The following is a 52835-nucleotide window of genomic DNA, read 5'->3' on the forward strand; positions in this document are numbered from 1 at the left end:
CATTTTACTCCACCCCCATATCTGGGTGTACTCCATCAATTCCCAAAGAGCCAAAAAGAGCAGATGCGTATTATCTGCTCTTTTTTTGTTCTTTACGGTGTTGGCGTCACAGAAGGTACCACCGAAGGCGTTGCCGATGGCACTGCCGTGGCGGGCAATGTCGCCGTGGGGGTGTAAGTGGCCGTCGCCGGGAGGGTATTGGTCGGTGTGGCGGTGGCTGTGAAAGTCGCCGTGGGAGTGAAGGTCTGTGTGGACGTTGGGGTGAAGGTAGGCAAATCGGTGGGCGTCGGCGTGGGGGTGGGTACCTGCAGATCGATGGAGATCATCGTTTCGGCAGATGTACCGCGAGTGGAGAACAGGCTCAGGCGCAGTGTCACCACCCCCGGGCCAAGTTCGCTGACATCCCACTCGTACAGATCATCCGGCTGATCGACCGGCGAATCCCCTTGCCGCAATGTATCCCAATCTACCGGATCATGTCCGTGGCCCCATTCCAAACGATAGGAGGCAAAATCGCTGGTGGCATCGGCCATGCCATAGATCACAATTGGGTTTTCTTTGATAACATCACCATCGCGGGGGGAGGTCAGTTGCAATTCAGGGCGCGAGTCGCTGGCCGAGCAGGCGGTTTGCGGGGTGAAGAAGAAAGGCTCTTCAAAGCCCATACTTCTGGCCCAGTCGCGGCCTTGATCGGTTTCATTGATCCACTTGACACCCCAGGGATCGCTCACATTCAGGCCGAGTTCACTCTCAGTAAATTCGGAACAAGCCGGGGAGGCCAGTAATCCAGTCCAGGTATCGATATTGGCTTTTTGCCATAAATCGTAGCCTTTGGAGAGCGGAGGCTGCGCGGCGAGGAAGTATTCACTACGCTGGCTGGGGCACCACTGCGAAGGCTCGGTGCCAGAAACTGCGCAGATCACCTCAGTAACCAGCCCTGATGGCGGATTGAAAGGCGTCGGGTTACCGCCGGTAAGTTGCTGCACGGCGGTCTGCATAAAGGAATTCCAGATCGGGGCCGCGCCAGAAAGACCAGTTGTGCCCTGCATGGGGGTGTAGTCGGCGTTGCCTACCCAGGCGCCAACGACAACATCGGGGGTATAACCCAGAGTCCAGTTATCGCGGAAGTCGTTGGTGGTGCCGGTTTTGGCAGCCACCTGAAACGGCAGATTGAGCAGCGAGTTGGTGCCAAACATCGGGGCGCGGGCTTGATTGTCGGAGATGATCGAAGAGATCAGGAAGGCGTGCTCAGCGCGGATCACCTGATCGCCCTGTGGGAGTTCATATTCGTAGACGAGATTTCCCAGATGGTCTTCGATGCGGGTGATTGCCACCGGAGGAATTCGTCGCCCACCATTGGCGAAGACGGCATAGGCTCCGGTCAATTCCAATAAAGAGACATCGCCCCCGCCGAGGGTCAGCGCGAGGCCGTAATCGTCACGCGTAAAAGTGGTAATTCCCAAGCGCTCGGCCATGGCGATCATGCCGTCTTTTTCGGGTGTATTGGGATTATCGTAAATACCCACATAATCGAGGGTTTTGACCGCCGGGATATTGAATGAATTTGCCAATGCGGTGCGAACCGTCACCGGACCGTGGTAGCGCTCATCGTAGTTCACCGGAACATAGGGTGGGCGCGTGTCGTTGGGGTCGCCGGAGGGCGGAAATTCCGAGCGTACGTCCCAGATCAGCGTGGCGGGCGTCCAGCCCTTCTCGAAAGCCGCCACATAGTTGATCGGTTTAATCGAAGACCCCGGCTGGCGCGGGCTGACCGACATATTGACCTGACCGTCAATCTCTTCTTTATAAAAATCTGCGGAGCCAACCATTGCCAGAATTTCGCCGGTACTGGGCCGGATGGTGATGAGCGCGCCATTGGTGACATGCTTATCGGCCAGGCCATTTACCTGATCGGTAACTACCTGTTGGGCAATATCTTGCAGGCCGGGGTCGAGCGTGGTGTAAACCGTAAAGCCAGAGCGGTAGATTGTCTGCGGGTCAAATTGTTCTTCCAGAATCGAGCGCACATAATTGACCCAATGGGGGTAGCGCATCTGCACTTCTGCCGGGCGGAATTCGTAGCTTTCCATCTGGGTGGCCGCGTTGGCAGCTTCGGCGGCTTCAATGCATACCGGTTGGGGGCTGTTGCTCACCAGAATACAGCCTTGCTCCTGGCTGGTTTGGAACATCAGCAACAAGACCGTTTGCTGCCGTTCCAGGGTAACTTCGCGGTTGGTATACACATCGTATACGGATGGCAATTGCGGCAGACCGGCAACGAAGGCCGCCTGGCCTAAATCCAGATCGCGCGCCGAAACACCAAAATAGGTTTGAGAGGCCGCCTCTACCCCATAGGCCATGTTGCCGTAATAATTTTCGTTAAGATAAATTTCGAGAATTTCATCTTTGGTATAACGGCGCGTGACTTCAGCGGCGAGAATGGCCTCGCGCAATTTACGCATATAGGTGCGCTGGGTGCGTTCTTCTGCCGTCAGGAACAAAGTTCGCGTGAGTTGCTGGGTAATGGTAGAAGCACCTGAAACGGTTTCACCGCTGGAAATATTCTGCCAGAAGGCGCGCACAATCGCCATGGCATCGAAACCGGGGTGGTTGTAGAATTCTTTATCCTCAGTTGCCAGCGTGCCCGCAATCAGATATGGCGACATCTCATCGATGGGGATGTAGGTGCGCCGCCCGGCATTAGGGTCAATAATTTCGTAGAGCAAGTTGCCGTTACGGTCGAGAATGCGCGTGGTTTCAAACTGCGAGACGCGAGCGCGCAAATCGCTGGGGTCGGGCAGGTCGTTGGCAATCCGCAGATAGGTGATCAGCCCGGCGGAACCGGCGATCAACAGCATAACGATCACGATAAATGTCCCCAGCAATGACATGCGCAAAAAACACCCCAAACCGCGATCAATCTGCTCGCGGCTAAAGCGGGGAGGGGCAGGCTTTTTAGGCGGTGGTGATGATCGAACCGGCGGGCGGGCGGGGGAAGAGTTGGCGCGTTGCCCCGAGGGGGGGAGTTCTGATTCCAACGCGGATGGCATCACCTGCGTTGCAGACATATCCAGTTCATCTACGCGGCGGGGCAGCGGCATCCCCTGGGTATCCAACGCCGGGCGGGCTTGCTGAGGCGTGGTGCCCAGGCTGGGCGGCGGTGGGGTGGTGATCTCTTCCTGCGGGAGGGTGGAAAAATCATCGCTGCCTGAATCCACCTCGAGGGGGATCGGATCGTCCAATTCGGGGGGCTGAACAGCTTCGGGCTTGGTGTCCCCCGAGTCCGCGCGATCCATCGGTGACTGCCCACTCACCAAATCCAAATATGTAGAGGGAAAATGCTGTTGAGGCGGTTCCTTACGCACGTCTTTATCGGCTTGCTCTGCGACAAGATTGGGCTGAGTATTGGCTTCGCGCTCGGTTTGTTCGGCCTCTTCGAGTAAGCGACGGAAGCGTTCGCGCGGGTCTTCGGCTTGAGAATTTTTCTCTTCTGTCATCGGGTCACTGCCTTAAAACCCCTGAGGGTTATTCTATTCAGGTCGGCTGGCAATCAGCACTTTCCACAGACCCTTCATCACAACTTCATCGGCCTGGTTTTTGACACTGAGTTCCAATTCCACCGCACCACCACCGAGGCGGCGCAGGGCTTTCACGGCAATAATCGCAGTTTCTACATGAACCGTATCACCGATAAATACAGGTTTGGTGAATTTCCAACTGACGATTTCGCGAAAAGCCAAAACTGTACCTTCGATCATGCCGCTGAGTGTCACCAAACCAGATGCAATTGAAGTAACCAGCAAACCATGTGCCACACGCTGCCCAAAGGGAGTTGTTTGACTATATTCCGCGTCGGTGTGAATCTGGTTATAATCTCCCGAAAGACCTGCAAAAGCAACAATATCGCTCTCGGTAATCGTCCGCCCGGCACTGATATAATATTGACCGGGTTCAAATTCTTCAAAATACATACCACGGGGCTGATACGTTGTCATACAATAGCTCCTGTTTCCACTGACAATAAACGACTGACGCTTGATTCTAGCACAAAACCTTTGACCTTTCGTGTGTATCCTCTTACAATATTTTGGATTTGACTTACTTTGACAAGGTCACATTCGCGGAAAGTTCCGAAAAATTGGGGTGCGGGCAGGGTTACACCCTGCCCGCACCCCAATTTTTCGACCACCTTCTTCAGTAATGTGACATTATCAAGTTACGCAGTTCAATAAATATATATGCCTCCCCTGTTGGCAGGCCTTTCTAGGTTATTATCTTCTTATGAAAATGTGGCAGCTCGGACATAACGATCCTGGGGAATATATTCTCGCCGCGGATGCGCGCTGCGGGCCAACCGATTACGGCAACGATCATATCTGGGAACTGATGCTCAGTGGGGGCGAACCTTCGGCGTTTGCGCTGCACACTACCTTTGGCCTGCGCGCCCTCAACCTGCGCATGTTCCCGCGCTTCACCGAGGGAGATACCAGCATATCCAATCCGGATTCATTTGCTGAAGCGCCGCGCATTCACCGAGTATATCCCAACTATATTTTATCCACATTTGCGCCCTTCACCGGAATCAACGTCCAATTGGAGATTTGGGTTCCGGATTCGCACAGCATTACCGGACGAATTTATATTAGCAACCAACGTCTTTCAGCGCGCGAATTACGTTTTGAATGGGGGGCGCAGCTATCGTCTAATCAGCAGGGCGAACGCATGAACCCGGCCGAGATGGAAGCAGCTACCATCTTGTTCGGCAAAACCGGTGACCTAACCCCGGTGCTGTTTATAACCGGCGGAGCGCACGTCAGTTCGGGACCGTATCCGGCGCTGGCGCTAGACCTGGATTTGCCCGCAGGGGGTTCGCGCACATTCCGCTGGTGCCTGAGCGCCACTGGTGGCCAACAAGAATCCTTTGAAAGCGCCCGCCGCCAGGTAGCACGCCCCTGGGAGAAGGAGATTGCCCGTCTGGACGCGTTAAATGCCGGTTTGATCGAGATTGAAACCGGCGACCCCGATTGGGACGCGGCCTTTATGCTGGCGCAAAAATCAGCGCTGAGATTACTTTGCGGACCAACGGAACATCTGCCGCATCCATCCTTTGTGCTTAGCCGCCAACCCGATCAGGGATATTCGGCGCGCGACGATGGGCGTGATTATTCCCACTCGTGGAACGGTCAACCCCCGATGGAAACCGATTTCCTGAGCGGGTTCTTACTGCCCGCCTATCCAAAACTGGCCCGCGGTCTGTTGCTAAATTTTCTCAGCATACAACAATCGGATGGCTTCATAGACTGGAAGCCCGGCCTGGGCGGTCAGCGTAGCAATATGATGGCTACGCCCATGCTCACGCAGCTTGCCTGGAAGATTTATCAGGCTACAGAAGATAAAGAATTTCTAACCGAGGTTTACCCCAAACTGCTCAAAGCTGTTAAAGCCTGGTTTTCCTCCCAACAAGACCGCGATGGCGATGGTATTCCGGAATGGGCAAATTTGATGCAAATCAATCTGGAGGGACATCCCACGTTTTCACCGTGGCAACCCAATGCCCAGGGTGCCGATATTTCTACCAGCGAAAGCCCGGCATTGTGCGCGTTACTCTACGCCGAAATTCAAACCCTGCTTAAAATGGCTCAATTACTGGAACGAACCGAGGCGATCCCCGCGCTGCAATCTTTGGCGGACAACCTCCAAAGCGCAATTACAAGTGCATGGGATGAATCCGCGGCCATGTATCGTATTTGGGACCGTGAAAGCCATCACAGCCCCGGGCGAAAAATTCTGGCCGATCAGTATGGCCCTGGCGAAATTGCTTTCCACAGCGATTTTGATGAACCCGTGCGTTTGGTAATTCTGATTGAAGGTCATTCCGAAACGCCACGCCGGGCAAATATATATATCCATGGCACCGGTTCTTCAGGCAAGCCGCGTGTTGAACACATCGCCGCTGAACAATTGCAATGGCGGCTAGCGCAAACTTCGGTCACCAGCCAACGCGTATATACATCGCTGGAATTCATCGATGTGCGCGATATTGGACCTGATGACCATGTCCACATTGAGGTGATGAATCTAAGCGTGCAAGATATATCCCTATTCTTGCCCTTGATGGCCGAAACCGAAACGCTCCAGCAAGCCGAACAGATCATTCGAAAATCGCTGCTAAACCCGGAGCGCTTCTGGCAGCCCTATGGCATTCCCCTATGCCCGCCGAAAGCACAAAAAAGCACCGGCGGAGATTGCGAGAATACATCGGTGATGTGGAGCAGTCTGATCGGCAGAGGGTTATTGGCGTATGGGTATCAGAGCGAGGCCGCCGAGCTTGTTGCCCGGCTAATGAGCGCGGTGCTATTTAACCTGAAGAAACATAAGGCTTTCTCTCACCATTATCACACCGAATCAGCTCAAGGGGTTGGCGAGCGTCATGCCTTGCCAGGTTTAGCACCCTTGCCTCTTTTTCTGGAAACCCTCGGTATTCGTCTGATTTCGCCCACTAAAGTGATGCTAGTAGGATACAATCCATTCCCCTGGCCGGTGACAATAAAATATCGCGGCCTCACTATTTATAAAGATCGCCAGAAAACCAGAGTAACTTTTCCCGGTGGGCAAACCGCCGTTGTGAAAAATTCTGACCCGCATTTGGTTTCTGTGGAGTAGTTTTCAATGAAAAAGACTCAAATCAAAAAACGCCAACACTTATTTAGTATAGTAATGTTATTTTCCATTTTGCTGGCCGGATGCGCAAGTGGCAATATATTTGCCCCAGTGCCAGATGCATTAGCACAAACAGAAGCTGAAGTGAATGCCAGTGAGGAAAGCGCGGACAACGAAGCCGAACGCATTACTGTTATGGTTACGATCGTAATTAGTTTGTTGCTGCTCGCTTCGCTGGTGGGGCTGGTTACATCGCGGTTGCGCTTGCCTTATACGGTTGGGTTAGTGCTGATGGGATTGGCGCTCTCGTTGATACGCGGGGCAAACGTAATCTATATTCCACCCGAAATTTTTTTAGGGCTGTTGGTACCACCCCTGATTTTCGAAGCTGCCTTTCACGTCAAAGCCGAAAATCTGTGGCAAGAGTTTCCACAAATTTTAACCTTTGCAATTCCAGGTGTATTAATCACCACTTTCCTTGTGGGCAGCGTAGTTGCCTTTGGCACAGGTTTTAGCTTTCCCCTGGCGCTGGTTTTTGGCTCGCTGATTGCCGCAACCGATCCGGTTGCCGTGGTGGCTTTATTCCGCTCGCTAGGTGTTCCCAAACGCCTGGAAGTATTACTTGAAGGCGAAAGCCTTTTTAATGATGGCACTGCTATCGTAGTTTTCAATCTGATGGTTGCTATCGCTGTAGCCGATACCGTAGTTTTTGATCCGTTGAACAGTGTGCTTGAATTTTTTTGGGTTGCTGGCGGGGGGTTGATGATCGGGTTTGTTCTCGGAGCGCTGATTTCACGCATGATTGGATTTATCGATGATGCGCTGATTGAAACTACATTGACTACCGTGCTGGCTTTTGGTTCATATATTGTTGCCGAGCATTTCCACGTCAGCGGTGTTTTGGCGGTGGTGGCTGCCGGTTTGGTCAGCGGGAATATCGGCCCGCGCGGCATGTCGCCATCGACTCGCATTTTGGTGTTTAATTTTTGGGAATACGCGGCTTTCATTGCCAACTCTGTGGTTTTCTTGCTGATTGGGCTACAGATCAATCTAAACCTGTTGCTCGCCGACTGGCAGGTTATTCTCTGGGCAATACTGGCTGTCCTGGTCGCCAGGGCCGTGAGCATTTACGGTCTTTCCTGGGTTAGTAAAAAAATCCCCCGTTCGTATAAACATATTCTCTACTGGGGTGGTCTACGCGGCGCGATTTCTTTGGCGTTGGCGCTAAGTCTGCCCCTCGATCTAGGCCCTGAGCGCAGCGAAATTCAGGCGATGGCCTTCGGCGTGGTGCTATTCACGCTGTTAGTTCAGGGATTATCGATGAAACCACTGATTAATAAAGTGGATCTCATTCAAAAAAATGAAGCCCAAGAAGAATACCAGCGCCGCCATGCCCGCGCGGTGATGGCGCGGGCATCCTACGACCGCCTTGAAGAAAAATATCAAAGCGGGTTGCTCTCCGCGTATGTATGGGAGTTGATGGCCAAGCCGCTCAAACAGTACGCCGAAGCGCTCTCAGAAAGCGTCACGGAAGCCCTGCACGTTGATCCAAAAGTCGAGGGCGATGTAATTGAAAATGCCATGCGCGATCTGCTGCATTCACAACGCAGTTCACTCAACGCGCTGCTACGGGATGGGATCGTTACCGAAGAAATCTATGTGCAGCTCGTTGGCGAAGTTGATACAGCACTCACTCAGCCACGTTCGAATCTGGTTGAATTGATGATGCAGCGCAACAACCAGAATATCTGCGGCATTATGACAGTTATCGTGCAGGAAACAGATGTGGAAAATGTGATCGCCTCGTTAAACCGCCTGAGCATCCCCGTTACACGTCTCTCCAGCTTTGGCGGATTTCTGGGGCAAAAAAATGTCACACTAATAGCCGGGGTTCCTGAAGGGCAAGACCGCAATATCACCAGCGCAATCACCAGAGCCAGTCAGCAACGTGTAGAATTTCTGGCCGCTAAAAACCTGGATGACACCAACGAAACCGCCGTAACGATTGGCGGCGCGACAATCTTCACTTTTGAGGTAGAACGCTACGAAGAATTATAGGTGTTTGGTAACTGCTCAACCTCGAACAAAAAAAGAGAATTTTTTCTGCGAAGGCTGTGACCGGAGCAGTTACTTTGTTTGTGCGAAGCAAAAACCTGTAAAAGAGGAAATACACTATGAAAATGATCATAGCTATCATCAATAACGCGAAAAGCGAAGCCGTGTCTGAAGCCCTGCTTGATGCTAATTTCCGGGTCACACGCCTGGCAACCACAGGGAGTTTACTCCGCGATGGCGCAACCACGCTGATGATCGGCGCTGAAAGCTCGTTGGTTGAAGATGCCCTCAAGATTATCCGCGCCCAAATTTCCTCTGAGCCTGAGAAAAAACAAGCCACGCTATACGTGCTCAATGTAAAAAACTTCAATCGTGTCTAATCCATGTCATCCGAACAATTATTCTTCATCGAAGAACGCATTATCCTGCTGCTTTTTCTAGCCAGTCTGGTTGGGATTGCCGCCCGCCGCCTGCGCATGCCCTACACTGTAGGTTTGGTGTTGGTCGGTTTTGGGTTGACATTCTTTGAACAAGTTGAACTCAGCATAGCATCAGATGTAATTTTGGGAATTTTAATTCCGCCGCTGGTTTTCGAAGCCGCATACCACCTAAATCTTGATGATTTGCGCCGCAATCTCAAACCGATTTTGATCCTAACCATCCCCGGAGTGTTGATCACAACCTTGCTCGTAGGTGGGGTGATCTCCCTCGGTGCCGGATTCAGCATCCAAACCGCGTTGCTCTTCGGCGCGCTCGTCGCCGCCACCGATCCCGATGCCGTTGTTGCCCTCATTCGCTCACTGGGCGTCCCGAAACGTTTGCAAGTACTGCTCGAAGGCGAAAGCCTGCTCAACGATGGCACTGTCATCGTGCTCTATAATTTGCTCCTGAGCGCCATTCTGACAGGCAATTTCAGCGTAGCCAACAGCCTGACACAATTCGTCAGCGTGGCGGGCGGCGGGCTATTTGTCGGTTTCATTATCGGCTGGCTGCTTTCACAAATCATCAGCCGCATTGATGACCATTTACTCGAAACCACACTGACCAGCGTACTGGCCTATGCTGCCTATCTGGTCGGCGAGAGTATCGGTGTGAGCGGCGTGATGGCTGTCGTTGCAGCCGGGCTGGTCAATGGCAACCTGGGAACCAAAGGTATGTCACCGACCACGCGCATTGTGGTCTACAATTTTTGGGAATACGCTGCCTTTTTGGCAACTAATCTGGTTTTCTTGCTCATCGGCTTACAAATCAATCTCGCTATGCTACTCGCCAACTGGCAAGCTATTTTATGGGCGATTGGCGCAGTACTGGTTGCGCGCGCCGTGGTTGTTTATAGTTTACGATTCTTTAGCGCCAATATTCCCTTGCGTTGGCGGCATGTACTTTTTTGGGGTGGCTTGCGCGGCGCTCTGGCACCCGCGCTGGCGCTAGGTCTCCCGCTTGAATTCGGAGAATTGCGCGGCCAACTCCAGGCGATGGTCTTCGGGGTTGTACTCTTCAATTTACTGGTACAGGGCATCACGCTGGGGCCACTGGTGCGCAAACTAAAACTCGTTCAGCGCAGCCAAACCCAAGATGAATATGAGCGGCGGCACGCCCGAGCGGTGGCATCCCGCGCCGCCCATAACCACTTGGAACAACGCTATCAGGAAGGGCTGATTTCCCAGCAAAGCTGGCAAATGCTCACGGTGTTGTTTCAACGCCGCATCGCCGCCTTGAGCAACGCCGTTGGCGAAGTGATTCAACTCGACCCCCAGGTAGAAGCCGAAGAACTGGATACCGCCTGGCGAGAATCCCTGCTCGCACAACGCAGCGCTTTCAAAGCTCTTCTACGCGATGGCGTGATTACTGAAAATACCTTCAATCACCTCATTGGCGAAGTAGACCTCGCGTTGTCAGACCCCGAATCGCACTGGGCAATCATTAAATATAATTCTCAACCGCAAGAAATTGAATCCCTGCTGACGGTATTCATTCAGGAACACGACGCCGAAAATGCTACCAATACGCTCAACCGAATGGGCTATTCGCTCACTCGACTTTCAAGTACTAGCGGTTTTCGAAAAGAAAGTATAAGCACATTTATTATGGGTATCCCAAAAGAGCAAGAAGAGGCTGCCATCCAGGCGTTAAAGAGCAACTGCCAACCGCGCGCAAATAGCACCGCTCAAAAAACAACTGGGGGCGCTTCAATTTTTAGTTTTGAAATTGAACGATATGAGGAAATTTATTAATGGCTATGAAAATGATAATCTCAATTCTTAAAGACGATGATACAGATGCCGTCTCCGATGCGCTGATGGAGCAAGATTACCATGTCACAAGGATCGCCTCCAGCGGCGGATTTCTTCGGCAAGGACGCAGCACTCTAATGATCGGCGTCCCTGCCGAAGAAGTCGATCAGGCCATTCAGATTGTTAATGAAAACTGCGTCCCCACGATTGAACCGATGATGCGCAAAGCGACAGTTTTCGTACTCAATGTGGAATATTTCGAGCATATTTAGTGATCCGTGGCCCACAAGGGGTGTCCGGACTCATCTCGAAGGTGAACCATCTGCCCGGAGTTGAGATTTATCAACGAGATGACTTCAAAACTATCCTGCTCGTAGAAACCTGTCACACTCACCGGGTCACCAATTTGCGGCGTAAAGCCTTGATCTGTGGCATAACGCCAGGAACGCCGCGCAATCCCCAAATTTGACCCATCTCCAAGCGACAATACCAACTCCCGGTTGGACATGCTTACAACCACCCCTTGAACCTGCACTACATTCTGCACGGGCATTTCGTCTGTGTATTCATCGGATTCATGCACCTGGTTTTCGCTCTGATTCAACCCGTCGGGCTGCGATAGATCGCCCAACTTCGCCTGGGTGCGATTCACCGCCCCGACAAACAGAACCAACACCAACCCCGCGTAGAGCGTCCACAAAATAATTTTTTTCATCAGTATTATTCCTTATGTCAACTGCGAACTGGAATCTGAGCCAAACGTGATCTGGTTTTGAACAGCTTGGTGGTAACTTTCGTGACCCATTTCCAGTGAATGGCAAAGTGCAGCACAGCCGCGGCGATCATCGCGGTTCCAGCCCAGGTGTGAATCAAATCCCAAACCGCGGGGCTGAAAAGCAGCGTAACGCCGGTCGTGCCACCCTCGACGGAGAAGAAAAAGAAATACAGACCGCTGAGCGCGGTGAAAAGAAAACTCAGGCCAATTGTGCTGTTAATCAACAGATTGAATTTGCTGCCCGAGCTAAGGCTCTGGGCGCGCCCCAGCGCCTTATTAACCACGCGACGGGTCATATTCACGATCCAGGCCCAATGCAGCGGAATGTGGATCGCTGCAATCGCGATCATCGCGAGGCCAACCCAGGAGTGCCAGGATTCCCAGGTATGGCGTTCGAATAAAATGATGATGCCATACTTGGCATTGCGCCCGCCCTGATAGCCGCCGATGGGTAAGAACAAAAAGTAAATTCCCGAAATAAAGCTAATCAGGCCGCTAAAAAACAGCCCGAAGTCAATCAACCAATTATTACGCGTACGGGGCGAAACCGATTTCAATGTTGCCATGCAGATACTCCTGAGATAACAAAACCATTGGGGATTCAATTGCCTATAGTGTATCGACTAGATGTGAAGATGTTGTGAAGAATTTTTGCATATTTTGTGAAACCTTGCACAGGCAATGCACCAACAGGCGATTTGTCGCAAAGTGAATAACGGCACTCCCGCACAAATTGCTGGTATAAAAAAGAGTGCACAAACATCATGCGCACTCTTTTTTGTAGAAATCTCCGCGTGGAAGGATAGAGCGAAACAAAGATCGATTAAAGAAGAGTTGCCTACACCACACGTGTTCTTCGGCTAAACACGCCCATACGTATCATGCCCAGCAAGCCAACAACCAGCAAGAACGCAGGAACGATCACCGCGGTAGCGGCTATCAGCCAGGCGCGCGCATCCATGCGCTCAGACCAACTCAGCGGTTGTTCATCAGGGAGCAAGAAAAGCGGAATCTCGCCATCGACGTGACCCTGCTCGTTACCTGCTGCGCCACTCTCCTGACCAGCCCACTCCGGCGGACCGCCTTGTCCGTCTTCATGCGCTTGATCGAGCATTGCCGCGGCCTGCTGGGTCGCATCGGGGGCAACTTGCGGTTCTGTAACCGGGGTTTCGGATTGAGACATAGCATCCGCCTGGGCGACGGTGTCTTGTTGCTGTTGCTGACCCGGTGGCTGGGTTTCATCTTGTTGCCACCATGCGCCACCTCTGCCATTACCATTATTCCCATTTTCGTTGTTGCTGTTGCCATTCCCGGTAGCGGCATTTTCGGCGTCCGTGGCGGCTGCGGCTGTATTTTCATTCGCAGTGTTACTCCCACCACGTCCCTGGCCGCCTCGGCCACCCTGTCCACTTTGTCCAGGGTTTGTGTCACCCTCGGTTTGCCACCACGGGCCACCACCAGTGCGCGCCGGTTCGGCAACTTCGGGAGCATTAGGTTCCCAGGCTCGAATAAAGCCCACAATAGCCTGAATTTCAGCTTCGGTCAGACGGTCACCCCAGGCGGGCATGGAAGTATCGGATACACCCAGTGTGATAATCTGCTGCAAGGCCTGATCGTTGGTATCTTCCAGAAAACCTTTGACATTCAACGATGGGGCGCGTTGGGTTCCCTGTCCTTCGGGGCCATGACAGAAGGAACAACTTGTAGCGAATAGCGATTCGCCCAAAGCCAGGCTCTCCGCTGTGACCGGGATCGGCCCAACCTCGGGCGCTGGAATTGCGCCTGCGGGGACTTGATCCCACTCGGTGAGCAGAGTCAGCACCGCAGAAATTTCTTCATCTTCGAGGGCATTTTCCCAACTTGCCATCAGCGTACCGGAGACACCGCTACGCACAATGCGTTCGAGTTCTTCCCAAGTTTTCTCGCTTACCAGGGGGTCGTTAAGCGCCGGGGCCAGAGCTGTGCCAACGCCATCAGCGCCGTGGCAGGCCACACACTCCTGGGCATAGACAGTGATCCCCAGGGCCAAAGTTTCACCCCCGGGCATTTCAGCTAACAACGCCAACACTTCAGGATCCGGTTCAGCTGCAAAAGGAATGCGGGGCACCAATCCCAGGTTGACCACGCGGTCCTGCACAGCCTGCCAATCCACCGCTTGAACCAGGGAGACTAACTGACCCACTTGATAATCACTCAATGGGCCACCATCTTCCTGATTCCAGGCTGGCATGGAGGTACCAAACAAGCCGCGCGAGATAATCTTAAACAGGGTTTCGGCATCGGTTGCGCGTAAACCTTCGTTATCCAGGGGTGGATTCGAGCCAATGCCCTCCCCTGCCATGCCATGACAAATCGTGCAGTTCTCAGCATAAATGGTTATAGCTTCATCAATATCGGCCTGCTCTTGAGCTGCCTGCGCCACAACCAGGCGCTGAGGCTCTTGTAGGGCATACAGCAACAACCCCGTGCCAATCAGCAATGTGGCGATCATACCGATCAAGATTTCAATTCGGTTGGTTTTCATTCGTCATTCTCCTAGGCTGCGTAAACCACATGCGCGGGGTCAAAACCGTCGCGGACAATCAAATTGCCAGTATCCACCTGGATGATGCCCTCCTCGATACTGACTGCAAAAAGATCCAGCGGGCGCGGGGCTGGTGGGTTAAGCACATCCCCATCGGAAGTAAATTGCGAGTTATGGCAGGGACAAATAAACATATTTTCAGTTTGCTCCCAGGGAACGCTGCAGCCAAGGTGCGTACAGCGCTGATAGATTGCCAAAAAGCCGCCATCTTCAAAACGTGCAAGATAAAAACGCCCGTCAGTGATGTGGGTAACCGATCCGGGAGGAAAATCTCCCACCGCGCCGACGGTGAGTACCCCGCCGAATTCGCCTTCAGCTAAACGGGGCTGCATATACGCAATGGCCAGGGCGCCAGCCTCCAGGGCAGTGATCCCGCCAATCACACTCCAGGCGGTTTTTAAAAAATCTCGACGGGTAACGGTAGTGTCGTTTATTTCAGTCATAATGCAATCACTCCGGTTAATGAGCGGGAACAATCTCCCAGGGCCAGAACAATTGCATGCCTTCGCCGCGGAAGAAAATACCGATAATTGTCAGAACAATCAGGGCTACAAATAAATAGGTGAACCCAATCAGGATACGCTCTTCCCGATCGGTTTTAAAGATCATTCGTAGCGCTGCTTGAAGCAGGTAAAAACCTAGCAGCAATAGCGAAAGTGGTAGCAGACCATTTGATATCCAGGTCGGCCAGCCGGGCAACCAGTCGGTCCAGTTCAGGGCAAACTCATCGACCAAAACCCAGATGGGGGTGATGAATAGTGACAGGCTGGTTGCGATCAAGGTGAGATAGCGGCCGCGCCACGAGCGGAAATACACACCCACGCTCTCCAGAGAAATATCATAAAATGGCAACAAGGCCAGCGCACCGAGGGCCAGCACAGGGATCAGCACCGCCGCGATCACCGGGTGGAAGTGCAATAGCAATTCTTGCAAGCCCATAAAATACCACGGCGCTTTGGCCGGATTGGGGCTAACATCTGGATTGGCGATTCCTTCCAGCGGGGCCGCGACCAGCATGCCAATCGTAAGCATGACCGCAATCCATGTCACTGCCCAGATCAGTTCAACGCGCACCAGATGCGGGATGGTGGTGACGCGCTCGGAGCGTGTGGTTTCCTCTTCGGGGGCTGCCAACTCAGCGGTGGTCTTGGGTATCGAGAGTCCACCATCCTTACGCACGCGCCAGAAGTGATACGACATCAACATGACAATGCTGACCGGGATCACACTGATATGCAGAGCATAAAAATTAAGCAGCGTGTTTGCACTGACTTCAGGGCCGCCGAGTAGCAGATTACTAAGCCATGATCCAACCAGAGGCACATATTCAACGATGCTGGTCCCTACGGTAATTGCCCAAAAGGCTAACTGATCCCAGGGAAGCAGATAACCCGTGAAATTAGCGCCCAGTACCAACAGCAGCATGACAACCCCGATAATCCAGTTGGTTTCACGCGGCGGACGGTAGGTCCCGGTGAAAAAGACGCGCAGCAAATGAAGGATAGATACCACTACCAGTAAATTCGCGCTCCAGTGATGGATATTGCGGATTAACTCCCCGAACCATACGTTGGTACGCAAATTGAGAATATCAAGATAAGCCTGGGGCGGGCTGGGGGTATAGTTCATTTCAAGCAATACGCCGGTAGACATGAGCAGCACCACCAGGAGTGCAGATAGGCCACCCAGACCCCAGGTATAACTAAAACGCAGGGTACGCACATCAACTTTTGCGGGATGGATGTGCAAGATCATGCTATCGAGAACCATGCGCATTCGACCGCGGTCATCGGTGGGCATGCCCTTTGGCCCTAGCGTATTTCGTAAACGCTGAAAGAAACCAGCCGATGGATCGTGGGAAGTATTTTTTCTACTCATAAAATTTCCTTATTGGATGAAAAATCGTGATTTTGTCTTATCGATTTTTGTCACAGAGTTCACAGAGAAGACTATGTTTTTAAGGGTTTTCTCTGCGAACTCCGTGACTAATCGTTTTACTCGGCTCGAATAACTAGTTGTTGCGTCCGCCGCGGCGTCCGTTTCCCATACCGCCGCTGACGGGTTGATCGGTGGTTTGAGCGCCGCCGTTGCCAGTGCTCCCATCTACCTGCCCCTGGCCTTGCCCGGCATCCAGGTTCTGGCCCTGGCTTGCGCCGTAGCCGTTGCCCATAGGCGAACTCAAGATCAGATCATAGGCTTCTTGATCCATGTACTGGGGGATGTAGGTTTCACCAGTTTGCTGCGTGAGAATATTTGAAAACGCACGCAAGTGGTTACCCGAACCCTGCAACAGGTTTTCGTAGATGGCGATGATATCGCCGTTAAGGGTTTGCGCCAGATTGGCTTCCAGATCGAGGATGTCGATCTCTTCGATAGCGCCGCCCACTTTGAGGGCATCAGCCAGCGAAAGGCTGCCTTGTGCCACCAATTGGTCGTAGAGCGCCTGCAAATCGGGGTTGGTGAACTCGCCCACATCCATACCTGCGGCCGGATCGTCAATGCCATAGATGGCGAGCAGGGAATACACCGCTTCCATGTGAGCGGATTCGCTACTGGCGATATTATTGAAAATTGGCATGCCCCACAGGTCGTAGAGGGTCAGGTATACGTCTCGCGCCAATTTTTCTTCTTCGCGCATAAAAACCAGCGCGTCAATTTCTGCATCGCTCAACGCAGTTTGCGCGGCGGCATCGAATACCGCCACGAAACCGGCGGCAAATATCAAAATAAACAGTGAGAGTAAAAGCTGTGTTTTCTTCATCATAAATCTCCTTTTGAGGGAAACGTTGTTCCCAAATTACAGAGATAAGTTTAGTTTCCCCATGTGAAGAAGATATAGATGAGTTATGAAGGAGTTATGAAGAAATACCCCTATCCCGAATTTCTCCTTTATCTGGGAGAGGGCGAAAACCGTCTATTCGTGAAATTCTTCGACCTGGTAGATTTCGATAATCAGATTTCGTTCGCGCCAGGCATCAGGGAGATTGCCCATCTTAAGACAGAGTTGATTCAGGAATTCGACCGGGGAGGGGATTTTTCCCCAAACCTGAGGCAAAAACGTGGCACGGCGCGAACCATCGCGCAGCAGCACACCATCCACGCCGGGACGCAGGCGAGCCAGGAGATCGTCGGGCGAGGCGTATTCAAGGGAGACAGGCGATGTGAGGCGCGAGATTTCGATGGCGATAGCAGGCAGTTCGTCGGCCTGTACGGGCGGGAAGCGGTAATCTTGCGTGGCAGCAGCGATGGCATGCTGACGGGTATCTTCCACCAGAGGGCGAAAGGCTTCGAGCGTGCCAATGCAGCCGCGCAGTTGGCCGGATTTTGTCAGGGTGACAAAGGTCGCTCCTGGCAAGCGTAATTTTTCGGGATAATCTTCGAGAATGAGTTCCGGTAGGGGGGTGCCGGCCAGTACAATTTCCAGAGTCTGACGCGCCAGCTTCAAGAGCTGGTCACACTCTGCGGGGCTAAGTTGATCTTCCTTCACGCGTTTCTCCCAATCTGGCTCTTTTCTTGCAATCGAATCCAAACCTATTTTACCTGAAAGACTTGCCATTCAACCGCCTTTTCGGTACTATGAATACTATGAAACGCAAATCAACTGCCCCCAAGAATTCGCCCGGCTTGCTCGCTACAACGCTGATCTCGCTTTTTACGATTTCGGGCGTGGCATTTTTAATTGCATCCCTCTTTACGGCTGCGAAACCGATCAACCCCTTTTCTGGCGATTTCAGTGCCCGCATCGCCGAGGCGCTCAAAGAACAGGAGCCAACCCCGGATGATTTGCAGTGGCCCACCGCCACGCCACGCCCCAGACCGCACATCGGGATTGTAGTGGGACACTGGGGTGATGATGCCGACCCCGGCGCAGTTTGCCCGGATGGTCTGACCGAGTTAAGTATTAATCAGGTTATTGCTGGAGAGTTAGAGAAAAAACTGCTCGAAGCCGGTTTTGATGTTGACATGATGTACGAATTCGATGACCGGCTGAATGACTACACCGGCATTGCGTTGATTTCGATCCACGCTGATTCGTGTACGTATATCAACGATGTCGCCACCGGATTCAAAGTGGCTGCTTCCCAGGGAAATCCGCGCCTGGAACGCACCGCCCGTCTTGTGGCCTGTCTGCGTACGCGCTATGCCGCGGCGACTGGCCTGACCGAACACCTGAGCATCACCGGCGATATGTCAGAATATCATGCCTTTGAAGAGATCAATAATGAAACTCCGGCTGTGATTATCGAAACCGGCTTTATGAATCTCGACCGGCAAATTCTGACACAGGACGAAGACCTGATCGCTCAAGGCATCGCCGACGGGTTGGTGTGCTACGTGCAAAACGAAAGTATCACCATTCCTGCCGATGAGTAATAACTGGTCACAGGCCCAACACGCGCTGCACGAAGCCCAGCAAGCGCTCAGGCGCAACGACCACCGTGCAGCGCGGCGCTGGGCCGAGCAGGCCGCCGTGCTGGCCCCCGAACGCGAGGAACCGTGGCTATTTCTGGCAGTCGTTGCTTCGCCCCGCGCCAGTCTGGCCTATTTGGAACGCGCCCTCGAAATTAACCCCCAAAGCCAAAAAGCGCGCAACGGTATGCATTGGGCCATCCAAAGATGGCGTCAGGTTCCGCAACCGTCTCCCAAACCGCAGCATCCGCGCCTGCTTGGCGAAGTATCACCACAGGCACTCATTCGCCCGCGGCAAATTTTAACCCCCTGGGTTACGATTATTATCATCATCCTGGCTGGATTCATCTTTTGGTACCGTCCACCCAATCTACCAGCCGTTTTTGCCCAGGAAAACGCGCTACCAATGGCACAAGTTGATGTCGGAAAGGCTACCCGCACGCCAACCCCTACCCCAACATTCACACCAACGCCCACGTTTACGCCAACCCCAACGCCGACCAATACACTGACACCAACCGCGACGTTCACACCTTCGATCACCCCAACGCCACTCCCCACAAACACCCCCCAACCGACGCAACCGCCGCCCACCCCAACAACGATCAAAACCCAACCGCCTGCGTCTATAAGCACCGGCGAACGCTGGATTGATATTGATCTCTCCGACCAACGTCTATACGCATACGTTGACGATGATCTGGTAAAATCTTTTGTAGTTTCCACCGGAACCTGGCAGTTTCCCACTGTCACCGGGCAGTTTCATATTTACGTCAAATATCTGCATGCCGATATGGCTGGGCCGGGCTATTACCTGCCCGATGTGCCCTACACGATGTACTTCTATAAAGGTTATGGCATCCACGGCACGTATTGGCATAATAACTTCGGAACACCAATGAGCCACGGCTGCGTGAATATGATCACCGATGACGCTGGATGGATTTACAACTGGGCATCAGTAGGCACAATGGTGAGCGTGCATCCATAAATATGGCCGATTCGATCTCGCGCAGAGATTTTCTAAAATTAAGCGGGGTGAGCGTTCTAGGCCTGGGGCTGGCTCCGTTTAAGCAGTTTTTCCCAGTCTCCGAGTCCGTCCAGCAAGGACGCGCCATCTACGAGGAGATCACGGTATACGAAGAGCCATCGCTGAGCGGCGCGATGGTACGGCAAATTTGGGAAGATACCGTTTTCCCCATTGCCGAAGTCGTGTTCGGGGACGAAGAGCCCGCTCACAACCGCGTCTGGTTTCGCCTTGCCGAGAGAGAATATGTCCACTCCGGGGGTGTGCAACCCGTCGAAACTCGGCTCAATGCCCCGGTTTATAATTTTCCGCCCGAAGGCAAACTTGCCGAAATCACTGTACCCTATACCGATGCCTTTCGCAAAGCCGATACCCGCAGCAATACTGCCTACCGTTTTTACTACGAAACCACCCATTGGGTCATGGATATGCTACTCGATGCCTACGCCGTGCCGTGGTATCGCGTGACCGATGATCGCTGGGAATTTGAATACTATGTCCAGGCGCGCTATTTACGCATCATTCCAGATGAAGAATTAGGTCCGCTCTCGCCGAATATCCCGGAGGAAGCCAAACGTATCGAAGTGGATACCACTGAACAATTGGTGACTGCCTACGAATATGATGAACCCATTATTATGATTAAGGCCTCCACCGGTGCGGAATATAGCACTGGTAAGTTTTTTACACCCCTGGGACGACACTATACTTACCACAAGATGCCCTCACGCCACATGGCCGCCGGGAATTTAGCCCGCAATGGTTTCGACTTGCCGGGCATTCCCTGGGTAAGCTATATTACCGATACTGGTGTTGCTTTCCACGGCACATACTGGCATAATGATTATGGCAAACCGCGCAGTCATGGCTGTATTAACCTGCCATCGCAAGCCGCTAAATGGCTTTACCGCTGGACTTTGCCGGTGGTACCTGCCAGCGAGCGACGCGTCCAGGAGGAAACGGGGACGCGGGTCGATGTCATATAAGTACGACTAAAAACTTAGGAGAATAACCATGCACTCAGCATTTCAATACAACCAGTATTTACTCAAACGACAGGTTTTCGCTCTGACCGGCAAGTTTCGTGTCTATGCACCCAATGGGGCATTACTGCTTTACAGCCAGCAAAAAATGTTCAAACTTCGGGAGGATATTCGCGTCTTCTCGGATGAGAATATGACTCAGGAATTACTCAATATTCAGGCGCGCCAGATCATTGATTTTTCAGCCGCGTATGATGTTGTAGATAGCTTCTCCAATACCAAAGTGGGGGTCTTGCGTCGCAAGGGATTGCGCTCAATGCTACGCGATGAATGGGAAGTGCTGGATGCCTACGATCAACCCATCGGCATCTTACAAGAAGATAGCGTGGGCTACGCATTACTGCGCCGCCTGCTGCTCGGCACGCTGCTGCCGCAAAACTATGACATACTCTTCCCAGATGGACGTGTGGCTGATTTACGCCAGCGCTTCAATTTTGTTTAGCTATCAACTGGATATTGATTTCAGCGACGATAAAGCTCACCGCTTTGATCGTCGCCTGGGGATTGCCGCCGCTATTTTGCTGGGGACCATCGAGGGTAAACAGTCTTCATAAAGAGAAAAATCTCTGGGATTTCTCTATTGCAGTGAACCATCCCGCGGCGCAAACTCTTAAGTTAACAAAACGCTTATAGATTCAGGCATTTGCTCTAGGGTACAATAAACTCGATGCGGATCATTTAATCAACCACGTTTCCTTTAAAAAACTGCGATGACTAAAAAAATTCTATTTGATGGTTTGATTTACGATGAGAACGGCAATCCCGTTGAGACGGCCTTTGTAGGCAATGAGCCATGCTACGTTGTGGATGATGCCGGATTCCGGCGGCATATCCCCTCCGAACAGGTTGATCGTCAGGTATTAGCAATGATGCAAGAGATGATCACTGGTCACGAAGACTTACTCAGCGAACAGGCCGCAAAAATGCTGGGGCAGGATGATATTTTCACGCGCGCCATGATCGAGACGCAACTCAAGAATATGGACCAACAATTTGAGCGCATCTTTGAAATCGGCATCCCCGAAGAGAGTCTCACCTATATGGGTATGACTGGATTTCGCATCACAATCAATATTCACGGCGAAGTCACAGACCTGCACCAACCCGGTATGACAGACCCCAATGATGAGTGAGCCGGTTGACCCGGCTCTTTTTATACCCAAAAGTACTGCCGGTTTTTTCGCCGTTTCCAACCTATTCTGGTAGAATTAGCGCAGCCGTTCTACTGTTGAGACCACATCGTATATAAAGAATAAACCAACATGAATGCGTCAAATATTATCAACGTCAGCGAAGCTAATTTCGAATACGAAGTTATTGAATATTCGCAAGAAACACCTGTCTTGGTTGATTTTTGGGCAGAGTGGTGCATTCCTTGTAAAACTCTAGAACCTGTTCTGCGCTCGTTGGCACTTCAGGGTGATGGCAGTTTTCGCTTGGCGCGTCTGAACGTGGATGAAAATCAAAAACTGGCTATGCGCCTGAATGTGCGCGCCATCCCCGCTGTAAAAGCCTTCCGTGAGAGTCACATCATTGCCGAATTTAACGGCATCAAATCAGAGAATGAGATCAAAAAATTTATCCAACATATCATTCCCAGCTATGCTGATCTAATTCTTGATAAGGGCAATAGCCTGCTGGTTTTGGAGCAATGGGAAAATGCAGCCAGCGCCTTTCGTGAAGTTCTATCCGAACGCTCCAAACACCCGGGCGCATTACTCGGATTAGCAAAAAGTCTTCTCGCCATGAATCAGCTTGACGACGCTCTGGATATTCTTGGAAATTTTCCAACCAGTCGTGAATATACAGCCTCTGAAAAACTGATACCGCTGGCTAAAGCCTTGCAGCGCCCTGAATATAGTGGCAGTGATGAACTTGCACCACTTGAGGCCACATACCAGCACGCACTCCGCCTGATCCGGCGAGGAAATTTCCCCGCTGCGATGGATGGCATCCTGGCAGTTCTGAAACAGGAAAGAAACTACAGGGATCATGAAGCCCGCCAGGTCTTGTTAGGTTTATTTGAAATACTCGGCGACGAAAATAATATTACGCGCCAATATCGTAATGAACTCGCTTCGGTACTCTTCTGATTTTCCTGGCTTCAGCATAGAAATATCGCATTTCACTTTTCTCAAAATCCATACGCGCGGCAACAAAAGCCCAATATAGCTCACAATAATATGAATTTTCATCAGGAGTCCACATGATAAACAGAGCAACACAGCAGGTGGTGTTTGTGCTCAGCATCGCAATATTGACCAGCCTGTCATGCAGTTTTGTATCACAAATCGCTGCATCGAATTCTCCTGAAACTACTCCCGCAGAAAATCTACCCGAAATTGCCAATGATCCGCCCTCACAAAGCAGCGAGATAAATCCCGAAGAGTTCGCCGGGGATGGCCTGGTTCCACCACCCCCGGCTGACGGTGGCGCATGTGCCAACACCTTTTACCCACTGATCCCCGGCTATCAATGGATCTATGAAATCACCTCCCAGGGCGAAACCAGCCAGATCAGCCTGACGGTTAGTGAGGTCAACAGCAACCAGGCCACATTACACATGCTCTCACTGGGAACCGGAGTTACATCGGAAACCATCATCGAATGCAATAATGGCGCTATTCTTTCATTTCCCATAGTTATGCTTGGCTTCTTATTCGGCGAAGTCGATGGAAATTTGGTCATCGAGCATCAAAGCGGCGTTTTTGCTCCCAATTATGCAACTCTCAGTGAGCAAAACTGGGATGCCAAATGGAGCGGCGAATACCTCGCCTCGGGAATAATCGAAGCCCAAATTGAGGGTAACCAAGCCTCGGGCAAGCTCGAAGAGAGCCCTCTCAGTGTGCAGTGGAATACCCCGGGCGCAGGCGAAGCCATCTTCGAATCCGTCAGCGTGCGGGCGGGCGAATATCCACAAGCTATCAAACTCGAACGCCAGATTGAATTCGACTTTGTCGCCGAAGTTACCGAAGATGGTGCTTCCATGTCATTAGATTCAACCATCACACTGCAAAACAACCTGTGGTTTGAGCCCAATGTGGGACTGCTCAAACAAGAGATTGAGCAAGCCAGCGCCAAACTCTATGGGGTTAATTTCCCCATCGAAATAACGGGCACAATGGAGTTGGTTGAATTCCGGATCACAGAATAAAAGGTTTCTCACGGCAATTCCCAAAGAGCAAAATAAAAGCAGAAAACATCCGCATAATTATGTTAAAATGTAAACAGATTGCATATCAGACAAATTGTGATGAATTTCTTACAAGTCCATAATCATCACTTTTCACAAGTTCGAGTTATGAAGCGAGGGTAGTCTTATGGCGAAAATCCCCCTGCGAGCATATTTGCGCGAAATTGAAGCGGCCATCGGGGAAGGTCAAATCGATGAGGCAGTAGCACATTGCCGCCACATTCTTGCAACCTATCCCAAACATACTGAAACTTACCGTCTGCTGGGGAAAGCTTACCTGGAAGCCCAGCGTTACGGCAGTGCAGCCGACATTTTTCAGCGCGTCCTCTCCGCCATTCCCGATGATTTCGTCTCACATTTGGGCATGAGCATCATCCGCGAAGATGAGAGCAATCTCGATTCAGCATTATGGCACATGGAACGCGCCTTCGAGATACAACCCTACAACCCTGCCATTCAAGCAGAACTGCGCCGCCTGCATACCAAACGCGACGGCACTGATCCGATGAAAGCGCGGCTGACACATGGCGCTCTGGCGCGCATGTATTCACGCGGCGGCCATTACCAACAAGCGATTTCCGAATTACGCGCCACCCTGGCAAAAGAGCCAAAGCGACCTGACTTGCTGGTTATTTTAGCCGAAATGTATGCGCAAAATGATGAACCCGTCAAAGCTATTGAGATCAGCAGCCGTTTACTACGCGACCTGCCCTTTTGTTATCAAGCCAATAAAATTCTGGTCAACCTGCTCGAAGGCACCGAACGACAAAACGATCGCGAAACCTGCCTTCAACGCCTGAAAGCACTTGACCCTTATGAAGCGCACGTATCACCGCGCACACCCACCGTCAACGACATCCCCGATCAAGCGGTTACAGTAGAACAGTTGATATGGGATGATGCTGCCTCTATCGCCCCGGACGGAAAGCCATCCTGGGCAGCCTCGCTAGGCGTGGAATTGGACGAACCGGAATCCTCCCAGGGTGATCTCCCCGACTGGCTGTCTGCTGCCTCCGATGATGAGCCAGTTCCCGCGGCAAGCGATGATCTCACCCCCAACGATAGTGCCGATGCCATCCCCGACTGGATGCGAGATTCGGGCTGGGCACCTTCGTCAGGCGAAACCAGTGAAGAATCAGCTTTCTTTGACCTGGATGACGAAAGCGCAGAATCCACTGACAGCGAAGCTATTGCAGGCAATCTACCAGATTGGGTGCGCGATATGGCTCCCGGTGCAATAGCTGGGGCCGCAGGCCTGACCGAAATTCGCGATGAAAATGACGCCAAAGAAGACCTCAGCGATCTAGAGTCACTCTTCGGCGACGAGCCACAATCGGGCAGCGATGAACTCCCAGATTGGCTGCAAGATGAAAACTCCCCAACACTTGCAACACCCCCTACAACGACCCCGGAAGAAGCAGACCTCCCCGATTGGCCGGCGGAAGACGATACTGCTGAAGATACGCCTACGCAAGCGCCTGTTCAGGATGATGAATTTGATATTCCCGATTGGCTGCAAGCCATGGACAAAAAATCGACTGCCAGCGAAGAAGAAATGATGCCCGAACATTCTGTCGCAAATGACGAAACCCCAGACTGGCTTGAAGACATCGAGGCAGAATCATCCTCTCATTCAGATGCAGACACAGACAATGATATTCCCGACTGGCTGCAAGAGTTGGATGCCAGCCCCAACGCCATCGCAAAAGATATGGTTAGGGATACCCCCACAGACTCAGAGGGAGTCACCGATTTCCTAAAAAGGCTGGAAAACGAAAAGGAAACTGACACTACTCCCGCCGAAGAAGACGACGACGGGCTCCCCGACTGGCTGGATGAACTCGCCGACGCCGAACCTCAGACGGCAAAGCCCGTTGCCGCAGCCGTTCCCGCAGAAGCTGATGACGATGACGATGGTTTGCCTGATTGGTTAGATGAACTTGCCGACACCGAGCCTCAGGCGGCAGAACCCGTTGCCGCAGCCGTTCCCGCCGAAGATGAAGACGATGATGGTCTCCCCGACTGGCTGGATGAACTCGCTGACACTGAGCCTCAGGCGGCAGAACCCGTTACAGCAGCCGTTCCCGCCGAAGACGATGACGACGACGGCCTCCCCGACTGGCTGGATGAACTCGCCGACGCCGAGCCTCAGGCGGCAGAACCCGTTGCCGCGGCCGCTCCCGTAGAAGCTGAAGACGATGACGGTCTCCCCGACTGGCTGGATGAACTTGCTGACACCGAACCTCAGACGGCAGAGCCCGTTGCTGCGGCCGTTCCCGCAGAAGATGACGACGACGGTCTCCCCGACTGGCTGGATGAACTTGCTGACACCGAGCCTCAGGCAGCAGAACCCGTTACCGCAGCCGTTCCCGCCGAAGATGCAGACGATGATGGTCTCCCCGACTGGCTAGATGAATTCGCTTCCGAAACATCAATCGATGATCTGTTGGCACAAACGCAGGAACCGGATGATATAACGCTACCAAGCCCAACCCAGCGGCGTGAAGAGGCCGCGCACGCCCTCGAAGAGGGCGACGATATTTCTCCGCCAAGCTTCGATATACCAGACAGCGACTCAGAATTCCCGGAATGGCTTGTACAACCCGGTCAAGAAGAATTGCCTGCTGAAACCCGCGCCAAAGATTCGGACACCGATTTTCCCGAATGGCTGCCTCAACCGGCAGCGGGACCAACTTCGGAGTTTGATGTCGCACCAGCAGAAACAGATGATTTACCTGTAGATGAGGAAAGCGCCGAACCCGATTTCGCCGATGCAGATGCCGCAATGGCCTGGCTAGAAAGTTTGGCCGCCAAACAAGGCGTTCCGGAAGAGGAGCTTCTTTCCACACCAGAAGAACGTAGTGAAACACCCCCGGATTGGGTACAAAGCACCGTGCAACAGAGCCAACCCCCGGTTGCAGAAGACGAAACGCCCCCTGCGGAAGTCCAACCCGCGCCAGATGACTTCCCGGATTGGCTGAAAGATAGCGCATTCGCGGCGGAAATCCCCATGGATGAAGCTGAGCCAGTTACCGTAGCAACCCCAGTTGAGGAAGTATCCCAACCCGATAGCAGCGAAAAAATCGAAGCGGAAGATACTGAATTACCCAACTGGCTGAAAAGCATGGAAACTGCGCCAAGCGTAGAAACTCCCGAAGAAGTAGACCTCGCCGACCTTCCCGATTGGCTTGCCGCAGTCGGCACCGAATCTTCCCCGGAAGCAGCTACGGAGCCTGAACCCGAAACGGGGTGGCTGGATTTTGACGATGAAACTGAAGAAGAAAAGAGTGCGGAACCTATTCTCCAAACGGATGATGAATTACCTGATTGGTTGCAAGGCTTTGACGCCCCGCCCCCAGATGATGCCACCTGGATTCAAGAAGTCGGGCGCACACCCGCGGATATAGAGCCTGAAGAAAGCGCTGCAGAAACGCCTGCCGTTGAAGAAATCGCTGATTATGCCTGGAAGCCCACGAGAGAAGAAACCCCAGAGATGGAGGTAATCGAAAAACTTGATCTCAACAGTGCTTCGTTAATCGATCTGGAACGTTTGCCAGGGATGGGTTTCAGACGCGCGCAATTGATCTTTTCGCATCGTGAAAAATACGGTGATTTTTCAAGCCTTGAAGACTTGCTCACCATCGAAGGATTTGATACAGAAACCATCAACACATTGCGCTCATATCTCGATATCGAAGTTCCACTTGTGGCACCCGAGCCTGAGCCTGCGGTGAGTGAACCGGCAAGCGCTATGCCTATTGATGTCAAACCCGAAGACGAGCATCATGCCAGCCAGATTCAGGCTCAACGATCTCTGACAGAAGGGCAAGTTTCAGACGCCGTTGAAGTGTATGCGAAGCTGCTCAAAAAAGGCAAACGCGTCAACCACATCATCGCCGATTTGGAGCAGGCCAGCCAGATTAATCCCACAAACCCGGAGATTGCCCAGGCCCTCGGTGATGCGTATATGCGAGCCGACAAATTGGACGCCGCGCTGGAACAATATTCCAAAGCTGAAAAACTTTTACATATGAAATAAGCGCTAATCTCTGGTAAAATCCGGCGATAGAAAACCCTAAGGTGACAGTCACTTCACATTTGACTGTCACCTTTTTTCGGCAATTTTTAACGCAAAGGCGAAGGGCCTCCCCACACCCCTATTTTCGGGCCAACTCTTGCGAACGTGCATAAGCCCTATCCTTATTTTGTTGCGGATAAACGCCGCATTTTTTCAAAACAATTCAAAATCAATGGAGAGAAAATCATGGAAAAAACATTCGTTATCGTCAAACCCGATGGCGTGCAGCGCGGCTTGATTGGTGAAATCATCGCTCGTCTAGAACGCCGCGGTCTAAAAATGAGCGCCGCTAAATTCATGCAAGTCAGCCAGGATTTAGCCGAAACCCATTACGGCATTCACAAGGGCAAGCCCTTTTACGAAGGTCTAATTAAGTACATCACCTCGGCCCCGGTGATGGCAATGGTCTGGGAAGGTCCCAATGCCGTGGCTGCTGTGCGCCAGACGATGGGCGCTACGCGCCCCACCGAAGCCGCTCCCGGTTCTGTGCGCCACGATTTTGGTCTCGAGGTTGGCCGCAATATCACCCACGCCTCCGATTCCCCCGAAAATGGCGAGTTGGAAATAGCTTTATGGTTCAAACCCGAAGAACTCGTCGCCTGGGGACGCGCCAACGACGAATGGATTTTTGAGTAAATCGAAAATTGGGTTGAAAGTTGGAAGTTGAATGTTAAAAGTTCAACATTCAACTTTCAACATTTCACCTTCAACCCACAATGCTCACACCCCAACAAATTCAAATTAAGCTCGAACGCATTCTCCCCACCGTGCAAAAGCCGGGGCGTTATACCGGCGGCGAACTCAATCAGGTGGTCAAAGATTGGGATACGGTTCAAACCAAAGTTGCTCTGGTTTTTCCGGATATTTATGACCTGGGTATGTCAAATCTGGGGATGGCAATCCTTTACGATTTGCTCAACCAGCGCAGTGACGTGTTGGCTGAGCGCGCCTATACCCCCTGGGCAGATATGGAAGCTGCCATGCGGGAGCATCAGGTTCCGCTTTATTCATTGGAGACAAAACACCCTCTGGCGGATTTTGACATCATCGGGATTACGCTGCCCTATGAGACTCTCTACACCAGCACGCTGAATGTACTTGACCTGGCGGGGATTCCATTATTCAGCGCGGCGCGCGGCCCGGAGCATCCTCTGGTCATCGCGGGAGGACACACAACCTACAACCCGGAGCCGATGCACGCCTTTGTGGATGCTTTTGTGATTGGCGAGGGAGAGGAGGTCATTCAGGAGATTGTGGAAGCGGTGCAGATGTTAAAACGTCAAGATGTCGGACGTCAGACGCTATTACATGAACTTTCCCAAATATCCGGCGTTTACGTACCTTCGCTCTACGAAGCCCACTACAACGATGATGGCACTTTCGCATCCATAAAAAAGCTTACTCAAGACGCGCCGCTGCCCATCACCAAGCGCGTGGTTGCCAAGCTGCCCCCGCCAACCACGCGCTTCATCGTACCGTATGTAGATACTGTCCACAACCGCGCCCCCATCGAGATTATGCGCGGTTGCACGCGCGGCTGCCGCTTCTGCCACGCGGGGATGGTCAACCGCCCGGTGCGCGAGCGCCCCGTAGAAGAAGTACTCTCGGCAATTGAACAAGCGCTGGCTCACACCGGCTTTGAAGAAATCAGTTTGCTTTCTCTATCATCCAGCGATTATACAAACGTTGTCGAATTGGTGGAAAAAGTGCATCAACGTTTCGATAGCGAACACCTTTCGGTATCGCTACCCTCGCTGCGCATTGAAAGTGTCTCGGTGGATTTGATGGATGCGCTCAAAGGTGGACGTAAAGGCGGCTTCACGCTGGCCCCCGAAGCCGCAACCGAAAAAATGCGCCAGATTATTAACAAGCCGGTCAGCACTGAGCAGCTTTTAGATACGGCGCGCGAAATCTTTGCCCGCGGCTGGCCGACGATTAAGCTCTACTTTATGATCGGCCACCCCTCCGAAACGCTGGAAGATGTGCAGGCTATCGCCGATTTGTGTAAAGCAGTGCGCAACGTGGGACGCGACACCATGGGCAAGCGCGCCCAGGTCAACGCCGGGGTGAGCACTTTCGTACCCAAACCACACACGCCCTTTCAATGGGTTTCCTGTGATTCGATTGAGCAAATCCGCGCCAAACAAGAATTGCTCCGGTCAGAACTACGCGGTAAGGGACTCAAACTCAGTTGGAATAACCCCCTCGAAACGCAGCTTGAAGCCTGGCTTTCCCGCGGCGATCGACGCATGTCCGAAGTTATTTATCAGGCCTGGAAAAATGGGGCCAAATTTGACGCTTGGCGCGAGTTCTTCAATTACGAAGCCTGGCAAGCTGCCTTTGCCGCCACAGTGTTAGAACCAGAATTCTATACGCACCGCCAACGCCCACTCGACGAAGTTTTCCCCTGGGAGCATCTCAGCACAACCGTGCGCAAAACCTTCCTGACCCAAGATTATCTCTGGAGCCTGGATGGGCGCACGCGCATCGACTGCCGTGAACAGTGCTTTGCATGCGGCATTTTGCCGACATTTGCCAATTTGCGCCGCGAACACCCCGGCGAGGAATGGAAATGCCCGGAAGTGAAAAATAAGCGCGTAGCCGTCAGACGAGAACAGGAAGCCGTAAGTGGATAATAAATTGATAAGGCTAAAGATAACCTTCGCCAAAACCGATGCTATGCGCTATACCAGCCACCTGGATTTACAGCGCACCTGGGAACGCACACTGCGCCGGGCGCGGTTGCCGCTGGCTTATAGTCAGGGATTTAACCCGCGACCGAAAATTAATCTTGGTGCGGCACTGCCGTTGGGCTTCACCGGCGCAGCCGAATTGATCGAAGTCTGGCTGGAGGATGAGATTCTGCTCGAGGAAATAGAATCAACACTGACCCGCGCGCTGCCTCCCGGCATTGTTGTGCAAGAAATCGTCGAGACTATAAATCCCGGCCCTAAGTTGCAAAATCTGATTTACGCGGCCAGTTATCACATCATTTTGAGCGAGACCCCTCAGGATATAGCTTCCACGGTGGATGCACTTCTCGCTCAAGATGAAATCTTGCAGGATCGACGCGGCAAGAGATATGACCTGCGTCCCCTGATCGAGGAATTGCGCCTGAACGAAGATGGTACGCTGCATTTACAGGTTAGCACGCTACCAGGCAAAACCGGCCGCCCCGACGAAGTGCTGCTGGCATTAGGGATTGACCCGCTGACGGCGCGCATCCAGCGCACGAAATTATTACTGAAAGCAAACTAACGCGAAGCCCATTCCCCCCTCTCCCAGTTTGGGAGAGGGGCCGGGGGTGAGGGCAACGGGCTAAATGGGGGATTGCGCACTGGGGGACAAAAACGTTATACTAATTGATGTGCAAAACCAGCCAAAAACATTTCAGGTTATAGCCAGAATGATTTACCACAAAAACACAGAGGCACAAAGAAAAACAATTGGCTGTTCTTCGCGTCTTTGTGGTAAATTTCTTACTTCCTCCACGGAGGTACCTATGAAAACCCGACCCATCATCCTTTTGATCTTCATCACCACACTGACTTTGATCGCTGGCTGCGGCACACCTGACGCATCACCAACCGTTGAGGTTACGCCGACATCCTCTTTTCAAGCCTCCGATGAGGGCGACCCCCTGATTCCGCGCGTCAGCAGCACGATACCCTTCGGCGGGCAGGAAATGCCCTTGGATGGCAGTATCGACATTATTTTTGATCAGGCAATGAATCAGTCCGCCACCACGGCAGCCTGGGAAATCACCGACTCGGATGGTAAATCGCTCGAAGGTGTGATCACATGGCCTCAAGTCGATACGCTGCGCTTCACCCCATCGCAGGAGCTTGAACCCGGCACAGCCTACACAGCCGCTCTCAACACGAGTGCTGAGAGCGAAAACGGTGTTGCCCTCGCCGAAGCTGAAACATTCATCTTCAGCACGCTTGGGGAATTACAAATCAGCCAGGTTTTCCCCGCCGATAAGGCCACCGAGGTTGAGAATAATGCCATTATCACCATCGCGTTCAATCGCCCGGTAGTTGCGCTGCAAATTGCTGAAGAACAGGCTAATCTCCCCACTCCGATCGAAATCTCACCTGCGCTCAGTGGGCAAGGCGAATGGGTCAACACTTCGGTATATGTCTTTCAACCGGATGAGAGTTTGCGAAGTTCCACCACCTACACGGTCAGCATTCCCGCCGGGCTGGGCGATACAAACGGCTCGGCGCTGGAAAACAGCTATAAGTGGTCGTTCACAACTGCCGCGCCGCGCCTTGAAGCCCTTGAACTCACCGATTGGGTTTGGAGCCCCCAAGACTGGCTCACGGATGTTCCCCTGGAACAAACTTTTTCACTTTTATTCTTCCAACCGATGGACACTGCCAGCGTGGAAGCCAATTTCGCGCTAAAAGACGAAAATGGGGAAACTATCCCTGTAGCATTTGAATGGGATGCTGAAAACACTGTTCTCGCCATCACGCCTGAAAATCTGTTTGATTTAGGTATCGCCTACAATATGCTCTTGAGCGATCAGGCCACAGACCAGTGGGGCGGAACACTTGCCGAAGGCCTCGACTGGCATTTTACATCCATGCTGCCCCCCGGCGTGCGCGCCACAGAACCCACCGATAACAGCTCACAAGAATATTTTTCGCGGCGCGTGACGATCATGTTCAACTCACCGATGGATCTCGACTCACTGAAAGATAAGGTGATCCTCTCACCACAACCCGCCGGAGAAGTAGAATGGGTCTACAACGAATGGGATTGGAGTATTTCATTTTATGGTCTGAAGCCTTCCACAAGTTATCTTGTGCGCCTTCTGCCCGGCGCAAGCGATCTATATGGAAATCTGACCACCCGTGATTACGTTTTCAACTTCCGCACTGCGGCCTATAACGCCACTGCCTACCTCGAGATGCCTTACGGCCCGGTGATCTATCGCCAGGGCGGACCCAGTGATTTGTATATTCGCTATGTAAATGTGGATAGTGTTCAGGCCAGCCTGTACCAACTTAATGCTGCCCAGTTCCACGCCCTCGCCAGCGGCAACGCATCGGTGTGGGATTACGCGCCCGCCGAAGATTCTCTGTTGCGCGAGTGGTCGCAGCCCAACTACAATACGCTCAACGACATCGGCCTGCAGCGCTACACGCTCACGAATCAAGTTGGCGAAACCCTGCCCCCCGGATTTTATTTTCTGAATATGGAGGGCTGGGACAATGTAGGCCCAATCACCAACGATCAACGGCTGATTATGATTGCAGGTGCACACGCTACCGTCAAGAGTACGCGCAGCGAAGCCCTGGTGTGGCTAACTGACCTCAACGCGGGTACCCCCCTCGAGGGAGTCCCGCTAAGCCTGTACGATGAATATTTCAACGTCGTCGGGCATGGCACCACCGACGCAAATGGATTGGCGCTCATCGAGATTCCCCAGGCCTTCGGCGCGGCAACCAACACCAAAGTCCGCGCCCGCTATACAGCCGAGATCGCCGATGAAAGCCCCCTCGCTGGTTCCGGCCTGCCCACCTATTACGTGCTCACCGACACTGTCGAGCATCTCGCCTTTGCCAGCACCGATTGGGGCAGCGGCGTTTCGCCCTACGATTTCGGCATCTGGAGCAACTACTACACCCTGCCCAACCAGACCGCCGTCTACGTCTACACCGACCGGCCGCTCTACCGCCCCGGACACCCTGTTTCGTTCAAAGGCGTCGTGCGCCTGAACGACGATCTGGCCTACAGCTTGCCCGCGGCGAAAGAAGTGTTGGTGACGATTGCCAGTTATAGCGGCTCTGTCTACGAGGCCACGCTGCCCATCTCGGAATTTGGCACTTTCGACGGCGAACTGCTGCTCGATGCCAGCGCCGCCCTGGGCTATTATGATATTTATGTGTCGGACCCCGTGACCGGGGAAGATATTGGCTCTGGATATTTTTCGGTGGCCGAATATCGCAAACCGGAATTTCAGGTAGGGGTGGCTGCTGCCCCCGAAGATGTGCTTGCCAATAAAAATTTCACCCTGACTCTGGAAGCCGAATTCTTCTCCGGCGGCTGGGTTAGCGATGCCGATGTAGAATGGGGTCTGTTTGCCAGCACCTACACCTTCGCCCCCGGCGGCGATTTGAGCCGTTACAGTTTCTCTGATGTGGACTACGATGATTATTTCGCCTACGAAGAGAGTTTCGTCTTCAACGAAGAAATTGCTACCGGGCAGGCCGTCACCGACGAAAACGGCCAGCTTGAACTCAGCTTCCCCGCCGATTTGAGCCTAACCGACACCAGCCTGAGCTTCACCTTTGAAGCCACCACCACCGACTTTGCCAGCAACGCCGTCAGCGCCAGCGCCAGCGTGATCGGGCATCAGAGCGCCGTATACGCGGGTGTGCGCCCGCAACGCTACGTGGGCAGCGTAGGTGAGGAGCAAACCTTTGAGCTGGTGGCCGCAAATTGGGACGAAGAAACCCTCCCCGGGCAGCTTCTCGACGTGGAAATCGTTGAACGGCGCTGGAACAGTGTCCAAGTGCAGGGGAGCGACGGGACGATTCGCTGGGAATCCACCGTGGAAGAGATTCCGGTGGCAGCCTTTGAAGGCATCGCAACCGACGTGCAAGGCAAGACCAGCGTAAGTTTCACGCCGCCCAATGGCGGCATCTTCAAGGCCACTGTGACCACCCTCGATGAACACGGCAACGAAGCCCGCGCCGCAGCCCGTATGTGGGTCTCCGGCAGTGACTATATCGCCTGGCGGCAAAGCGACGACCGCTCGCTGGAACTGGTACTCGACAAAGACACCTACACCCCCGGCGAAGAAGCTGAAATTCTCATCGCTTCTCCCTTCCCCGGTGAAAACTATGCCCTAATCACTGTAGAGCGCGGCCATATCCGTGCCAGCGAAGTCGTTCAACTGACGAGCAACAGCACGGTCTACAAACTACCCATCAACAGCGACATGGCCCCTAACGTCTACATCTCCGTGACGGTTATCCGCGGCGTGGGCGAAGACAGCCCGCCCGATTTCCGAATGGGTATGGCCGAAATTCAGGTGGAGGCCGAGCAGCAAGCCCTTAATGTAGAAATCACCCCCGATAAAACCGAAGCCGGGCCGGGAGACGAAGTTACCTACACCATCCGCACCACCGACTATAATGGCGAGCCGGTCAGCGCCGAAATTTCGCTGGCCCTCACCGATCTGGCAACCCTCACGCTCAAGCCCGCCAACGCCGAACCCATTCTCGACTACTTTTACTCGCCGCGCTCGCTGAGCGTGCGCACCGCCATGCCGCTGCTTTTCAGCATCGAAGATTACAACATCAAACTTGAAGAGCAACTCGCCCTCGGCGAGGGCATGGGCGCGGGTGGTGGCGGCGCTAAAGGCTACGACGAATTTGGCGTGGCCGATGTGCGCCGCGACTTCCCCGACACCGCCTACTGGAACGGGGCTATCGTCACCGATGAGAACGGCGAAGCCACCGTCACCGTGACCCTGCCCGACAATCTGACCACCTGGCGCATGGACAGCCGCGCCGTCACCGTGGATACCCGCGTCGGCGAGAACACCGAAGACATCCGCAGCACCAAGCCGCTGCTCGTGCGCCCGCAAACGCCGCGCTTTTTCGTCGTCGGCGATCAGGCGCAACTCGGCGCGGCCATCCACAACAACAGCGATGAAACCCTGACCATCACCGCCACCCTGCACACCGAGGGCTTCACCCTCAGCGGCGAAGCGGCGCAAGAAGTCGAAATTCCCGCTCATCAGCAGGCTGTTATTTATTGGGATGGGAACGTGAACACCGATGCCGAGCGCGTCGATTTAGTCTTCAGCGCACAGGGTGGGGAATTTAGCGACGCCAGCACTCCTACATTGGCGACCCTCTCCGAGGGGGGGATTCCGGTTTATCGCTATGAAGTCCCCGAAACGGTGGGGACCTCCGGGATTCTACCCGAGGTGGGCAACCGCACCGAGGGGTTATCACTTCCCCAGGGGATGGGAACCCTCACCACAGGTGATCTGACCCTCGAGATTGAACCCTCTTTGGTGGCAGGCATGGCCGCCGGTTTGGACTATCTCGAACACTACCCCTACGAATGTGTCGAACAAACCATCTCGCGCTTCCTGCCCAATGTACTCACCGCGCAAGCCCTGCCAGCCGCCGGACGCAACGACCCCACGCTGGAAGCCAATCTGGATACGCAAGTTAATACTGCCCTACAACGCCTGTACAACTGGCAAAACGCCGATGGCGGTTGGGGCTGGTGGTACAGCCTTGAAAGCGACTCTCTGACCACGGCCTACGTGGTGCTGGGCATGGCCGAAGCACAACGTGCCGGATACGGGGTCAGCCCATTGATCTTTAATCAGGGTGTTGGCTATCTCAAAGACCATCTACTCGATATTCAGAGCATGGAAAAAGGCTACCGCCTCAACCGACAGGCATTTCTGCTGTACGCGCTGGCGCGCGCCGAACAGGTCGCAAATGATGAAAACGCCCATACCGGCTCATCACATGTCCTCCTGCGTCCTATCCCCGGCGGCGGGGGCGGCGGAATCACCGCACAAGCGACACTGCTCTACGAACAGCGCCAATCCCTGAGCATCTATGCCCGAGCTTATCTGGCGCAAACCCTGTTCCTACTCAACCCGGAAGACGCGCGCATCGAGACATTAATCTCCGATTTCAACAATGCTGCCATCCGTTCGGCGACCGGCATCCACTGGGAAGAAGAATGGCGTGACTATTGGAACTGGAACACTGACACGCGCAGCACGGCAATTGTGTTGGGCGCTTTGATCGAGATAGACCCCGAGAACACGCTCAATGTGGACGCGGTGCGCTGGCTGATGACTCACCGCTCCGAGGGGCGCTGGAATTCCACCCAGGAAACTGCTTGGTCACTAATGGCGCTGACTGGATGGATGCAATTCACCGGCGAGTTGCAAGCCGATTATCAATATGCGATTGCCCTCAACGGCGCGCACATCGAAAACGGCTTCGCTAACGCCGATAATCTCAACGAAACACACCAAATCCGGCTGGATATTGCCGAGATGTTGAGCGATGAAATTAACCGCGTCACCATCGCCCGCGATGATGGCCCCGGCATGTTGTATTACACGGCGCATCTGAATATCTCGCTGCCCGTGGAGCAAGTTAACGCCCTTGCCCGCGGCATTGTCATCTCACGTAGCTACTTCAACCCCGAAGACCGCCAAATCCCGGTAACCGAGGCTGCCCGCGGCGATATCTTGCTGGCGCGGCTGACGGTAGTCGTCCCCAATGACTTGCACTACGCCATCATTGACGACCATCTCCCCGCCGGACTGGAAGCCATAGACCAAACCCTGGAGACAAGTCCGCAGCAATTGGCCCCTGACCGCTACGACTACGACGATATGTGGCAGCGCGGTTGGGGCTGGTGGTATTTCGACCATGCCGAATTGCGCGATGAGCGCATCGTACTCTCGGCGGATTATCTCCCCGCCGGGACGTATGTTTATACCTATTTGGTCAGAGCCAGCACCCCGGGCGAGTTCCGCGTCATCCCCCCCACTGCGCAGGAGTTTTACTTCCCCGAAGTCTACGGGCGCGGCGAGGGGAGTTTGTTCGTTGTAACCCCCTAATCCCAATAAAACAAACTAAAAAACTATTCACCACAAAGGCACAAAGACACGAAGTTTTTTATCCGTCTTTGTGCCTTTGTGTCTTCGTGGAAAATTTTTTGCACTTACTCTTCCACCTGAAACCAGACCACATCACTACGTACTCGCTCACCCTCCGCGGTAAGGCCCTCAACCCAGGCCTGATGCTCACCGGGCTGCAACATCCACCACGTTTCGTAGGGCGGCGCGGCCAATGTGACGAGCTTTTCCCCATCCAGCCATAAAGTAACTTCCTGCAACCCGCTCTCGCCCACAGCTTCGATGTGCAGCCGCTGCGAATCGGCGGGTACGCTGCCAGAGATGCGGTAGGTGGCATTCGGTGCGGGTGAAAGCAAGCGCAAGGCCGCGGCCTGGGATTTGGCAGGCTGAACATCCGACAGGAGCAAGATACCCTCCGCCCGCGCCCAGGGCTGCGCTTCGGGGGGTAAGTCCAGCACCATCTGAGGGATGCGGCGCTCTATTGGGGTAGACTCATCGGCCAGCAGGCCGGTATCCACATCCAGCCAGACGCGGCGGTAGAAGTGATCCTGTTCATTTGGCGCTGTCCCGGCAATGAACCATTCCATCCGCCGGTAGGGACAATCCTCCGAGGGCAGCAACCCCGAAAGCGCGCAAACTTCCACCTGTTCCAACCCCGCGGGGCGTGCAAACTCGCTCTCCGGGGAACCGGACAACACCGAGCGCATAAAGTTATGCCAGATTGGAGCCGCCCCGCTCAGGCCAGTGACATCGAACATCGGCTCGTGGCTGGTATTGCCCACCCAAACGCCGGTCACAACCTCGGGAGTGTAGCCCACCGTCCAGTTATCGTGAAAATTGGAAGTCGTGCCGGTTTTGACCGCTGCGGGACGGTCGAGTTTCAGAGCGCTGCTGGGGCCAAAGCCGGGCGTGCGGGCTTCATTATCGCTGAGAATATCGGAAATCAGCCAAGCGACGCGCTCATCCAGGACGCGGGTACGGGCAATGGTGTCAGCGGTGTAGAGCATTTCTCCGTCCAATGTGTATATTTCCTGAATACCATAGGGTTCCACTCGCCAACCGCTATTCGCAAAAGTGCCATACGCTCCCGTGAGTTCCAGCAAGCGTACCGCACCGCCGCCCAGGGCAATCGATAAATCATAATCATCCGGATCGTCAAAGGTGGTGATGCTCAAATCGGCAGCCAGCGCAAAAAGCGCCTCCAGGCCAATATAGTCGAGCGTCGCCACAGCGGGGATATTGAGCGAGGAAGCCAGGGCTTCGCGCACCAACACCGGACCGCGTTCTTTGAGATCATAATTGCTGGGGGTGTAGGCTTCGCCCTCGCGGGTAGTGAAAGTTGTGCGCACATCCATCAGCATGGTGGCCGGGGTGAAGGGCTGCGCGCTAGCGTTGGGGTCAAAGGCAGCCGCATAAATCAGCGGTTTGAGCGCCGAGCCTGGCTGACGCGGCGAGAGGGCCATATTGACCGCACCCGCGTTGGCGGCATCGAAATAGTCCGGGCTGCCCAGCATGGCAAGGATTTCGCCGGTGTGCGGGTCGAGGGAAACCAGAGCAGCGTTATTGACGTTATGACCCAAGACCGTGTCGCCCCCGGCGTGCAACTTGGCGAGTTGCTGCGTCACGGCGCGCTCGGCGTGCTGCTGCCAGTCTAAATCGAGGGTGGTGCGCACAACGATGGAGCGGGTAAAATCCTCGGGGGTAAGCAGTGCATCGAGCTGGCCTCTCACCCACAGGACAAAGTGCGGCGCTTCCATTGGGTAAGATGCCGCCGCGTAGACCAGAGCCTCCTCCGAAGCCAGTTTACCCTCCTCGGGGCTGATATATCCAGCCTGCACCACCAAATTAAGCACTATTTCCTGGCGGGCTTTGGCGGCATCGGGGTCCAGCAGCGGATTATACAGTCCCGGCGACTGCGGAATTCCGGCCAGCAACGCGGCTTCGGCCAGATCAAGCTGCGTTGCAGATTTGCCAAAATAGGTTTGGGCGGCAGCCTCGACACCATAGAGCATGCCACCATAGTTCATCTGGTTAAGATAGAGAGCTAAGATTTCATCTTTTGTGTAGCGACGAGAAAGCTGCCAGGCCAGCCAGGCTTCGCGAAGTTTGCGGCGCAGGGTACGCTCATAACGTTCTTCGGGGGTGAGCAACAGATTGCGGGCCACTTGCTGAGTGATGGTGCTGCCCCCGGCCAGCGATTCGCCGCCGCGCAGGTTGATCCAGAAGGCACGCAAGATGCCGGTCACATCCACGCCGGGGTGCTGGTAGAAGTTGCGATCTTCGGTGGCAATGGTGGCCTGCTGCAAAGCGTGGGGGATTAGATCGAGCGGGAGCACGGCATGCCGTCCTTCGCTCTCTGAGAGTGATTCATACAGCAAACGTCCATAGCGGTCTTCGATACGAATGCTGGGTATATGCAAGCGGCTGTTGAGTTCGGTTAAATCGGGAAGCGAACCAAATAACCACCACCAACCCGTCGCGGCAAAAATCAACAGGCTGAAGAAAAAGATGATATATTTAACGGGAATTTTTAAGCGCATGGTAGTATAAGTGTTCGGTAGCCAGTGAACTGTATTCCGTGTACAGTATACTGCAAACTGCAAACAGTCACTGATTATTGATACTGGATAATGAATACGGGTTCCCCGGAGCAAATTCAATGGGCTTCATTCTATCCTTATTTTTTGGCTTCGTGCCAATGCTTATCTTTGCCGGATTTCTCTATTGGCTGGATCGTTATGAGAAAGAGCCAAAACTCCTTGTCGGTGGCGCCTTTATTTGGGGAGCAGTTGTGGCTGCCGGAGTCGCCTTTGTAGTCAATACGCTGCTGGGCATTGGCGTTTATTTGGTAACTGGCTCAGATGCCGCCACCGAACTGGCCACGGGGTCGCTGGTTGCGCCCCCGGTTGAGGAAACCCTAAAGGGTTTGGCCGTATTGCTGGTTTTTCTCTTCTTTCGCCGGGAGTTCGACTCGGTGCTGGATGGCATTGTTTATGCTGGAATTACCGCCCTGGGGTTTGCTGCCACCGAAAATTCCTACTATATTTATAATTATGGTTTTTTGGAAGGGGGTTACGAGGGGCTATTATGGCTGGTATTCGTACGCGTCATTCTGGTTGGCTGGCAGCATCCGTTTTACACTGCGTTTATTGGCATTGGGCTGGCAATTGCACGCTTAAACCGCAGGGTTTGGATTCAATTGCTGGCTGTTCTGGGGGGTTGGGGAATCGCCATCGTGGCGCATTCCATCCATAATACGCTGGCAAGCCTGCTCTCAGGTCTCGGAGGCTTAGCTGTGGGGACGTTGCTCGATTGGAGCGGCTGGTTCTTCATGTTCCTAGTCATCCTTTGGGCAATTAGCCGCGTGCAACGACGCATCCGAAAGTATCTTTTGTCCGAGGTTGAACACGGAATTATCAGTAAAACCCAGTATCGAACGGCCTGTTCTGCCTGGGCACAAGTCCCGCTGCGCCTCAAGGGATTAGTTTCAGGGCGCTACCGGGATACCCGTCGTTTTTACCAACTCTGTGCAGAACTGGCCCACAAAAAATTCCAGTTGGAACGCTTTGGCAACGAAGAGCAAAATCAGCAGATTATTGAGAAAACCCGCGCCGAATTGGCCGCGCTTTCCCCCCGTGCCCTTGCAACCTGACTTCCGTTTGACAACCCGTTTATGGTAAAATCGCATCCGCTACGCCCCCATAGCTCAGTGGATAGAGCGCTACCCTCCGGAGGTAGAAACCTGCGTTCGAGTCGCAGTGGGGGTACTCTCAAAACTACCAACTTTCTTGCCCGGTGGAAACTTCAATCCGTGAACTTCATCCTGCACATGATGAGCAAATCAGTACAAACGTCCTGCTATATATGGCATTCATCATAAAGCCCGACAAAAATTTTATGTTATTATAGGTGGCAATTGGACATTGATAATTTCATATAATCCGATTTAGGTACCTATCCCCCCGGATGGGAAGGTTTAAAGGCGAAACCGGTGCGCTTGTTATCAAGCAAGTCCGGTGCTGTCCCGCAACTGTAAGAATTAGTGAACACTGATTCAAGCCAGGCCGCCCGCCTATTTCGCGATTTCCAACAGTCCTCGCGGCAAGGATATGGGAATAACCAGCAATACTCATCTAAGAATTAAACCCTGACCTCCTCGGACAGGGTTTTTTGATTCGATCACATATTACACAAGGAGACGTTTAAAATGGCACGAAACAACATCTTAATCATGCTTATTTTTGCACTCGTTCTAATTTTGGGCGCTTGCACCCCCCAGTCAGAACCCGAAGGTGAACAACCCGTTATGGAAATCCCCGCGGAAGAAGCCACTGTCGAACAAGCTGAGGTTGTCAATGAAGAAGCTCCAGCGGAGGAACCTGCCGAAGAAGTTGAACCCGCCCCCGAAGTTCTCGAACTCGTTGACGGACTAGGCCGAACGGTGAGCATTGAACTTCCCGTCGAGCGCATCATTTCGCTGGCCCCCTCCAACACGGAGATTCTCTTCGCCATCGGCGCAGGCGAGCAGATCGTCGCGCGGGATGCCTTCTCAGATTATCCTGAAGAAGCTCTCGAAAAAACCGACATCGGCGGCGGCTGGGGCGATATTGATACCGAAACCATCCTCACTCTGAATGCCGATCTGGTCTTCGCAGCCGGTCTGACCGCCCCGGAGCAAATTCAATCGCTGGAAGATTTGGGCCTCACCGTCTACGTTCTGGAAAATCCGACTGATTTGCCCGGTATGTACGAGAATTTGCGCACCACAGCAGTGATCACCGGCCACGAAGAAGAAACCGCAGTTCTGATCGAAAGCCTGGAAGCCCGTGTAGCTGCCATCGAAGAGAAAGTAGCTGGCGTTGAAGAAACCCCCTCCATTTTCTACGAACTGGATGCCACCGACCCCAACGCCCCTTGGACATCCGGACCGGGCACGTTCATTGATACCCTCATCACAATGGCGGGCGGATCCAATATCGGCAGCGTTCTGGAAGGCGCCTGGGCGCAGATCAATCTGGAAGAACTCATCAACCAGGACCCCGACATCATCTTGCTGGGCGACTTCCTTTACGGTGGCGTGACTCCCGAAACCGTCGCTGCCCGCGCCGGGTGGGAAGGCCTTTCTGCTGTGCAAAATGAGCAGGTCTTTACCTTCAATGACAATCTCGTCGGACGCCCCGGCCCCCGTCTGGTGGAGGGTCTGGAAGAATTAGCCAGATTCCTGCATCCGGACTTATTCGAATAAGTCTTATCTTCCTGTCAGGGTCTAAGGGGCTTCACTCACCCCTTAGACCCACCCTATACAAATCATGAGCAAAAAACAAAAAGGTCTTGTCATTATCAACACCGGCCACGGCAAGGGCAAAACTACCGCTGCCCTGGGTTTGCTGTTGCGCGCCTGGGGGCAGGGATTACGCCCTTGCGTGATTCAATTCGTCAAAGCAGGCACCGGGCGCTGGGGCGAAGTCAAAGCCGCTGAAAAATTAGGCATCGAATGGCATAAACTCGGCGACGGCTTCACCTGGAAATCGAAAGATAGCGACGAAAGCATTGCCAAAGCCCTACACGGCTGGGAAATCGCCAAAGAAAAAATTGCTTCTGGTGAATACGATCTGATCGTGTTAGACGAATTCACTTATACGATGCACTTCGAGTGGCTCGACATCACCGAAACCATCGCCTGGCTCAAAGCCAACAAACCCCCGGAACTGCATCTCGTCATCACCGGGCGCTATGCACCAGAAGCGCTGATCAAATATGCCGATCTGGTTACCGAAATGGCAAATATCAAACATCCTTTTGATACGGGCATCAAAGGCCAGCGCGGTATTGAATTCTAATAGACCGGTGACGGAAGACAGAAGCCAGAGAGAACAACCAGTCTTCTGTCTTCCGTCCTCCGTCACCGTAAGGAGTCTCCATGTCCATCCAACAACTCATCGCCCAAATCCAACCCCTCGACCAGGCCGCCATGCAAGCCGCCCGCGCCCGTCAGGATGATTTAACTAAGCCGCGCGGCAGCCTGGGACAGCTTGAAGATATTTCAGTGAAAATCGCCGGGATCACCGGTGAAGTACGGCCCAAACTCACACATAAAGTCGTCACCACGATGGCGGGTGACCACGGCGTAGTCGCCGAGGGCGTCAGCGCCTATCCCTCCGAAGTAACCCCGCAAATGGTGATGAACTTTGTCTTCGGCGGCGCGGCCATCAACGTGTTTTCCCAGCATGTCGGCGCACGTGTAATCATCGTAGATATGGGTGTCGCCAGCGAACTTGATCACCCGGCTGTAGTAAACAAAAAAATTGCTCTGGGTACACAAAACATGGCCCACGGTCCAGCCATGACGCGTGAACAAGCCATTCAGGCCATTGAAGCCGGGGCCGCCGTGGTTGAAGCGGAACTCGAAAAAGGGCTGGATATTCTGGCGACCGGTGATATGGGCATTGGCAACACCACACCTTCGGCGGCCATCGCGGCGGCCCTCACCGGGCGCTCTGTGGAAGAAATTACCGGGCGCGGCACCGGCGTAGACGATGAAGGCTTGCAGCGCAAAATTACTGCCATCCAAAAGGCGCTGGATGTTAACCAGCCCAATGCTGAAGACGGGCTGGATATTCTCGCCAAAGTCGGCGGTTTTGAGATCGGCGGTCTGGCCGGGGCAATCTTGGCCGCGGCCGCACACCGGGTGCCAGTCGTGATTGATGGCTTCATCTCCACCGCCGCGGCAATGATCGCCGTTAGCCTGGCACCACAGACACGCGATTACCTCATCGCCGCCCATCGTTCGCAAGAACTCGGCCACCAGATCATGTTAGAATGGCTGGGCACTACGCCGTTGCTCAACCTGGGCTTGCGCCTGGGCGAAGGCACCGGCGCGGCGCTGGCTATCTCGCTCATCGAAGCTGCCTGCAAAATTCTCGACGAAATGGCGACCTTCAGCGAAGCTGGCGTTTCCGACAAAGAGTAGAAACAAGACCTTAATAAAATGATTCCCTTCCTCGCTGCACTGCAATTTCTCACCCTCAGCCCGCCACTGGTTAAGCGTCTCTTCACCGAAAAAGAGCTTGGCCGGGCGGCTGGCTTCTATCCCCTGGTCGGCGTGCTGATCGGGGCGCTGCTTTACGGCGCAAATTACGGCCTCAGTTTCATCGCTTCCGATATGCTGCGCGCTGCCCTGCTGCTGGCCTTGTGGGTCACTCTCACGGGCGCGCTGCATTTGGATGGCCTGCTGGATGCCTTTGACGGCCTGCTTGGCGGATGGACGCCGGAGAAGCGCCTGGAGATTATGCGCGACGAGCGAGTAGGAGCCTTCGGACTCAGCGCGGGCGTGATTCTGCTCCTGATGAAATATGCCGCCCTGAGCGGATTCAGCCAATCAACCCCGGCGCTGATCCTGATCCCCGCGGCGAGTCGCTGGGCAATGACGCTGGCCGTCTACGCCTTCCCCTACGCCCGCCCTGAAGGGCTGGGCAGCGCTGTCAAAAAGCACACCACTCTGCGCGAAATCATCATCGCCACGCTAACCGTTCTCCCCATTGCGTGGTTCTGTGCGGGCTGGATGGGCATGATCACCCTCGGGGGTACAATCCTGCTCCTTTGGGCTGTCACCAGCTTCGTGCTGGCCCGCATCCCCGGCTTGACGGGTGACATCTACGGCACCATCAACGAGTTGGCAGAGTTGGCATTGGTAGTCGTCTTTGCTACACTTTCGTAACCGAAGACGGATGACGGGAGACGGAGCCATTGGTCTTCAATCCCCCATCATTCATTTCTGAAAGGAAACCTTCCCCATGCTCGAATTTGGCGACAAAGCCCCACAATTTTCCTTGCCCAATCAAGACGATGAAATAATATCCCTGAGCAACTTCGCCGGACAATGGCTGGTACTTTATTTCTACCCCAAAGATGACACTCCCGGCTGCACCAAAGAAGCTTGCGACTTCAGCGACGCTCTGGATGATTTCGCCGGGCTGAACGCGGTAGTGATCGGGGTGAGTGTAGACAATACGCTGTCGCATCGGGCATTCATTGGCAAATACAATCTGGGCATCAACTTGCTCAGTAACCCGGAGAAAACAGTCCATAGAGCCTACGGAGCCTGGGGCCTGAAGAAAAATTACGGCAAAGAATATGAAGGCACCATCCGCTCGACGTTCATCATCTCGCCCGAAGGTGAGATTGCCGCAGTTTGGCGAGGCGTGCGCGTGCGCTCCAAAACCAAAAACGGCGAAAGCAAACACGCCGACAAAGTGCGCGAGAAATTAGAAAAACTGCAAGCAGAAAACTAACCACAAAGACACGAAGACCCAAAGAAATTCGGTAGTGGTCTTTGTGACTTTGTGGTAAATATTTTCTAAGCTTATTATGAAGTTCATCCTCACCCGCCACGGCGAAACCGATTGGAATATTGCCCACCGCTTTCAGGGGCAAAGCGACGTACCGCTCAATGCCCGCGGCCGCGAGCAGGCCAGACAGTTGGCCACACATCTGGCTACGGAGAAATTCGATGCCATCTACACCAGCGACCTGAGCCGCGCCCGGGATACTGCCAAAGCCATCGCCACGCACCACGATTGCCTGCTAATCGCCGAGCCGCGCTTGCGTGAGGGCAATTTTGGCGAGTGGGAAGGCTGCACCTTCCCTGAACTCGAAAAGCTCGACCCCGAACGGGTCAAAGCCTGGATGGAAGATGTCGGGCATTTCACTCCACCGGTCGGCGAAACCTTGCATGAATTAGCTGAGCGCGTTGCCGCTGCTTATGCAGACATCGCCGCAAAACACACCAACGACGAAATTATCCTCATCGTCGCCCACGGCGGCTCTATGCAAATGCTCATCCGGCACTTGCTCAACCTGCCGATCACCAAATTCTGGCAATTCCATCTCTCGCATTGCTCCATCACCAAAATCGCCGTGTATCCCGAAGGCGCGATACTCAATCTGTTCAACGATACCTGCCATTTGAGTTGAAAGTTGAAGGTTGAAAATTCACACTCAACTTTCAACCTTCAACTTGTAACCTTAAACCGAAAGCAAACCATGCCTGCAAAAACCCTCACCATCCTCGGAACATCCTCCTCAGCCGGAAAAAGCCTGCTCGTCACGGCGTTGTGTCACAGCTACGCCCGTCGCGGCGTCAAGGTTGCTCCTTTCAAAGCGCAGAATATGTCGAATAATGCCGCCGTGTGTCCTGATGGCAGCGAGATCGGACGCGCCCAGGCCGTCCAGGCCGCCGCCGCCGGTCTGGAACCGCACGTAGACATGAACCCGATCCTGATCAAGCCCGAGGCCGACTCTCGCTCGCAGGTCGTGGTCAATGGCCGCCCGTGGCAAACGCTCGACGCTCGCAACTACTACCCCACTCGCGCTTATCTCTGGCAGCAAGTCACCGAGGCGATGGATCGTTTACGCGCCGAGCACGATCTCATCATTGTCGAGGGTGCGGGCAGCCCGGCTGAACTCAATCTCAAAGCCAACGACATCGTCAACATGGCCGTGGCAAACTACACCCAATCGCCCGTGCTGCTCGTCGGCGATATTGACCGCGGCGGCATTTTCGCTCAATTACTCGGTACCTATTGGCTGCTGCCGCCCGAAGAGCAAGAATTGCTCAAAGGATTTATTGTTAATAAATTCCGTGGCGACATCACTCTGTTCGAAGATGGAATTCAGATCATCGAAGAGCGCAGCGACGTACCTGTTGTGGGGGTGGTTCCCTACCTTCATGATCTGTTTATCCCCGAAGAGGATGCCGTGGCCCTCGAGAACCTGACCCCGGTGCGGACGCGTGGCGACGAAGGGATTGACATCGCCGTGATTCACTTGCCGCGCATCGCCAACTTCGACGATTTTGACCCCCTGCTGGCCGAGCCCGGCGTGCGCTTGCGCTACGTGCATTCGCTCGAGCAGCTAGGCCAGGCCGATGCCATCATCATCCCCGGTACCAAAAGTACCGTCAACGACCTGGAATTTCTACGCCAGCGCGGGCTGGACAAAGCCATCCAACAGCACGCCGAAGGCGGCGGCGCGGTGATTGGCATTTGCGGCGGCTACCAGATGCTAGGGCAAGCTATCCATGACCCGGAGTACATTGAATCGCGCCAGCTGCACAGCGCCGGGCTGGGACTTCTGCCCATTGAAACCACCTTTGCCGGAGAAAAAGCCACCTATCGCGCCCGGGCAAAAATAGCTAACGCGAGTAAGTCTAATTGGCTATACACAGTTCGGGGGCAAGAAATTGAGGGGTACGAAATCCACATGGGACGCACCTCAGGCGAGAGTCACTGGCTGACAGTCACACAGCGCAATGAACAGGCTGTGCAGGTCGGGGATGGCGCGTTGAGCGCGGAAGGCCGCGTGTGGGGCTGCTACATCCACGGGCTGTTCGGGAACAAGAATCTGCGCCGGGCCTGGCTGACCAGCCTCGGGTGGAACCCGCCCGCCGGTTCTTCTCTCCAGAATGATCCCTTCGCGGCCTCATTGACCTATCTGACGGACACGGTAGAATCCGTGCTGGATATGGCGTATGTGGAAAAAATAATGCAGAATGCAGATTGGTGAATGCAGAACAAATAATTCTGCATTCTGCACTCATCATTCATCATTGGTATCTTATGGGAAAACTGACACTCATCATTGGCGGAGCGCGCAGCGGCAAATCAACCTATGCTGAAAAACTGGCCGCGGCGCGCGGGGCTGAAATTTTGTATATCGCCACAGCGCAAGCGCTTGACCCGGAGATGGCCGACCGCATTAAGAAGCACCGCCAGCAACGGCCCGCTAGCTGGCACACGCTAGAGATTCCTCACGGGGTTGCGAACGCGTTGCGAGAAAATGGGTACGATGCTGATCTTGTTTTGCTCGACTGTCTGACGATGCTGGTCAGCAACTTGGTGCTGACGGCCACCGATGAAGAATTCGAACCCGACGAAGCGCGCTCCGCCGAGATTGTGGATACTGAAATCGAAGCGCTGCTCAATACCATTCAGGCCAGCCGCGCCGATTGGATTATGGTCACGAATGAAGTCGGTATGGGGTTGGTGCCACCCTACCCCCTGGGGCGCGTCTACCGCGATCTACTGGGCTGGGCCAACCGCAAAGTTGCCGCGGCGGCCGATGAGGTGTATCTTTTGATTTCCGGGATGGTATTACCGCTGCATCAATTGGCCGTTTCGGCACAAGCTCCTGTTTGAAACAGCCCAAATGTATCGGACAGGGAGGGGCATAGATACGTATAGATGATCTGCGCGACACGTTGCGCTCCGGCGGGCGTGAAATGCAGCATGTCGTAATAGTAATTTGAGTCTTTTTGCAGTTCATCAGCCAAGTCAATCACCAGGACATCGTTGGCTACTCCGACTTGCCTAGTCACGTCGTTATACAGTTCCAGGATTTCCCACTGGGTTTCACCATCCAAATCTTTCACCGCGATGCGCCCCCAATCGATGCCAGTTTCGGGATCAACACCATTGCCATAGAGCGCAGGTTGGGTAATCAAGACCGGCTTGATGCCGTTTTCTCTGGCGAGGGCAATTAATTGCTCCAGGCGACTCTGATACGGGCTGAGATACTGCTGACGATGCATCTGGAGCGCGGCTTCTTTGGCTTGCTCTGATATCTCAAGCGCCGGGAGATTCACCGTGTCCAGGCTGCCATGCCCAATATCTTGCTGACGGGTGATGACAAAACGGGCCAAATTATATAACAGTGCGGCTACTTCACTATGCCCTGAGGCTGACTTCAACAATCCAGGGAGCGTGTTGGTATTTTTCTCGATGCCACGGTCGTAAGCTCCAGCATCCCCCAGCCCCATATCGTTTGCCCCCACAAGGAACAGGATCACCTTCGGTTGCAGTTGAATCAGATAATCTTCCATCAACACGATATGCCCGTAGGTGGAATGACCGTCGAGACCAGCGTTGTTAATCCACAACGGCGAAAAATTATCTTCCAGCAACAGCCCAAGGCCATCCGTCCAGGTCTGTCCCTCCGAGAGGTAAAAACACTCGGTTGTGCTGCCTCCAACCGTCACCAAAGTTAGATTGGCGTCAAAATCAGTAGGTGGTTCCGCTCCCCGAAAACCGAGGGAATTTTTTTCGTGAATAATTAATTCATCAAGTTGAGCAACTGTTGTGTTGTGGATTTCATATTTCTGGTGGGCAGGCAAAACGATTTGATCACCTTTGATGCGAAATCCGAAAGGGTTGCCAAGAACCCTGAGAAAAACTTCCAGCATTATGAGCGCAAAGCACAAACCTGCAACCATCAAAAGAAAATTCTTGGCAAATTCACTGATACTTTTTTTCACGGCGAGCCATCCATTCATGAGTAGAAAAAAATGGTATTCAAAATAGCGAATAAAAAAGTCGAACTTTTCAACAACGCATACAAAAAGTTCGACTTTTCTTTAGTATTTGATACATCGTACCAGGATTACATGCGGCATTTCGTGTTAATTTATTTTTCAACCCAGTATTGCCCAATGGCGAGGATATCCATACCGCTCTTCGAAAACGTGTTCCAGGCATTGGCCGGGGTAGTGACAATCGGTTCACCGCGCAGGTTGAAGCTGGTATTCATTAACACCGGCACCCCGGTAGCGTCACCGAATTTTTTGACCACATCGTAGTAGCGCGGATTCCACTCGTGACGCACGGTTTGCAAGCGTCCTGTGCCAAGATGGTTAACCGCCGGGATTTTATCACCCATATCGCCCTTCCAGGGCAACACCAGTAACATATAGCGCGCCGAATGGTTATCCTCAAAGTTGGCTGGGCCATCAAAGAATTCGGAGGCGCTCTCTTCCAGAATGACGGGAGCGAAGGGGCGGTATGGCTCGCGGAATTTAATCTTCCGGTTGACGATATCCTTCATCTCGGCCCGGCGAGGATCGGATAAAATTGAGCGATTCCCTAACGCGCGCGGCCCCCACTCGAATTTGCCCTGATAAAACCCGATGACTTTCCCGGCGATCAGGGCGTCTACTACGCGATCCAGATACGCGTCATCATCAGCAACATATTCATAGTGAACACCAGCCTGCTTGAGGGTTGATTCAATTTCATCATTGCTATATTCATCACCCCAATAGGCATGTTCCATCACAAAGCGGCGCGGTTCGTGCAAAACTTGATGATGAACATAAAGCGCCGCACCCAGCGCACCGCCAGCATCACCTGCCGCAGGTTGAATGAATATCTCTTTAAAGGGAGTTTCGCGCAAAATACGGCCATTGGCAACCGAGTTCAACGCCACGCCCCCGGCCATACACAGACGTGTCAGACCAGTTTTCTTGTGAAGCGCATTCGCCATCGAAAGAATTGCTTCTTCTGTCACGCGTTGAATACTGGCAGCTACATCGGCATAATATTGATTCGCCTGAACATCCGGACTGGCAGAGTCTGCTTCATCGGGGTCGGTCAGCGTGGTAATAAAATAGGAATCGGGATCTCGAGGTTGGCCGAAAAGGTTTACAAATTTCTGATTGAAAGTCTTCTCTGGCGAGTAATGGTAACTGAAATAATCCATATTCAGCCAAAAACTGCCGTCGCTCTGAATTTTTAGTATATTGTCATAGATTTTATCGACATAATGCGGTTCACCATAAGGCGCCATCCCCATAACTTTATATTCGCCGCTATTAACCCGAAATCCCAAAAAGGCAGTAAAAGCTGAATATAGCAGACCCAGGGAGTGAGGGAAGCGTTGTTCATGAGATAAAACAATTTCATTTGCATTCCCGTCTTCCCAACTGGCTTTGCCCTGTCCCATCGTGGCGGTCGCCCATTCGCCAACACCATCGATGGTCATAATGGCGGCTTCATCATAGGGAGAACTATAAAACGCGCTGGCAGCATGAGCCATGTGATGATCGGTGAACAAAATCTTATCCGCCGCGACGCCTAGTTCACGCATGAGCAAAGATTTAATCCACAATTTCTCATCAAACCAGGCAATCATAGCCTCGCTGAAAGTGCGCCATGAACGCGGGAATGTGCCTAAAGCCGTGCGCAGGATGCGGTCAAACTTCACCAGTGGTTTCTCGTAGAAAACCACGTAATCCAAATCTGCGCTAGTAATTCCGGCTTTATTCAGACAAAATTGAATGGCCTGATTGGGAAAACCCTGATCGTTTTTCTTACGGCTGAAACGCTCTTCCTGTGCTGCCGCAATGAGTACACCATCATCCAGCAAAGCGGCTGCCGAATCGTGATAAAAGCAAGATATTCCAAGAATATACATTTATGTTCCCGTCCAGTTAAAATTGTTTTCTGGCTTCGTCAAGATTTGTGTTCGCAGGAATTATTTCCGCCCATAGCGAATCGTTACCCGGATGCTTTACCCGCAATGGATCACTCAACAAGCGCAACAAGATACCAAATGGAGCCACAACAATGAAATAGAAAAAGGCTAACAACATGCGGCTCTGGTAATTGCCCATATCTGCAGCAAACGCCTTCCAGCGTTCCCATAGAAGGCGCAATCCCGAAGCGCTTTGATTCAACGATGCTCGTTTTTCATCCGGGTACGCTCTCTTGCGCGCAAATGTCAATATAGCTCCAACAAATATACCGGCCAAAAACCAGGCCAACACAGCAAGCCATTTGCCGAGCATCCCCCGAGAAAGAATGGCCCCAACCCACAATACGATGATGACCAACACATCCAGCAAAAACGGTCGTAGTGCCTTGTTTTTGCCAGCCATTGCAACCCCGCTAGAATAACCAACCAGGGTTAAAAGAATCAGCGCGAGTCCGCTAAAAAAATCCATCAGAAACCTCAATATTGATTAGAATAGAGTATAAATAAACGGCGCTACGGCAGAACCTTGAGCAAAGACCAGCAACATCACAAACAGAACCAACACCAAAATCATGGGAAGCATCCAATATACTTTGCGTTGCCAAAAGAATTGCAGCAACTCGCCAAGGATGCCCAATCTGTTCAAGATTTCCTTACCGCGACCGGGTTTTTGTTCACTCATTTTTGCCTCCTGGGCCAAAAGAACTAGCAGACGATTTTATCTGACGGAGATAGGCTTGTCAATTGACATTCTTTACTCATTCGCAGTTTACGCTTCTAGCAGTTTGTCGGAGAGCAAACAAAGATAGCAAAAACGGTGATAGACTTC

General features: G+C 53.3%; 39 protein-coding genes, 1 tRNA gene, 1 pseudogene and 1 riboswitch. Of the genes and pseudogenes, 27 read left to right on the forward strand and 14 right to left on the reverse strand.

All coding sequences use genetic code 11. The annotated features are described in order from the left end of the window. Nucleotides 1-92: 92 nt before the first annotated feature. Both HN413_17785 and HN413_17790 read right to left on the reverse strand, forming a co-directional pair. The gene (locus HN413_17785; GenBank protein ID MBT3392253.1) at nt 93-3497 is read right to left on the reverse strand and encodes a hypothetical protein; all 3405 of its coding nucleotides are present in this window, start codon (nt 3495-3497) and stop codon (nt 93-95) included. 33 nt (nt 3498-3530) lie between these two features. Continuing rightward, on the reverse strand, nt 3531-3971 hold the full coding sequence (locus HN413_17790; GenBank protein MBT3392254.1) for a dehydratase: 441 nt from the start codon (nt 3969-3971) through the stop codon (nt 3531-3533). 310 nt (nt 3972-4281) lie between these two features. Between HN413_17790 and HN413_17795 the strand changes: the two genes are divergently transcribed. From HN413_17795 to HN413_17815, 5 genes are all read left to right on the forward strand, one after another. Then, nucleotides 4282-6663: a hypothetical protein gene (locus tag HN413_17795; GenBank protein ID MBT3392255.1), complete on the forward strand. Its 2382-nt coding sequence runs from the start codon at nt 4282-4284 to the stop codon at nt 6661-6663. Nucleotides 6664-6669: 6 nt separating this feature from the next. Beyond that, the gene (locus HN413_17800) at nt 6670-8718 is read left to right on the forward strand and encodes a Na+/H+ antiporter (protein ID MBT3392256.1); all 2049 of its coding nucleotides are present in this window, start codon (nt 6670-6672) and stop codon (nt 8716-8718) included. 116 nt (nt 8719-8834) lie between these two features. Next, nucleotides 8835-9095 (forward strand): hypothetical protein, encoded by a 261-nt coding sequence (locus tag HN413_17805; protein MBT3392257.1) that lies wholly within the window; start codon nt 8835-8837, stop codon nt 9093-9095. A 3-nt stretch (nt 9096-9098) separates the two neighbouring features. Continuing rightward, nucleotides 9099-10949: a Na+/H+ antiporter gene (locus HN413_17810; GenBank protein MBT3392258.1), complete on the forward strand. Its 1851-nt coding sequence runs from the start codon at nt 9099-9101 to the stop codon at nt 10947-10949. Nucleotides 10950-10954: 5 nt separating this feature from the next. Next, on the forward strand, nt 10955-11221 hold the full coding sequence (locus HN413_17815; protein ID MBT3392259.1) for a hypothetical protein: 267 nt from the start codon (nt 10955-10957) through the stop codon (nt 11219-11221). Here HN413_17815 and HN413_17820 read toward each other — a convergent pair. The 7 genes from HN413_17820 to amrA all read right to left on the reverse strand — a co-directional run bounded on the left by HN413_17820 (nt 11218) and on the right by amrA (nt 17864). After that, nucleotides 11218-11664: a hypothetical protein gene (locus HN413_17820; GenBank protein ID MBT3392260.1), complete on the reverse strand. Its 447-nt coding sequence runs from the start codon at nt 11662-11664 to the stop codon at nt 11218-11220. The two genes, HN413_17815 and HN413_17820, sit on opposite strands and share 4 nt — an antisense overlap. Before the next feature lie 17 nt (nt 11665-11681). Next, nucleotides 11682-12290 carry a DUF4405 domain-containing protein gene (locus HN413_17825; GenBank protein ID MBT3392261.1) on the reverse strand — a complete coding sequence of 203 codons (609 nt, stop codon included), beginning with the start codon at nt 12288-12290 and terminating at the stop codon, nt 11682-11684. Nucleotides 12291-12562: 272 nt separating this feature from the next. Next, entirely contained in the window at nt 12563-14248 is a 1686-nt protein-coding gene (locus HN413_17830; protein ID MBT3392262.1) for a c-type cytochrome, read from the reverse strand. An 11-nt stretch (nt 14249-14259) separates the two neighbouring features. Further along, on the reverse strand, nt 14260-14751 hold the full coding sequence (locus HN413_17835) for a Rieske 2Fe-2S domain-containing protein (GenBank protein ID MBT3392263.1): 492 nt from the start codon (nt 14749-14751) through the stop codon (nt 14260-14262). 16 nt (nt 14752-14767) lie between these two features. Further along, the gene (locus HN413_17840) at nt 14768-16186 is read right to left on the reverse strand and encodes a cytochrome bc complex cytochrome b subunit (GenBank protein ID MBT3392264.1); all 1419 of its coding nucleotides are present in this window, start codon (nt 16184-16186) and stop codon (nt 14768-14770) included. 133 nt (nt 16187-16319) lie between these two features. Continuing rightward, nucleotides 16320-17072, reverse strand: coding sequence for a DUF2202 domain-containing protein (locus tag HN413_17845; protein ID MBT3392265.1), 753 nt, complete (start codon nt 17070-17072; stop codon nt 16320-16322). Between the two features lie 150 nt (nt 17073-17222). Then, entirely contained in the window at nt 17223-17864 is a 642-nt protein-coding gene (gene amrA, locus HN413_17850) for an AmmeMemoRadiSam system protein A (protein ID MBT3392266.1), read from the reverse strand. A 29-nt stretch (nt 17865-17893) separates the two neighbouring features. On the opposite strand from amrA, the gene HN413_17855 reads away from it, so the two are divergent. The 12 genes and pseudogenes from HN413_17855 to HN413_17910 all read left to right on the forward strand — a co-directional run bounded on the left by HN413_17855 (nt 17894) and on the right by HN413_17910 (nt 37684). Beyond that, nucleotides 17894-18682: an N-acetylmuramoyl-L-alanine amidase gene (locus HN413_17855; GenBank protein MBT3392267.1), complete on the forward strand. Its 789-nt coding sequence runs from the start codon at nt 17894-17896 to the stop codon at nt 18680-18682. Nucleotides 18683-19226: 544 nt separating this feature from the next. Continuing rightward, entirely contained in the window at nt 19227-19709 is a 483-nt protein-coding gene (locus HN413_17860; GenBank protein ID MBT3392268.1) for a L,D-transpeptidase, read from the forward strand. Then, the gene (locus HN413_17865) at nt 19658-20731 is read left to right on the forward strand and encodes a L,D-transpeptidase family protein (protein ID MBT3392269.1); all 1074 of its coding nucleotides are present in this window, start codon (nt 19658-19660) and stop codon (nt 20729-20731) included. Before HN413_17860 ends, HN413_17865 begins: the two co-directional genes overlap by 52 nt. Nucleotides 20732-20759: 28 nt before the next feature. Next, a pseudogene (locus HN413_17870) lies at nt 20760-21342 on the forward strand (hypothetical protein). 156 nt (nt 21343-21498) lie between these two features. Then, a complete protein-coding gene (locus HN413_17875; GenBank protein MBT3392270.1) occupies nt 21499-21921 on the forward strand; it encodes a hypothetical protein in 423 nt (140 codons plus the stop codon). A gap of 129 nt (nt 21922-22050) precedes the next feature. Then, nucleotides 22051-22881: a tetratricopeptide repeat protein gene (locus HN413_17880; GenBank protein MBT3392271.1), complete on the forward strand. Its 831-nt coding sequence runs from the start codon at nt 22051-22053 to the stop codon at nt 22879-22881. Between the two features lie 113 nt (nt 22882-22994). After that, nucleotides 22995-23942, forward strand: a complete 948-nt coding sequence (locus HN413_17885) for a hypothetical protein (GenBank protein ID MBT3392272.1) — start codon at nt 22995-22997, stop codon at nt 23940-23942. Between the two features lie 166 nt (nt 23943-24108). Further along, nucleotides 24109-28020 carry a tetratricopeptide repeat protein gene (locus HN413_17890; protein ID MBT3392273.1) on the forward strand — a complete coding sequence of 1304 codons (3912 nt, stop codon included), beginning with the start codon at nt 24109-24111 and terminating at the stop codon, nt 28018-28020. Between the two features lie 225 nt (nt 28021-28245). After that, nucleotides 28246-28695 (forward strand): nucleoside-diphosphate kinase, encoded by a 450-nt coding sequence (ndk, locus tag HN413_17895; GenBank protein ID MBT3392274.1) that lies wholly within the window; start codon nt 28246-28248, stop codon nt 28693-28695. Between the two features lie 80 nt (nt 28696-28775). After that, nucleotides 28776-30695, forward strand: a complete 1920-nt coding sequence (locus HN413_17900) for a TIGR03960 family B12-binding radical SAM protein (protein MBT3392275.1) — start codon at nt 28776-28778, stop codon at nt 30693-30695. Further along, on the forward strand, nt 30688-31317 hold the full coding sequence (locus HN413_17905; GenBank protein ID MBT3392276.1) for a DUF2344 domain-containing protein: 630 nt from the start codon (nt 30688-30690) through the stop codon (nt 31315-31317). The genes HN413_17900 and HN413_17905 overlap by 8 nt, the downstream gene beginning before the upstream one ends. Nucleotides 31318-31561: 244 nt before the next feature. Continuing rightward, entirely contained in the window at nt 31562-37684 is a 6123-nt protein-coding gene (locus HN413_17910) for a hypothetical protein (GenBank protein MBT3392277.1), read from the forward strand. A gap of 104 nt (nt 37685-37788) precedes the next feature. On the opposite strand, the gene pbpC is transcribed toward HN413_17910, so the two are convergent. Beyond that, nucleotides 37789-40242, reverse strand: coding sequence for a penicillin-binding protein 1C (gene pbpC / locus HN413_17915; GenBank protein MBT3392278.1), 2454 nt, complete (start codon nt 40240-40242; stop codon nt 37789-37791). A gap of 119 nt (nt 40243-40361) precedes the next feature. Between pbpC and HN413_17920 the strand changes: the two genes are divergently transcribed. The 10 genes from HN413_17920 (at nt 40362) to cobU (ending at nt 48897) form a co-directional block, all read left to right on the forward strand. After that, nucleotides 40362-41354: a PrsW family intramembrane metalloprotease gene (locus HN413_17920; protein ID MBT3392279.1), complete on the forward strand. Its 993-nt coding sequence runs from the start codon at nt 40362-40364 to the stop codon at nt 41352-41354. Between the two features lie 43 nt (nt 41355-41397). After that, nucleotides 41398-41469: transfer RNA gene (locus HN413_17925), tRNA-Arg, on the forward strand. A 164-nt stretch (nt 41470-41633) separates the two neighbouring features. Next, a riboswitch (cobalamin riboswitch) is annotated at nt 41634-41793 on the forward strand. A 116-nt stretch (nt 41794-41909) separates the two neighbouring features. Beyond that, on the forward strand, nt 41910-42947 hold the full coding sequence (locus tag HN413_17930) for an ABC transporter substrate-binding protein (GenBank protein MBT3392280.1): 1038 nt from the start codon (nt 41910-41912) through the stop codon (nt 42945-42947). A gap of 64 nt (nt 42948-43011) precedes the next feature. Beyond that, entirely contained in the window at nt 43012-43542 is a 531-nt protein-coding gene (gene cobO, locus HN413_17935) for a cob(I)yrinic acid a,c-diamide adenosyltransferase (GenBank protein ID MBT3392281.1), read from the forward strand. Nucleotides 43543-43622: 80 nt separating this feature from the next. Further along, nucleotides 43623-44672 carry a nicotinate-nucleotide--dimethylbenzimidazole phosphoribosyltransferase gene (cobT, locus tag HN413_17940; protein ID MBT3392282.1) on the forward strand — a complete coding sequence of 350 codons (1050 nt, stop codon included), beginning with the start codon at nt 43623-43625 and terminating at the stop codon, nt 44670-44672. An 18-nt stretch (nt 44673-44690) separates the two neighbouring features. Beyond that, nucleotides 44691-45419, forward strand: coding sequence for an adenosylcobinamide-GDP ribazoletransferase (cobS, locus tag HN413_17945; GenBank protein ID MBT3392283.1), 729 nt, complete (start codon nt 44691-44693; stop codon nt 45417-45419). Nucleotides 45420-45495: 76 nt separating this feature from the next. Continuing rightward, nucleotides 45496-45993: a peroxiredoxin gene (locus HN413_17950; protein MBT3392284.1), complete on the forward strand. Its 498-nt coding sequence runs from the start codon at nt 45496-45498 to the stop codon at nt 45991-45993. A 76-nt stretch (nt 45994-46069) separates the two neighbouring features. Further along, entirely contained in the window at nt 46070-46675 is a 606-nt protein-coding gene (gene cobC / locus HN413_17955) for an alpha-ribazole phosphatase (GenBank protein MBT3392285.1), read from the forward strand. Nucleotides 46676-46744: 69 nt separating this feature from the next. Next, complete coding sequence (locus tag HN413_17960) at nt 46745-48265, forward strand: cobyric acid synthase (protein ID MBT3392286.1); 1521 nt, start codon at nt 46745-46747, stop codon at nt 48263-48265. Between the two features lie 53 nt (nt 48266-48318). Continuing rightward, nucleotides 48319-48897, forward strand: coding sequence for a bifunctional adenosylcobinamide kinase/adenosylcobinamide-phosphate guanylyltransferase (gene cobU / locus HN413_17965; GenBank protein MBT3392287.1), 579 nt, complete (start codon nt 48319-48321; stop codon nt 48895-48897). Here the strand turns inward: cobU and HN413_17970 are convergent. The 4 genes from HN413_17970 to HN413_17985 form a co-directional block, all read right to left on the reverse strand. Further along, a complete protein-coding gene (locus HN413_17970) occupies nt 48864-50012 on the reverse strand; it encodes an SGNH/GDSL hydrolase family protein (protein MBT3392288.1) in 1149 nt (382 codons plus the stop codon). The genes cobU and HN413_17970 overlap by 34 nt on opposite strands. Nucleotides 50013-50161: 149 nt before the next feature. Beyond that, nucleotides 50162-51946, reverse strand: a complete 1785-nt coding sequence (locus HN413_17975; GenBank protein MBT3392289.1) for a hypothetical protein — start codon at nt 51944-51946, stop codon at nt 50162-50164. Nucleotides 51947-51962: 16 nt separating this feature from the next. Further along, a complete protein-coding gene (locus HN413_17980; GenBank protein MBT3392290.1) occupies nt 51963-52475 on the reverse strand; it encodes a hypothetical protein in 513 nt (170 codons plus the stop codon). 18 nt (nt 52476-52493) lie between these two features. Beyond that, on the reverse strand, nt 52494-52688 hold the full coding sequence (locus HN413_17985; GenBank protein MBT3392291.1) for a hypothetical protein: 195 nt from the start codon (nt 52686-52688) through the stop codon (nt 52494-52496). Between the last annotated feature and the right edge of the window lie 147 nt (nt 52689-52835).

This window comes from Chloroflexota bacterium, assembly GCA_018648225.1.
GTDB lineage: Bacteria > Chloroflexota > Anaerolineae > Anaerolineales > UBA11858 > NIOZ-UU35.

Excerpts from the sequence above, each read along its gene's own strand:
- HN413_17820 (MBT3392260.1), bottom strand. The coding sequence starts at position 11,664 with ATGAAAAAAATTATTTTGTGGACGCTCTACGCGGGGTTGGTGTTGGTT.
- cobC (MBT3392285.1), top strand. The coding sequence starts at position 46,070 with ATGAAGTTCATCCTCACCCGCCACGGCGAAACCGATTGGAATATTGCC.
- HN413_17930 (MBT3392280.1), top strand. The coding sequence starts at position 41,910 with ATGGCACGAAACAACATCTTAATCATGCTTATTTTTGCACTCGTTCTA.
- HN413_17785 (MBT3392253.1), bottom strand. The coding sequence starts at position 3,497 with ATGACAGAAGAGAAAAATTCTCAAGCCGAAGACCCGCGCGAACGCTTC.
- HN413_17845 (MBT3392265.1), bottom strand. The coding sequence starts at position 17,072 with ATGATGAAGAAAACACAGCTTTTACTCTCACTGTTTATTTTGATATTT.
- cobO (MBT3392281.1), top strand. The coding sequence starts at position 43,012 with ATGAGCAAAAAACAAAAAGGTCTTGTCATTATCAACACCGGCCACGGC.
- HN413_17800 (MBT3392256.1), top strand. The coding sequence starts at position 6,670 with ATGAAAAAGACTCAAATCAAAAAACGCCAACACTTATTTAGTATAGTA.
- HN413_17920 (MBT3392279.1), top strand. The coding sequence starts at position 40,362 with ATGGGCTTCATTCTATCCTTATTTTTTGGCTTCGTGCCAATGCTTATC.
- amrA (MBT3392266.1), bottom strand. The coding sequence starts at position 17,864 with ATGGCAAGTCTTTCAGGTAAAATAGGTTTGGATTCGATTGCAAGAAAA.
- HN413_17880 (MBT3392271.1), top strand. The coding sequence starts at position 22,051 with ATGAATGCGTCAAATATTATCAACGTCAGCGAAGCTAATTTCGAATAC.
- HN413_17900 (MBT3392275.1), top strand. The coding sequence starts at position 28,776 with ATGCTCACACCCCAACAAATTCAAATTAAGCTCGAACGCATTCTCCCC.
- HN413_17985 (MBT3392291.1), bottom strand. The coding sequence starts at position 52,688 with ATGAGTGAACAAAAACCCGGTCGCGGTAAGGAAATCTTGAACAGATTG.
- HN413_17855 (MBT3392267.1), top strand. The coding sequence starts at position 17,894 with ATGAAACGCAAATCAACTGCCCCCAAGAATTCGCCCGGCTTGCTCGCT.
- HN413_17960 (MBT3392286.1), top strand. The coding sequence starts at position 46,745 with ATGCCTGCAAAAACCCTCACCATCCTCGGAACATCCTCCTCAGCCGGA.
- cobS (MBT3392283.1), top strand. The coding sequence starts at position 44,691 with ATGATTCCCTTCCTCGCTGCACTGCAATTTCTCACCCTCAGCCCGCCA.
- HN413_17825 (MBT3392261.1), bottom strand. The coding sequence starts at position 12,290 with ATGGCAACATTGAAATCGGTTTCGCCCCGTACGCGTAATAATTGGTTG.
- HN413_17790 (MBT3392254.1), bottom strand. The coding sequence starts at position 3,971 with ATGTATTTTGAAGAATTTGAACCCGGTCAATATTATATCAGTGCCGGG.
- HN413_17890 (MBT3392273.1), top strand. The coding sequence starts at position 24,109 with ATGGCGAAAATCCCCCTGCGAGCATATTTGCGCGAAATTGAAGCGGCC.
- HN413_17910 (MBT3392277.1), top strand. The coding sequence starts at position 31,562 with ATGAAAACCCGACCCATCATCCTTTTGATCTTCATCACCACACTGACT.
- HN413_17950 (MBT3392284.1), top strand. The coding sequence starts at position 45,496 with ATGCTCGAATTTGGCGACAAAGCCCCACAATTTTCCTTGCCCAATCAA.
- HN413_17795 (MBT3392255.1), top strand. The coding sequence starts at position 4,282 with ATGAAAATGTGGCAGCTCGGACATAACGATCCTGGGGAATATATTCTC.
- HN413_17865 (MBT3392269.1), top strand. The coding sequence starts at position 19,658 with ATGGATTTACAACTGGGCATCAGTAGGCACAATGGTGAGCGTGCATCC.
- HN413_17840 (MBT3392264.1), bottom strand. The coding sequence starts at position 16,186 with ATGAGTAGAAAAAATACTTCCCACGATCCATCGGCTGGTTTCTTTCAG.
- HN413_17810 (MBT3392258.1), top strand. The coding sequence starts at position 9,099 with ATGTCATCCGAACAATTATTCTTCATCGAAGAACGCATTATCCTGCTG.
- HN413_17980 (MBT3392290.1), bottom strand. The coding sequence starts at position 52,475 with ATGGATTTTTTTAGCGGACTCGCGCTGATTCTTTTAACCCTGGTTGGT.
- cobU (MBT3392287.1), top strand. The coding sequence starts at position 48,319 with ATGGGAAAACTGACACTCATCATTGGCGGAGCGCGCAGCGGCAAATCA.
- HN413_17875 (MBT3392270.1), top strand. The coding sequence starts at position 21,499 with ATGACTAAAAAAATTCTATTTGATGGTTTGATTTACGATGAGAACGGC.
- ndk (MBT3392274.1), top strand. The coding sequence starts at position 28,246 with ATGGAAAAAACATTCGTTATCGTCAAACCCGATGGCGTGCAGCGCGGC.
- HN413_17885 (MBT3392272.1), top strand. The coding sequence starts at position 22,995 with ATGATAAACAGAGCAACACAGCAGGTGGTGTTTGTGCTCAGCATCGCA.
- HN413_17975 (MBT3392289.1), bottom strand. The coding sequence starts at position 51,946 with ATGTATATTCTTGGAATATCTTGCTTTTATCACGATTCGGCAGCCGCT.
- HN413_17805 (MBT3392257.1), top strand. The coding sequence starts at position 8,835 with ATGAAAATGATCATAGCTATCATCAATAACGCGAAAAGCGAAGCCGTG.
- HN413_17835 (MBT3392263.1), bottom strand. The coding sequence starts at position 14,751 with ATGACTGAAATAAACGACACTACCGTTACCCGTCGAGATTTTTTAAAA.
- HN413_17830 (MBT3392262.1), bottom strand. The coding sequence starts at position 14,248 with ATGAAAACCAACCGAATTGAAATCTTGATCGGTATGATCGCCACATTG.
- cobT (MBT3392282.1), top strand. The coding sequence starts at position 43,623 with ATGTCCATCCAACAACTCATCGCCCAAATCCAACCCCTCGACCAGGCC.
- HN413_17815 (MBT3392259.1), top strand. The coding sequence starts at position 10,955 with ATGAAAATGATAATCTCAATTCTTAAAGACGATGATACAGATGCCGTC.
- pbpC (MBT3392278.1), bottom strand. The coding sequence starts at position 40,242 with ATGCGCTTAAAAATTCCCGTTAAATATATCATCTTTTTCTTCAGCCTG.